Origin of the sequence: Leisingera sp. M658 (assembly GCF_025144145.1) — a bacterium.
Taxonomy (GTDB): domain Bacteria; phylum Pseudomonadota; class Alphaproteobacteria; order Rhodobacterales; family Rhodobacteraceae; genus Leisingera.
The window spans coordinates 3687672-3744299 of sequence record NZ_CP083546.1; the positions used below are offsets into that span (position 1 = coordinate 3687672).

General features: G+C 58.5%; 49 protein-coding genes and 13 pseudogenes (2 of these 62 running past the window's edge). 40 read left to right on the plus strand and 22 right to left on the minus strand.

The window, feature by feature from the left end; all coding sequences use genetic code 11:
• The 3 genes from K3724_RS18075 to K3724_RS18085 form a co-directional block, all read left to right on the plus strand.
• On the plus strand, window positions 1–37 hold the 3' portion of the coding sequence (locus K3724_RS18075; protein WP_259987903.1) for a DsbA family protein. It extends 428 nt beyond the left edge of the window; only the last 37 of its 465 coding nucleotides appear in the window; its start codon lies beyond the left edge, outside the window; its stop codon occupies window positions 35–37.
• 817 nt (window positions 38–854) lie between these two features.
• Window positions 855–1151: an IS66 family transposase gene (locus K3724_RS18080; protein ID WP_259987905.1), complete on the plus strand. Its 297-nt coding sequence runs from the start codon at window positions 855–857 to the stop codon at window positions 1149–1151.
• Window positions 1152–1366: 215 nt separating this feature from the next.
• A complete protein-coding gene (locus K3724_RS18085) occupies window positions 1367–1564 on the plus strand; it encodes a transposase (RefSeq protein WP_259987907.1) in 198 nt (65 codons plus the stop codon).
• 589 nt (window positions 1565–2153) lie between these two features.
• Here K3724_RS18085 and K3724_RS24035 read toward each other — a convergent pair.
• The 3 genes and pseudogenes from K3724_RS24035 to K3724_RS18095 all read right to left on the minus strand — a co-directional run bounded on the left by K3724_RS24035 (window position 2154) and on the right by K3724_RS18095 (window position 3594).
• Window positions 2154–2276, minus strand: coding sequence for a CGNR zinc finger domain-containing protein (locus K3724_RS24035; protein WP_409201387.1), 123 nt, complete (start codon window positions 2274–2276; stop codon window positions 2154–2156).
• 259 nt (window positions 2277–2535) lie between these two features.
• Window positions 2536–2718, minus strand: a pseudogene (locus tag K3724_RS18090) (ATP-binding protein); the annotation flags it as partial.
• A 60-nt stretch (window positions 2719–2778) separates the two neighbouring features.
• The gene (locus tag K3724_RS18095) at window positions 2779–3594 is read right to left on the minus strand and encodes a response regulator (RefSeq protein ID WP_259987909.1); all 816 of its coding nucleotides are present in this window, start codon (window positions 3592–3594) and stop codon (window positions 2779–2781) included.
• 92 nt (window positions 3595–3686) lie between these two features.
• On the opposite strand from K3724_RS18095, the gene K3724_RS18100 reads away from it, so the two are divergent.
• The 4 genes from K3724_RS18100 to K3724_RS18115 are packed head-to-tail and all read left to right on the plus strand — an operon-like array spanning window position 3687 to window position 7668.
• Window positions 3687–3887, plus strand: a complete 201-nt coding sequence (locus tag K3724_RS18100) for a NepR family anti-sigma factor (RefSeq protein ID WP_129369383.1) — start codon at window positions 3687–3689, stop codon at window positions 3885–3887.
• A complete protein-coding gene (locus K3724_RS18105) occupies window positions 3880–4437 on the plus strand; it encodes an RNA polymerase sigma factor (RefSeq protein ID WP_259987911.1) in 558 nt (185 codons plus the stop codon). The genes K3724_RS18100 and K3724_RS18105 overlap by 8 nt, the downstream gene beginning before the upstream one ends.
• Entirely contained in the window at window positions 4434–6206 is a 1773-nt protein-coding gene (locus K3724_RS18110) for a sensor histidine kinase (RefSeq protein WP_259987913.1), read from the plus strand. The genes K3724_RS18105 and K3724_RS18110 overlap by 4 nt, the downstream gene beginning before the upstream one ends.
• On the plus strand, window positions 6184–7668 hold the full coding sequence (locus tag K3724_RS18115; RefSeq protein ID WP_259987915.1) for a phospholipase D-like domain-containing protein: 1485 nt from the start codon (window positions 6184–6186) through the stop codon (window positions 7666–7668). Before K3724_RS18110 ends, K3724_RS18115 begins: the two co-directional genes overlap by 23 nt.
• Window positions 7669–7773: 105 nt before the next feature.
• Here the strand turns inward: K3724_RS18115 and K3724_RS18120 are convergent, their stop codons facing one another.
• Both K3724_RS18120 and K3724_RS18125 read right to left on the minus strand, forming a co-directional pair.
• Entirely contained in the window at window positions 7774–7899 is a 126-nt protein-coding gene (locus tag K3724_RS18120) for an entericidin (protein ID WP_259987917.1), read from the minus strand.
• A gap of 10 nt (window positions 7900–7909) precedes the next feature.
• On the minus strand, window positions 7910–8398 hold the full coding sequence (locus tag K3724_RS18125) for a hypothetical protein (protein WP_259987919.1): 489 nt from the start codon (window positions 8396–8398) through the stop codon (window positions 7910–7912).
• A 322-nt stretch (window positions 8399–8720) separates the two neighbouring features.
• Between K3724_RS18125 and K3724_RS18130 the strand changes: the two genes are divergently transcribed.
• The 3 genes from K3724_RS18130 to K3724_RS18140 all read left to right on the plus strand — a co-directional run bounded on the left by K3724_RS18130 (window position 8721) and on the right by K3724_RS18140 (window position 10102).
• Complete coding sequence (locus K3724_RS18130) at window positions 8721–9215, plus strand: MgtC/SapB family protein (protein WP_259987921.1); 495 nt, start codon at window positions 8721–8723, stop codon at window positions 9213–9215.
• Between the two features lie 174 nt (window positions 9216–9389).
• The gene (locus tag K3724_RS18135; RefSeq protein WP_259987923.1) at window positions 9390–9557 is read left to right on the plus strand and encodes a NepR family anti-sigma factor; all 168 of its coding nucleotides are present in this window, start codon (window positions 9390–9392) and stop codon (window positions 9555–9557) included.
• A complete protein-coding gene (locus K3724_RS18140) occupies window positions 9554–10102 on the plus strand; it encodes an RNA polymerase sigma factor (protein ID WP_259987925.1) in 549 nt (182 codons plus the stop codon). Before K3724_RS18135 ends, K3724_RS18140 begins: the two co-directional genes overlap by 4 nt.
• A gap of 257 nt (window positions 10103–10359) precedes the next feature.
• Here the strand turns inward: K3724_RS18140 and K3724_RS18145 are convergent.
• Window positions 10360–11379: pseudogene (locus K3724_RS18145) on the minus strand (IS110 family transposase).
• A 250-nt stretch (window positions 11380–11629) separates the two neighbouring features.
• Between K3724_RS18145 and K3724_RS18150 the strand changes: the two are divergent.
• From K3724_RS18150 to K3724_RS18190, 9 genes are all read left to right on the plus strand, one after another.
• Window positions 11630–12355 carry a Crp/Fnr family transcriptional regulator gene (locus K3724_RS18150; RefSeq protein ID WP_259987927.1) on the plus strand — a complete coding sequence of 242 codons (726 nt, stop codon included), beginning with the start codon at window positions 11630–11632 and terminating at the stop codon, window positions 12353–12355.
• A gap of 331 nt (window positions 12356–12686) precedes the next feature.
• The gene (locus K3724_RS18155) at window positions 12687–12935 is read left to right on the plus strand and encodes a hypothetical protein (RefSeq protein ID WP_259987929.1); all 249 of its coding nucleotides are present in this window, start codon (window positions 12687–12689) and stop codon (window positions 12933–12935) included.
• Window positions 12936–13106: 171 nt separating this feature from the next.
• The gene (locus K3724_RS18160) at window positions 13107–13268 is read left to right on the plus strand and encodes a DUF1328 domain-containing protein (protein WP_259987931.1); all 162 of its coding nucleotides are present in this window, start codon (window positions 13107–13109) and stop codon (window positions 13266–13268) included.
• A gap of 62 nt (window positions 13269–13330) precedes the next feature.
• Window positions 13331–13612: a hypothetical protein gene (locus K3724_RS18165; RefSeq protein ID WP_259987933.1), complete on the plus strand. Its 282-nt coding sequence runs from the start codon at window positions 13331–13333 to the stop codon at window positions 13610–13612.
• 189 nt (window positions 13613–13801) lie between these two features.
• Window positions 13802–13987, plus strand: coding sequence for a PLD nuclease N-terminal domain-containing protein (locus K3724_RS18170; protein WP_019296341.1), 186 nt, complete (start codon window positions 13802–13804; stop codon window positions 13985–13987).
• A 125-nt stretch (window positions 13988–14112) separates the two neighbouring features.
• A complete protein-coding gene (locus tag K3724_RS18175; protein WP_259987937.1) occupies window positions 14113–14550 on the plus strand; it encodes a hypothetical protein in 438 nt (145 codons plus the stop codon).
• Window positions 14537–14938, plus strand: coding sequence for a phage holin family protein (locus K3724_RS18180; protein WP_259987939.1), 402 nt, complete (start codon window positions 14537–14539; stop codon window positions 14936–14938). Before K3724_RS18175 ends, K3724_RS18180 begins: the two co-directional genes overlap by 14 nt.
• The gene (locus K3724_RS18185; RefSeq protein WP_259987941.1) at window positions 14925–15692 is read left to right on the plus strand and encodes a hypothetical protein; all 768 of its coding nucleotides are present in this window, start codon (window positions 14925–14927) and stop codon (window positions 15690–15692) included. Before K3724_RS18180 ends, K3724_RS18185 begins: the two co-directional genes overlap by 14 nt.
• 53 nt (window positions 15693–15745) lie before the next feature.
• A complete protein-coding gene (locus K3724_RS18190; protein WP_259987943.1) occupies window positions 15746–16729 on the plus strand; it encodes an AI-2E family transporter in 984 nt (327 codons plus the stop codon).
• Between the two features lie 43 nt (window positions 16730–16772).
• Here the strand turns inward: K3724_RS18190 and K3724_RS18195 are convergent, their stop codons facing one another.
• Complete coding sequence (locus tag K3724_RS18195) at window positions 16773–18119, minus strand: mechanosensitive ion channel domain-containing protein (protein WP_259987945.1); 1347 nt, start codon at window positions 18117–18119, stop codon at window positions 16773–16775.
• A 637-nt stretch (window positions 18120–18756) separates the two neighbouring features.
• Here K3724_RS18195 and K3724_RS18200 point away from each other — a divergent pair.
• From K3724_RS18200 to K3724_RS18210, 3 genes are all read left to right on the plus strand, one after another.
• On the plus strand, window positions 18757–19176 hold the full coding sequence (locus K3724_RS18200; protein ID WP_259987947.1) for a hypothetical protein: 420 nt from the start codon (window positions 18757–18759) through the stop codon (window positions 19174–19176).
• A 256-nt stretch (window positions 19177–19432) separates the two neighbouring features.
• The gene (locus tag K3724_RS18205; protein WP_129369364.1) at window positions 19433–19630 is read left to right on the plus strand and encodes a CsbD family protein; all 198 of its coding nucleotides are present in this window, start codon (window positions 19433–19435) and stop codon (window positions 19628–19630) included.
• A 183-nt stretch (window positions 19631–19813) separates the two neighbouring features.
• Window positions 19814–21055 (plus strand): cation:proton antiporter, encoded by a 1242-nt coding sequence (locus K3724_RS18210; RefSeq protein WP_409201424.1) that lies wholly within the window; start codon window positions 19814–19816, stop codon window positions 21053–21055.
• 170 nt (window positions 21056–21225) lie between these two features.
• Here K3724_RS18210 and K3724_RS18215 read toward each other — a convergent pair whose 3' ends face one another.
• Window positions 21226–21651 (minus strand): hypothetical protein, encoded by a 426-nt coding sequence (locus tag K3724_RS18215; protein WP_259987952.1) that lies wholly within the window; start codon window positions 21649–21651, stop codon window positions 21226–21228.
• Between the two features lie 147 nt (window positions 21652–21798).
• On the opposite strand from K3724_RS18215, the gene K3724_RS18220 reads away from it, so the two are divergent.
• Window positions 21799–22473, plus strand: a complete 675-nt coding sequence (locus K3724_RS18220; protein ID WP_259987954.1) for a Crp/Fnr family transcriptional regulator — start codon at window positions 21799–21801, stop codon at window positions 22471–22473.
• A 196-nt stretch (window positions 22474–22669) separates the two neighbouring features.
• Here the strand turns inward: K3724_RS18220 and istB are convergent.
• Window positions 22670–23418 (minus strand): annotated as a pseudogene (gene istB / locus K3724_RS18225) (IS21-like element helper ATPase IstB).
• Window positions 23348–25017 (minus strand): annotated as a pseudogene (gene istA / locus K3724_RS18230) (IS21 family transposase). The pseudogenes istB and istA (K3724_RS18230) overlap by 71 nt, the downstream one beginning before the upstream one ends.
• A 300-nt stretch (window positions 25018–25317) precedes the next feature.
• On the opposite strand from istA (K3724_RS18230), the gene K3724_RS18235 reads away from it, so the two are divergent.
• A complete protein-coding gene (locus K3724_RS18235) occupies window positions 25318–25488 on the plus strand; it encodes a DUF1328 domain-containing protein (RefSeq protein ID WP_259987956.1) in 171 nt (56 codons plus the stop codon).
• A 659-nt stretch (window positions 25489–26147) separates the two neighbouring features.
• Here the strand turns inward: K3724_RS18235 and K3724_RS18240 are convergent.
• A pseudogene (locus K3724_RS18240) lies at window positions 26148–26607 on the minus strand (integrase core domain-containing protein); the annotation flags it as partial.
• Here K3724_RS18240 and K3724_RS18245 point away from each other — a divergent pair.
• Window positions 26568–27083, plus strand: a complete 516-nt coding sequence (locus tag K3724_RS18245) for a hypothetical protein (protein ID WP_259987959.1) — start codon at window positions 26568–26570, stop codon at window positions 27081–27083. The pseudogene K3724_RS18240 and the gene K3724_RS18245 sit on opposite strands and share 40 nt — an antisense overlap.
• Before the next feature lie 2 nt (window positions 27084–27085).
• On the opposite strand, the pseudogene K3724_RS18250 reads toward K3724_RS18245, so the two are convergent.
• Both K3724_RS18250 and K3724_RS18255 read right to left on the minus strand, forming a co-directional pair.
• Window positions 27086–28215 (minus strand): annotated as a pseudogene (locus tag K3724_RS18250) (IS5 family transposase).
• Window positions 28216–28253: 38 nt separating this feature from the next.
• Complete coding sequence (locus K3724_RS18255; protein WP_259987961.1) at window positions 28254–29318, minus strand: site-specific integrase; 1065 nt, start codon at window positions 29316–29318, stop codon at window positions 28254–28256.
• 371 nt (window positions 29319–29689) lie between these two features.
• Between K3724_RS18255 and K3724_RS18260 the strand changes: the two genes are divergently transcribed.
• The 4 genes and pseudogenes from K3724_RS18260 to K3724_RS18275 all read left to right on the plus strand — a co-directional run.
• Window positions 29690–31030: an integrase family protein gene (locus K3724_RS18260; protein WP_259987963.1), complete on the plus strand. Its 1341-nt coding sequence runs from the start codon at window positions 29690–29692 to the stop codon at window positions 31028–31030.
• Window positions 31031–31614: 584 nt separating this feature from the next.
• A complete protein-coding gene (locus K3724_RS18265) occupies window positions 31615–32304 on the plus strand; it encodes a PD-(D/E)XK nuclease family protein (RefSeq protein WP_259987965.1) in 690 nt (229 codons plus the stop codon).
• 12 nt (window positions 32305–32316) lie between these two features.
• Window positions 32317–32958 (plus strand): hypothetical protein, encoded by a 642-nt coding sequence (locus K3724_RS18270; RefSeq protein WP_259987966.1) that lies wholly within the window; start codon window positions 32317–32319, stop codon window positions 32956–32958.
• A gap of 135 nt (window positions 32959–33093) precedes the next feature.
• Window positions 33094–33213, plus strand: a pseudogene (locus K3724_RS18275) (transposase); the annotation flags it as partial.
• A gap of 8 nt (window positions 33214–33221) precedes the next feature.
• On the opposite strand, the pseudogene K3724_RS18280 reads toward K3724_RS18275, so the two are convergent.
• Window positions 33222–33658: pseudogene (locus K3724_RS18280) on the minus strand (transposase); the annotation flags it as partial.
• Between the two features lie 254 nt (window positions 33659–33912).
• Between K3724_RS18280 and K3724_RS18285 the strand changes: the two are divergent.
• The 3 genes from K3724_RS18285 (at window position 33913) to K3724_RS18295 (ending at window position 37992) form a co-directional block, all read left to right on the plus strand.
• Window positions 33913–34572, plus strand: coding sequence for a hypothetical protein (locus K3724_RS18285; protein ID WP_259987968.1), 660 nt, complete (start codon window positions 33913–33915; stop codon window positions 34570–34572).
• Window positions 34569–35234: a hypothetical protein gene (locus K3724_RS18290; protein WP_259987970.1), complete on the plus strand. Its 666-nt coding sequence runs from the start codon at window positions 34569–34571 to the stop codon at window positions 35232–35234. Before K3724_RS18285 ends, K3724_RS18290 begins: the two co-directional genes overlap by 4 nt.
• A gap of 769 nt (window positions 35235–36003) precedes the next feature.
• On the plus strand, window positions 36004–37992 hold the full coding sequence (locus K3724_RS18295; protein ID WP_259987972.1) for a peptidoglycan-binding protein: 1989 nt from the start codon (window positions 36004–36006) through the stop codon (window positions 37990–37992).
• Window positions 37993–38115: 123 nt separating this feature from the next.
• On the opposite strand, the gene K3724_RS18300 is transcribed toward K3724_RS18295, so the two are convergent.
• The 4 genes and pseudogenes from K3724_RS18300 to K3724_RS18315 all read right to left on the minus strand — a co-directional run.
• Complete coding sequence (locus K3724_RS18300) at window positions 38116–39090, minus strand: hypothetical protein (RefSeq protein ID WP_259987974.1); 975 nt, start codon at window positions 39088–39090, stop codon at window positions 38116–38118.
• Between the two features lie 35 nt (window positions 39091–39125).
• A complete protein-coding gene (locus K3724_RS18305; protein WP_259987976.1) occupies window positions 39126–41135 on the minus strand; it encodes a hypothetical protein in 2010 nt (669 codons plus the stop codon).
• A gap of 60 nt (window positions 41136–41195) precedes the next feature.
• Complete coding sequence (locus K3724_RS18310) at window positions 41196–42566, minus strand: hypothetical protein (protein ID WP_259987978.1); 1371 nt, start codon at window positions 42564–42566, stop codon at window positions 41196–41198.
• A 309-nt stretch (window positions 42567–42875) separates the two neighbouring features.
• A pseudogene (locus K3724_RS18315) lies at window positions 42876–43055 on the minus strand (transposase); the annotation flags it as partial.
• Between the two features lie 360 nt (window positions 43056–43415).
• Here K3724_RS18315 and K3724_RS18320 point away from each other — a divergent pair.
• The 5 genes and pseudogenes from K3724_RS18320 to tnpC all read left to right on the plus strand — a co-directional run bounded on the left by K3724_RS18320 (window position 43416) and on the right by tnpC (window position 48060).
• Window positions 43416–44924, plus strand: coding sequence for a DUF2235 domain-containing protein (locus K3724_RS18320; RefSeq protein WP_259987979.1), 1509 nt, complete (start codon window positions 43416–43418; stop codon window positions 44922–44924).
• 209 nt (window positions 44925–45133) lie between these two features.
• A pseudogene (locus K3724_RS18325) lies at window positions 45134–45412 on the plus strand (IS3 family transposase); the annotation flags it as partial.
• A 196-nt stretch (window positions 45413–45608) separates the two neighbouring features.
• Complete coding sequence (gene tnpA / locus K3724_RS18335) at window positions 45609–46016, plus strand: IS66-like element accessory protein TnpA (RefSeq protein ID WP_259987981.1); 408 nt, start codon at window positions 45609–45611, stop codon at window positions 46014–46016.
• Complete coding sequence (tnpB, locus tag K3724_RS18340) at window positions 46013–46363, plus strand: IS66 family insertion sequence element accessory protein TnpB (RefSeq protein ID WP_039133247.1); 351 nt, start codon at window positions 46013–46015, stop codon at window positions 46361–46363. The genes tnpA and tnpB overlap by 4 nt, the downstream gene beginning before the upstream one ends.
• A gap of 59 nt (window positions 46364–46422) precedes the next feature.
• The gene (tnpC, locus tag K3724_RS18345; protein ID WP_259987987.1) at window positions 46423–48060 is read left to right on the plus strand and encodes an IS66 family transposase; all 1638 of its coding nucleotides are present in this window, start codon (window positions 46423–46425) and stop codon (window positions 48058–48060) included.
• Here tnpC and K3724_RS18350 read toward each other — a convergent pair.
• From K3724_RS18350 to K3724_RS18365, 4 genes and pseudogenes are all read right to left on the minus strand, one after another.
• Window positions 48041–48274, minus strand: a complete 234-nt coding sequence (locus K3724_RS18350) for a DUF6429 family protein (RefSeq protein WP_259987989.1) — start codon at window positions 48272–48274, stop codon at window positions 48041–48043. The two genes, tnpC and K3724_RS18350, sit on opposite strands and share 20 nt — an antisense overlap.
• Before the next feature lie 289 nt (window positions 48275–48563).
• Window positions 48564–48746: pseudogene (locus K3724_RS18355) on the minus strand (transposase); the annotation flags it as partial.
• Window positions 48738–48989 (minus strand): annotated as a pseudogene (locus K3724_RS18360) (transposase); the annotation flags it as partial. The pseudogenes K3724_RS18360 and K3724_RS18355, both read right to left, overlap by 9 nt.
• Before the next feature lie 97 nt (window positions 48990–49086).
• Window positions 49087–49428 (minus strand): hypothetical protein, encoded by a 342-nt coding sequence (locus K3724_RS18365; protein ID WP_259987991.1) that lies wholly within the window; start codon window positions 49426–49428, stop codon window positions 49087–49089.
• Window positions 49429–50287: 859 nt separating this feature from the next.
• On the opposite strand from K3724_RS18365, the gene K3724_RS18370 reads away from it, so the two are divergent.
• From K3724_RS18370 to istA (K3724_RS18380), 3 genes and pseudogenes are all read left to right on the plus strand, one after another.
• Window positions 50288–54109, plus strand: a complete 3822-nt coding sequence (locus K3724_RS18370) for a hypothetical protein (protein ID WP_259987993.1) — start codon at window positions 50288–50290, stop codon at window positions 54107–54109.
• A gap of 687 nt (window positions 54110–54796) precedes the next feature.
• On the plus strand, window positions 54797–55174 hold the full coding sequence (locus K3724_RS18375) for a transposase (protein ID WP_259987995.1): 378 nt from the start codon (window positions 54797–54799) through the stop codon (window positions 55172–55174).
• 90 nt (window positions 55175–55264) lie between these two features.
• Window positions 55265–56628: pseudogene (gene istA / locus K3724_RS18380) on the plus strand (IS21 family transposase) (it continues 137 nt past the right edge of the window).

Below are 56628 nucleotides of genomic sequence, written 5' to 3' on the forward strand. Positions count from 1 at the left end.
ATTGGTTTCCCAGGACCGGCAGCTGGCTGCTTTCTAGCGGATCAGCGCGGTGCCGACGCTGGCGGTTGCCGGCGGAAAATGGCAGTTGCGCCATGGCCCGCTCGCCCAGATGCGCGCAGAGCTGGCTTTGGCTGTGACCGATGTGGCGGCTCAAGCCGCAGCCGGCAAAGATCTGCGGTGAGCAGTGCCCCCGGCATTTCGCAGAGCACACTGCCTGCTGCCAGTATGGTTCAGTCACTTATCGTATTTGTGATACGCGTGCCGCCTATGGAGCAGCATTGGAACCCGCTGCGCCATTAACACTGACGGCACACACCTGCCATGGATCAGAGTTTCCGTTGCTAAGGCGCAGCTTTCGTGTTCCTGCCGTTCATGCGCCTTGCAGCATTGCAGACATACAGCGACTTTGCTTGGACAGCCGGGGCAGCAGCCGGCAATGATTAGCGGTTGGAAAAAACGGCGATCTCGAACATGGCTTCCGCGTTTGGCGGAAGGCCGACTGCCATTTCTAACTACGAACTAGAGATAAATTCGCGTACAAGGCGCGTGATCTGTTCAGAGACACCCTCCAGACCGTAATACCCTACCCACTCAGGTAGATGTACCTCCGCATCTGGAAACAGGGTAACCGTCCGGCTTCCTGCTCTACATTGGGTCACTATGACCAGATACTGTCCATTTATAATTTAAGTGACCCTCCGGTAAAGGTGCCCTGGCGCGGTTCCCGCGATCCCTGTTACGCTTCGGGAGCAGCGTAGCGCCATGGTATGAGCTCATTCAGACGTGTGATCTTGTGGTCTGCAATCCGGGCCAGCTGCGCGGCCAGCCAGGCCTCCAGATCGTCGAGCAGAGTATTGAGCGGGATTGGCGCAACTGTCTGTGATGAATGCCCCTGTGGCGGCGGCGGCCCGCCTGCTGCCTGGTACCGGTTTACGGCAAACCGCAAAGGCGGGCGTCCTACGGCCCATCTGGCCAGCAACCAGGGTTGGATGCATGCGGGCGGCTTTTCCGGTTTCAATGAGCGGTACCGTTCCGGGGCTATCAGCGAGGCCGCCTGCATGGCTCATATCCGCCGCAAGTTCGTGGATGTGTTCCCATCTCAGGGCCTGCAAGCAGCCGAGGAGGCGATCCGGCGCATCGCCGGTCTCTAGCCCGTGGAAAAGGACGCCCGGAGTTTGCCGACTGGAGACCGCGTTCACCTGCGGCAAACCTGGTCAAAGCCTTTGTTCGATGAACTGGAGGCCTGGCTTGCCGTCCAGCTGTCCAGCGTTCCCGGCAAATCCGAACTGGCCAGGGCCATCTACTACCGGCATGTGATTGCAGCGCAATCACCGAAAGGCGTTATGCTCCGGCCCGGATCAAGAAATTGCGCCCGTTTCTGGATCACGGCATCCTGGAACCCGACAACGATTCCGCAGAGCGGGCGATGAAGCCAATTGCCATAGGCCGCAAAAATTACCTGTTTGCCGGCTCAGAGTGCGGCGGGAAAGCTGCTGCCATTGCCTATTCCGTGATAGAAACCGCCAAGATGAACGGCGGAGATCCGCAGGTCTGGCTCGCCTGAGTTCCGGCTCAAATCACGGATCATAAAATCACCTGCCTGAATGAGCTCACGCCATCGCGCTACGCTGCTATCGCAGCGTAGCAGGCAGCACTGGAACCGCGCCAGAGCACCTTCACCGGACGGAAATCATGCCGCCGCAGCGCGCCACCCGGAACAGACACTTCACCCCCACCAGGGTCTGGTTGCGCGTACAGATGCTGGTGCCGCTCTCCATGAGATGCCGTTGGACGTCCCGACATCATCCGGTGGCGCGGTCCCGGGGGATCGTCCGAGCCAGGCTGCAAACCGTGTGCAGGCCCGCAAGCGGCTGGTTTAAGGCGCCGGGCCCAGATTGCGTGCCGGCATATCCGCGATCAGGCACGCGAAGGGGTGCCGTCGGGATTGAACGCTGAATGGTCACGGCAAAACCCTCTGTCAACCAAGGTGAAATCACCTCTCCCGGCAGCACACACCCGGACCTCCGAAACCGCGAAAAGCAGCCCGCTTGCGTGCAACGCCTGCCACCCAGAGCCCCTATCGCGGAGCGATCCAATACCCGGGACAAAGTCTGCATTTGCTGCGAGCTGCCTGAAGGGCTGCTTGCAGCAAGTTAATCCAGGCTCTGCGCTCTATGTAAGTACCGTTTGGTGAACACCTTCTCTTTGGCCTTGTTGCCGCAGCGGCTCATGCTGCGCCACCGCCTTCTTGGACGCGAAAGACCCACATAATACACAGAGCAGTCTTCCGCCGCGCTCAGTCTGAGTTTGGAAATTCATTGCAGGTGAAGACGTCGATTGCTCCCCTCGCAATTACACTGTCTACGGGTTTGCCGTTAAGATCAGCATTTGTGCCAATCGGCATGATATCTGGGTTCAGTATGGAATTCAAAAGGGATCCGGTTGACGCGCAGGAAGCTGGCCCGAGGCGCTATAGTCCTCAATTCGCGCTGGCCGTTTAGGCCAGCGGATTTCATTGGACAACACTTGTGCATTGAAGCGCCGGCTTTCGTTGCCAGCTTCGATTAGGTCAAAGTGACGAGTGAACCGTTCAAGCAGCGCCAACGTCATCTTGGGATAGGCTAAGACGCTGGGCCATTCACCGGCGGCGAGGTTGGTTGTGCCTGCAATTGAGGTGCGCTCGTAAATGCGGCCGATCAGGTGAAAGAGCAGCTGGCCCCACATCTTACCCGGTCCGAAACCCGGACCGGGCCATGTGCGTCACATCCCCGGACCTGATCAGGCCTTCAGCGTTTCGGTCGAGGAAAAAAACATCGCCTGGCTCACTGCCGAACGCACCTGATCCTCGGTGTAGGGTTTTGAGATCAGGAAGGCCGGCTCCGGCCCTTCGCCGGTCAGCAGGCGTTCGGGGTAGGCCGTGATAAAAATCACCGGGCGGTCGCCATGCTTGGCCAGGATGCCGTTGACCGCGTCGATGCCGCTGGAGTTATCCGCCAGCTGAATATCCGACAGGATCAAATCGGCCGGGGCCTGAGACGCCAGATCCAGTGCACGGGCTTCGGTTCGGGCAATGCCTGTCACACTGTGGCCCATTCCGGTCACGATGGCCTCGAGGTCCATTGAGATGATCGCTTCGTCCTCGATGATCATGATGCGGCCTGAGGTGGCACGCGACATTTCCTCGTAAGCGATCGCAATCAGTTCTGAAGCTTCGTCATCGCTCACGCCCATGATGATGCCGGTATCGGCTGCACTGAACTCCTCGATCGTGTGCAGCAGCAGCGCTTCACGGGTGTTCGGCGTAAGCCGCCGCATGTGTCTCTGTGCCTTCGCCGCCAGGCTTGTATCGCCTTCTTCTTCCCCGGCGGGCGCGCCGGAAGAGGACCAGATCGCATGAAAGACGCGGAACAGCGCAACCTTGGGTGAAAGTTCGCTGTCGTAATCGCTTTCGCCAGCCAGGATGGCTTCAAGCGAAGCCAGCGCATATTTGTCGCCGCTGCTCTGGCTGCCGGTCAGCGCCCGGGCATAGCGGCGCAGGTAGGGCAGGTTTGCGCCAATCTGGCTGGCGATCAATTCTCCCGATTGAGCAGTCATTTTGCGTCGTCCCTTTTTTTGCAATACATATGGAACTATACGCGCCTCAACGCGTTTGGTTCCAGAAACTGCGCAAAAAACCGATGGATTGCATGACACAGCCACGACGCGCCCGGCCGCGCAATGAACAGGCCGACCGCGAAATAGACGAAAACCTCAAGCGGGCCTTCGATGAGATCGCGAGCGAACCGGTGCCGGACCGGTTTACCGATCTGCTGAAGCAGCTGAAGGAGAAGGAGGCGCACGCGCCCCGCGCCCCGGACCAGCCGGAGGAGAACCGCTCCGATGACTGACTCCGCGCATGACCCGAGAGAAGACCTGGTCAACCACCTGGGCGCCCTGCGCGCTTTTGCCCTCAGCCTTGCCCGCAATGGGGCCACAGCCGATGATCTGGTGCAGGACACGCTGGTCAAAGCCTGGACCAATATCGACAAGTTCAAAACCGGCACCAACATGCGGGCCTGGTTGTTCACCATTCTGCGCAACACCTATTATTCGCTGCGCCGCAAGCGCAAGCGCGAGGTGGAGGATACAGATGGCGCGTTGTCCGGCGCCCTGGCGCAAAAGCCCGATCATGACGGGCGGCTTCACATGCGCGATTTCAACGCCGCCTTTGCGCAATTGAAAGACGAGCAGCGTGAAGCGTTGGTGCTGGTTGGCGCAGGCGGATTTTCCTATGACGAAGCAGCAGAAATGTGCGGCGTGAAGACCGGTACTGTCAAAAGCCGGGTGAACCGTGCCCGTGCCCGCCTGGCAGAGCTGATGGAACTGGATGAAGAAAGCAAAATGGAACTGACTGATACGGTCACGGCTGGGATCGTCGCCCAGCAAAGCGCCGCATGATCAATGTCCCGCGGCTGCAGGCCGGCAGCCTGCTGGTACGCCTGGCCGCGCTGATGACATTTGCGCTGTTGCCGCTGGGCCTGATCGCTCTGTACCAGACCAACGCCGTGGTGGCAGAAGCCAACCGGCTGTCCCATGCGTCCTTGCTGGCACACACACAGCAGGCCGCCGCCAAGGAGCGTGAACTTTTGCAACGGGCCGGCGGCGCCACAGAAGGGCTGGCCGCAGCCATCCTGCCAGTGTTCGGCAGTGGCGACCGCTGTGCAAACCTGATGAAGGCGTTCATCCAGGGCCAGAACCCGTTCACTTTTGCCGCCTTCATCACGCCCGGCGGCTCGATGGAATGCACCTCGGACGGCAGCATCGGGGATGTCTCCGAGACATGGCTGTTTCTCAAGGCCCGGAAGGCTGCTCGCCTCTCGTTTGCGGCGGGCCAGGATATACTGGGCGGAGGCGGCCCCCAGCTGGTGGCGACCAGCCCGGTGCAGCGCGACGGTATCCTGCTGGGCTACGTCTCCATCGCGGTTCCGCACCAGCTGACCAAATCACTGTCCGGTACCAAATGGGCCGAGCAGGGTATCCGTTTTGTCACCCTGGACGCGCAAGGGGAGATCCTGTCCGCAAGCGTTCCAGAGCAGCAAGCCGCACAGTCACTGCCGGTTTCGGTACCGCGCCGGGAACTGCTGCAGCGCAGCGGCGACACATTTTTTGAAGACGCGCGCTCCGGCCAGGAACGTTTTTTCGCGGTGAGTGAAATTCTTCCCGGGCAAGTTTCCGTAGTCGGCAGCTGGCCGGTGGAAAATGCCATGACCGTAAGCGCCAGCCCAACCTCCTGGATGACGCTCGCTTTCCCGGTCCTGATGTGGCTTGCCGGGATTTCCGTTGCTGTTCTCGGCCTGCAGCAAATGGTGATCCGCCATCTCAGCGCGTTGCGCAGGGCAATGCGCCGTTATGCGCTGGGAGAGCGGGATGACCCAAGCCTGAAACTCAGCAGCCCTCCGCGCGAGTTCGAGGAAGCCCGGCTGTCTTTTAACCGCATGGTGGCAATCCTCAGCGAAGCAGAGCGGCGGCGTGAACTTGACCTTGAGGAAAAGACCATGCTGCTGCGCGAGGTGCATCACCGGGTGAAAAACAACCTGCAACTGGTGGCCTCTATCATGAATATGCAGGGCCGGAACGCGCAGACCCCCGAAGCACGGCGGATGCTGGCACAGCTGCAGCGGCGGGTGCGCGGCCTGGCGACGATCCATCGCAGCCTGAACACCAACCCCGACGTTTCCACCGTGGACAGCCGGGAGCTGATCAATGAGCTGATCGCGGAGATCGGCACGATGAATGCAGGAACCGGACAGGATGTTGCGATCGAAACGAACCTTGCACAGATGCCGCTCAGCCAGGATCAGGGGGTAACCTTGTCGATGCTTGTCTCAGAGGCGATGACCAATGCGGTCAAATACATCGGTGTGCCCGACGGGGGACGGCCGGAAATCAGCGTCAGTTTGCGCGAAACAGCCAAAAATTGGCTGGAGCTGGAATTGACCAACACCAAAGGGCAGCCTCTGCTGGATCCGGCGGAGGAATTCGGCGGAACTGGCATCGGAACACGGCTGATGGCTGCGTTTGCGACTCAGCTTGACGGCGAAGCCGCCACGCATGAAACAGAGCACAGTTTTACTTACCGGCTGGGCTTTCCCGCCGTAGCAGGGGCCGTACCACCGGCAGCGCCGATGCCGGAACAGGAGCAAGATGCAGCAGAACCCGCCGCCTGAACTCCGCCGCGGGGATTTTCAAGTTCTGATCACCGCAGAACAGGCCTGGCCCGCTTTTGAGCGCGCAGTCCTGAATGCCCGGAGCGAAATCACCGCCAGCTTCCGCCTGTTCGATTTCGCCAACCGCCTGCTGAGCCCCGAAGCGCTGGAAACCGGGGAAACCTGGGCCGATCTGATTGCTGACGCTTTACAGCGCGGGGTCCGGGTCCGGCTGGTTGTAAGCGACTTTGATCCTGTCATGGCCGCGCCGCTGCATGCCGCCGCACAAGACACGTTAAAACAGGCGCAAGAGATCGCGGCCGGGCTTGCACCGGATCAGGCTGCGCGGCTATCGGTCTCGGCCGTTCTGCATCCGGCGCGGGCGGGGCTGTTGCCGCGGCTTGCCTTTTCTCCGTTTGTTATGCGCAAACTGCGCAAGCTGCCGCAGCGGTTGCGGCCTGCAGCGGCCAGCCGTCAGGGGGTGCCGCAGCTTTACCCGGTTTCGCAGCACCAGAAAGTCGCGGTGATCGACCGTGAGGTTCTGTATATCGGCGGGCTGGATCTGAACCGGCGCCGTTATGACACGCAGGAGCATGACCAGCCGGCGCATGAAACATGGGCCGATGTGCAGCTGATGCTGCGCGGCCCCGAAGCCGAAGAGGCTGCAAGCCATCTGGAGCGCTTTCAGGACGAAATCGCCCTGCGCAAGCAACCGCCCGATGGCAAGCATATCCGCCGCACGCTGTCTGCACCGCGTCGCGCTGGTTTCTGGGCCTTGTCACCAAGGACGGTCCTGAAGGAGATTGAGGAGGACCACCTGGAGGCCTTCAAACAGGCCCGGCAGCTGATCTATCTGGAAACCCAATACCTGCGTTCCAGCGTTATTGCGCGCGGGCTGGCCGATGCCGCACGCCGCAACCCGGACCTGTCGCTGATCCTGATCCTTCCCGCGCTGCCCGAGGAAGTCGCCTTTGATGAAAGCCGCGGATTGGACGCGCGCTATGGCATGGCGCTGCAGGCCGAAGCACTGCAGGAGATTAGCGCCGCCTTCGGTGCGCGCGCCTGCATTGCCAGCCCGGTGCAGCGGCGCATGGCAGCCCGCGAAGCGCCTTCGGTGCTGGCGGGATCTCCGATGATCTACCTGCACAGCAAGGTTCTGCTCACTGACCAGGATTTCGCCATGGTGGGTTCAGCCAATCTGAACGGGCGCTCAATGCGATGGGATACTGAGGCAGCGCTGCGGATCACGCAGCAAGACAGGATCAGGACGCTGTGGCATGCGCTGACGCGGCACTGGTGGCAAGAAGAATTGCCGGCTGAAGCACTGGATCCGGCCCGTGCAGCCGCTTGGTGGCAGAACGAAATCCGCCGCAACAAACTGCGCCGCCCCGAGGCGCGCCGCGGACTTTTGGTTCCGCATGACCCCGATAGGATGTCGGAACTGCGGCAACCCTTGCCGGGGGCGACTGAAGACATCGTCTGAACCGCCGCCAGTCCCGTTGCCTGGCGCTTCAACACAACCGGCGCAAAAAGGCCCGGCGCCGATAAGCCGCCGGGCCAATAGACATCCAGGAAGTTCAGCAGCTCTCTACTGTGCTTCTTGGGATTCTTCGGTGATTTCGTTGCCCAGGTTCGACACGTCCCTGCCAAAGCCTTCGGTGGTTTCACAGGCGGCCAAGCCGGCCAGTGCGAATAGTGCGAGAACGATGCGCATAGTGTTTTCCTTACTTCAGTTTCGACGCAACGTTGCCTGCAAAGGCATCAATGATGGCGGTGTAAAACACCTCGCTGTCTACAGCGACGGCGGCCGGGTCAGTGCCTTCGGGGTAATATGTGCTCAGCTGGTCAGCTGAAACGGTCAGATCGTAACGCATATCCTTGGATGCGTCGGGCATATCGATGTCCACATCGCCTTTCAGCATCCATTCTCCAACGCCCAGCGCCTGTTCGAAATTGCTGGCCAGCATGACGGAGTCGATCTCGACATGGATTTCCGCCGCCTCTTCAGCATCTTTATCCGCGATTTGGCCGACAAGGCGCTCAGCCAGGGCGGTTTCCAAGTCTGTTTCCAGGCTGGTCCAGACTGCCGCTGCCGGGTAATTCTCGATCGCGCTCAGGTCTGCCGTCACGTCAATTTCGGAGACTTTTGAGCCGGCTGCAGCTGCCGTCGCCATAGCCGTAACAAGGGCGGTGGTGCGGATCAGATGAGTCATGTTTTAAGCTCCTTGCGTTTCTGCCCCTTCTTGGGGATGCACCGAAGCAACGCGCGGGCTTCTTGAAAGGTTCCTAAATTGGATGGAGAAATTTTTGAAAGGATCGGATTCCCGCAAGTATTCCCCTAAGGATCAGCCCTTAAGCGCAGGAAACTGAGGACGGATGCAAGCGCTTGCTCGCGCAGAGAGGCATTCGAACTGGCGCCGGGCAGCGCGCCCGCAAAGGAGCCAGGCCAGGGAACCCAGTGCCGTTTCAGGCGTTTGCCAGTCATGCCTGTGCAGCTGCGCGGGGAACAGGAGTGATGTCGGGAGGATCGGCTGAATGGACATATTCGCAGGCGTAGGAAGCCTTTCAACACAGCTGGACTGGGCCTTACGGCTGGACTGGGCATTGCGACTGGCCGTTGCCTTGGCAGGCGGTGCGCTGCTGGGGCTGGACCGGGAGTTGCGCCACCGCCGGGTTGGCATCCGCACCTACATGATGGTTTCGCTTGGTGCGGCCGCTTTTGTTATCTTGGGTCTGGAATTCGGCCGTCAGATGCAGGCCGAGGGCCTGTCTTCCGATCCGACCCGCGTGGCCCAGGGGCTGATGGGCGCTATAGGCTTTATTGGCGCGGGGGCGATCATCAAAGGTGACAAGCGGGTCGGCGGCATCACCACGGCAGCCAGCATTTGGGTTGCCGGAGCGGTTGGAATGGCGGCGGGCCTCGGCTTCACTGTGATGGCTTTTCTCACGGCGGGGCTGGCGGCCGTGCTTCTGTCGGTCAGCCGTTTAATGACACACCGTGGCGCAGATGACCGGCCTGACATCAAATGACGTCCCTGGGGAGTTTCTGGCTGCGAGCAGGCAGGCAAGCTAGCGTAAACGCGGCTATTGATATCAGCGGCGGCCAGAGTGCTCGTCCAGCCAACGCCTGTTTTATACGGCACCGGCAGGAACCATTCCCATCTTGACGCGTTGGCTTCCGGTGAGCGTCGAGCAGAGGGAAGAATGGCAAACCTAAAACACCAACAGCAAGTGCCCCGTGCTGCGGACCATATCGACCGCAATTTGAAGAAGGCCTTTGACGAACTGGCAGCGGAACCGCTGCCCGAGCGGTTCACCGATCTGCTTGAGCAGCTGCGCAAAGCTGAGCTTCATAAGAAGGACATCCAATGACAGCTGATCCGCGCGATGAGTTGACCGAGCATCTCGGCGCGCTGCGCGCCTTTGCGCTCAGTCTCACCCGGAATTCCGCAACCGCCGATGATCTGGTGCAGGACACGCTGATTAAGGCTTGGACCAACATCGACAAGTTCAAAACCGGCACCAACATGCGGGCTTGGCTGTTTACCATTCTGCGCAATACTTTCTATTCGCTGCGCCGCAAGCGCAAGCGCGAGGTAGAAGATGCCGACGGATCGCTGGCTTTGGCACTGGCCTCCAAGCCCGATCACGACGGCCGCCTGAACATGCGCGACTTTATGCAGGCCTTCGATCAGCTGCCTGACACCCAGCGCGAAGCGCTGACCCTGGTGGGTGCAGGCGGATTTTCCTATGAGGAAGCCGCCGAAACCTGCGGAGTCGCGGTCGGCACGATCAAAAGCCGCGTCGGGCGCGCCCGTGCATCCCTTGCGGATCTGCTGCACCTGAAAGATGACGAGGCACTGGAGCTGACCGACAGTGTAACAGCCGGGATTCTATCGAAGACCCCCGCTGCCTGAATGACCTGTGTGGATAGCGTCTGCATAGCAAGACATTTTTGAAAGTGATTTCGGCACTGGTCAGAAGCAGACGTGTGTCCGGCCTGTTTGCGCGGCGCACGCGGCCGCTGGCCTTGATGGTTTCCGCAACCCGAGTCCCAAACCGCTCTGCGGACATAAGGTGTCCCTGACATTCGACGGGGTGTCTCGGCCGACGGGCTGACTGTGTTCCATCATTTCAATGGTCTTGCTGTCTCGTGTGTTCTGTTTTCCTCAGGCTATGCGGTGTGCGGTCTATAATATTCGTTCTTGGTCAAGACCGCCCATGTGATCCTGGCTGTCCTGTTCGCCATTGCCACAGTGGCAAGGCGGACTGGTTTGCATTCAAGCAGAGCTTGCGCCCACGGGTCAACGCGTTCCGGATGTGTCTTCATCTGCCTCAGTCGCGAGGTCATTCCTGTGACCAGCAAACGCCTGATATACCGGTCCCCCATCTTTGAGATGCGTCCAAGCCTTTCCTTACCGCCACTTGATCGGTTGAGCGGTGTCAGGCCCAGCCAAGCCGCAAATTCGCGACCGTTCTTGAACTGGCTGGCGTCTCCGGCTGTTGCGACGATCGCCGACGCCGTCACTGGCCCGACACCGGGGATTGTGCGTAGCAACATCACACGGGCGTCCTGCCTCGCTTGGAGGCGCATTCGCATTTCGTACCAACGGACACGAAGGTGCAGGGCAACAAGCTGATTGCTGAGGTTGCCGAGCACGTCAATAGCAACATCTGGAATGCCGGGGCTGTCTCCATCAAGCATACCCTTTGCGAACTTGACCGCGCTGCCGATCCCCTGCGCAATCACGACGCCGAACTCAGCCAACAGGCCGCGCAGCATATTGCTCAGCTGGGTTCTTTGCCGGACAAACAGATCGCGGGCGCGGTGGAGGAACAGGACAGCTTGTTGCTCTTCATACTTGATCGCGACAAAACGCATTGTTGGACGCGTCACAGCCTCGCAGATGGCAGCAGCATCAACGGCATCGGATTTGCCTCGCTTTACATAGGGCTTCACATACATTGCCGGGATCAGACGAACGTCGTGACCAAGCATCACAAGCTACCGCGCCCAGTAATGGCTGGAGCCACAGGCCTCCATGCCAACAAGACACGGTGGAAGTTTCTCAGAGAATGCGAGCAACTGCGCGCGTCGCAGAGCTTGGTTGAAAGCAACGTCACCATTCTCTCTGATGCCGTGGACCTGAAAGATGTTCTTGGCCAAATCGAGGCCGGCTGTAGTAACCTGCATTGGGTAGCTCCTCTCATAAGCAGTCGATAACAACTGCACTATGGCGCATTGCGACACCGGGTGGAGCAGGAGCTATCCACACCATCCGGTCTGTGTGTCACTCCTGCGCTGCTCCTGGCGGAGAGCGCGGGCTTGTCCCGCGTCTTTTTTCTTCCCAGAGGCCGGACCAACTGACAATAGTAGCGTAGGCGCATCCGCTGGGCATCTGCGCAGGCAGAACGGAGCCGCGCCTCTGCCGGTGAGGCTGGTCATGACAACCAAATGCGAAAACTGCCCGCTGCGCAGGCAGTCCCTGTTCCTGGAATTCTCGCCGGAAGAGGCCGACTTCATGCAGCGCTTCAAGACTGGCGAAATGCAGGCAGGCCCCGGAACCCACCTGCTGACCCAGGGGGAAAAATCACCGCAATTGTTCACCGCCCTGTCTGGCATGGGGCTGAAGTACAAGATGCTCAGCGATGGCAGCCGCCAGGTGGTCGGCTTTGTGATGCCCGGGGATTTCCTGGGCCTGCAGGCCGGGGTGATGGGGGAAATGGGCCACTCGGTCGAGGCGGTGACGGATATGACGCTCTGCGTGTTCAACCGGGCCGGCATCTGGGATCTGTTTACCTCCCACCCCGAACGCGCCTTTGCTATTGCCCATCTGGCTGCGGTCGAGGAGCATTTCCTGGGTGATGCGCTGGCCGCAGTCGGGCAGCGCCCGGCCTATGAGAAGATCGCCTGGGCAATGGCCCGTTTCTTTCACCGCGCGGAAGGTACTGGTCAGGTTCGTAAGAATTCGGCGCCCCTTCCCTATACCCAGCAGGATTTTGCGGACGCTTTGGGCCTTTCTCTTGTCCACACCAACAAACAACTTGCCGAATTGCGCAAGAATGGCGTCCTGAGCTGGCAGCAAGGTACGCTGACGATCCATGATATGGAAAAGCTGGAAAAGCTGGCGGGTGAGGAAAGCCATGTCCGTGAACGCCCGCTGGTCTGATCCCTCGCATTGCCAGACTGGCGCCCCGCAGCGCCTTTGCGCAGGCGAAGGAGCCACAGAAATTTGCGTTCCGCGACTTTCTTGCGGAACCTTTCCGCGTGCGGTGCGTCTTTCAACTGTTAGCAGCCAGTAAACACTGCAGGACCCGTCCCCGATCTGGTCCATTCACTGGACCCCTGCCTTTAATCCGGCTGGGGTCATTTTCTTTTTTTACTCAGCGCGTTGAGCCTTGAATCGACTTGCATTTTTCTGCTGTGCCGGGCGGCTTTTTACGGAACCTTTCTGCCTGCGGGCGCGTTAGCCGGATGAAGCAACCCGAAAGGACAGTATCGTGAAACCTCCTATTATTCTTGCCGCCGCCGCTGGCATCCTTGTACTGGTTTTTGGCATCTATATGATCGACATCGATCAGACCCAGGATACCCGTCTTCCTGATGTGGAGGTCTCCGTCGAAGGCGGTCAGCTGCCGGAATTCGACGCCGAGGTTGGCGACATTGAAACCGGCACCAAAGAAGTGACCGTGACCGTCCCCACCGTCGACATTCAAAGCCCTGAAGAAGACGCCAGCGACGGTGGCTGATCAAGCGTCCCGGTTTCACAAAGCGCAGCGCCGGCCGCTGCGCTTTTTCTTTTGCGCAGCATCCGCAGCATTGCAGTCATGGCAACGGAAGTCCGGAACCATTCGTCCGCTCAGCCGTTAACTTGCCAGATGGCGCTCATCGCAGCGCGCTAACAATGAAGGGAAAGAGCCATGCTTGGTTGGGCAATCACGTTTCTCATCGTGGCACTCGTCGCCGCAGTTCTTGGATTCAGCGGCATCGCGGGCGCATCCGCCGGGATCGCACAGATCCTCTTTGTGATTTTCCTGGTGCTCTTTGTCCTCTCGATCATTGTCCGCCTCTTAAAAGGCTGACCTGACACATCGCCCGTCGCCCACACACAGCAGAATGGCAGCAAGTAAAAGGAACCCGACACATGACCAACACAGCCGAAGCACAGCAGAAAACCAAAGGCAGCGCCGCATCCGCTTCAGACAGCGAGTCCGGCAACCTCGCTGAACGCGTAAAGGAGCAGGCCGCTCAAACGGTTCAGCAGGCGCAAGAGCAGATTGACGCCGGGCTTCAGTACAGTTCCGGTGAAATGCAGCGTCTGACCAAAGAGGGGCAGGCATTTGTCAGGAAAAACCCGGGCCTTGCCATTGCCGGCGCCTTGGGTGTTGGGGTGCTGCTGGGCCTTGCCATGCGCAGCCGTTTTTGACCCTGCGGCCCGCAGGGGCCGTCCGGTTACTCGCCATTTGCCAAAGCCGCGCAGCCAGCGCGGCTTTTTTGCGGCTGGCCGGCCGCCATCACGAAGAAAAGGAGCGCCTTCCAAATTTGCCCTGACAGGGAACCTTTCTCCGGTTTCGCGCGTTTCCCCTTCAGAACAACAAACCGAAGGGAGCAAATCATGGAATATGGACTTATTGGCCTGCTGGTGCTGGCCGCCGACATTTATGCGATCATTCAGATCCTGTCTTCTGGCGCCTCCACCGCGGCCAAGATCCTTTGGACGCTGGTAATCCTCATCCTGCCCGTTGTGGGATTTATCATCTGGCTGATTGCAGGTCCAAAGTCCTCTGCCGCGAAAATCTGACTCGACTGCTGCAGGCATTGTGCGGCCCGGACTTCGGACGCCGGGCCGTCTTCTTTTGACCAAGGGAACAAAAAGCGTCAGTGCGCGTTTTCCCTTTGAACACCGAGACCAAAGAGGCCGATGACATGACCGATACTTCTGATCTTGAATCGCAAGCTCGCGCCCAAGCTGCCGATCTGGGCCGCAAGGCCAAGGGTGCGGTTAAAGACACGGTTCGCGATGCCGCAGACGCCGCGCAGTCGCAGGCCGCCCGCGAGGTGCAGGCTACGGCGGATGCCGCTGGCGCCGCAGCGGATGCTTTTGCACCGGGCACCATGCAGTCGCAGGCCGCACAGATGGTTGCGGGTCACCTTGAGGACGCCGCCCACCGGGTGCGCAGCTTGGACATTGAACAGACTGCGCGTGATGTCAGTGCCTTTGCGCGCCGCAATCCGCTGCTGTTCCTCGGCGGTGCGGCACTGGCCGGGTTCGCCGCCACCCGCTTCCTCAAGGCAAGCGAACCGGACAGCCGCAGCAACGGTCCGGCAGATATGACTCAGGAGGCCGGTCATGGCACGTCATGATCTGCGCCAAGCACCGGATATGTTCCTGGAAGCTCTCCGGCATTTCACAGCACTGCTGCGCAGTGAGGCGGAGCTTGCCAAAAGCGAGCTGAAGGAGAATGCCGCCCGCGCCGGAACCGGGCTGGCTTGTTTCGCCATTGCCGCTCTGGTGGCGCTGGCGGGACTGCATGTGCTTGCGGCAGCGCTGGTCGCCTGGATCGCATCCGCAGGCCTGTCCGCCGGATGGGCTGCGCTGATCGTCGGCGGAGGGCTGATCGCCATTGCCCTTGGTCTGTTGCTGTTCGGCAAGTCGCGGCTCAGCAGCGAGGCGCTGCTGCCATCACGCACCATCAGCAATGTTAAAAAAGATGCCGCCAGCATCAAGGAGGCCGCAAATGCCCGCTACTGAAGAGATCGAACAGCGCGTGGACGCAAACCGCCGCCGGCTGGCAGAAACCCTGTCCAGCCTGTCCGGCACCGTTGCGCCGCAATCGGTGACCGAACAGCTTTCGGCAGCGGCAAACGGCTATGGCGGCGAACTGGGGCGCCAGGCAATTACCGCAGCCAAGCGCAATCCCGCAGCCTTGGTTCTGGCCGGGGCTGGGTTGGCTCTTCTATTCACCGGAACCGGCAGCAGCCGCCGCCCGCGCACCGCCGCCAAGCCGGCCGCCGCCGTTCCCCCCGAAGCCGCTTTTGCCGGTTTCGACGCGCGTGTCGCCGCGGCAGATGCCGCCATGAAACAGGAGATGACCGGTATGAGTGAAGAACCCCTCCGCGCTGGCAAGATGCGCGAGACACTGAACGCAGGGCTGGACGCCCTGCCCGCAGCTGCCCGCAAGCGGGTGATGAAGGCGCGTACCGCTGCCCTGCAGGCGCAGGAGAAAGTTGAATCGCATACAGCCAAAGCCGCGGCCCGCTCACGAAGTTTTTTCAATCAGAACCCGCTGGCCGCCGGGGCCATTGCCCTGGGTCTGGGCGCACTGATCGGGGCCTTGTTGCCTTCTACCCGCCAGGAGGACGAGTTGCTTGGCGCCCGCCGTGATGCGCTGGCAGCCAAAGCCGAGGCCGCCCTGCGCGAGGAAATGGACAAGCTGCACCGCAAGGCCAGCGCAAGTCTCGATCCAGCAGAAACCGACCCGGCACCGCACGCAGCTTCCGTCTGACAGCAATGCCAGGTTATTTAAAGACCACACTCAGCGGCCGGGGGGTCCGGGTGATGCTGATGATCCTTACGATCATCAGCATCACAGCGGCATTGCAGCATGCACAGCAGATCCTGGCACCGATGAGCTTTGCTCTGGTGCTGGGCATCGTTGTGTCGCCGCTTGCAGACAAATTGGCACGCCTTGGCGTCCCGCGGCTGGTAATTGCCTTGTCCCTGTTGCTAGCCTGCACATTGTTTGTAGCCACCGCCATACTGCTGATCGAGCCGGTCGTGAATGCCCTGATCGAGGAACTGCCGCGCATCAAGGCGGTCATGTCCTCATTGATCGACAAGGCCTCCTCCTTGCTGCGCGGGATAGAGACCATCAGCGAGGAAATCGAAAACACTGTCGGCGCTGAAGCAATGGAGCCTCAGACCGCCATCCCCTCCGTGGGGGACGCGCTGTGGCTGGCGCCCAGCTTTCTCTCTCAAGTGTTCATCTTCGTGGGCACGCTGTTCTTCTTCACGCTGACCCGGGACGATCTCTACCGCCTCACCGGTCCGTTGTACGGCCGGCTCAAGCATGCCGACAAGGCCGTGGCCCGCTATTTTGCCGCGATCACCGTGGTGAATGCTGGTCTTGGCGTGGTGACTGCAGGCATTTTCTTAGCTTTGGGGCTGGAATACGCCGTGCTCTGGGGACTTGCGGCAGCCTTGCTGAACTACGTTCTTTACCTTGGCCCGCTGCTGATGATTCTGGGGCTGGGTATTGCCGGCGCCCTGCAATTCAGCGGTGCCCTTGCCGTGGCGCCGCCGGTGCTGTTCCTTATCATTAACCTGACCGAGGCGAATATCGTCACTCCATTGCTGGTCGGCAACCGTCTGGCAGTGAACCCGTTGCTGGTGTTTCTGGCCATTGTTTTCGGCCTGTGGCTGTGGGGTCCCATCGGTGCATTTGTGGCGCTGCCGCTTCTGTTGTGGCTGGGGGTTATGCTGGATCCGCGCCACAGCCTGCCTGCAAAGACGGCTGAGGATCCGTTGCACAAGATTATGTAAGAGAAACATGCCCGCACCGCCAGGTGCGGGCGGCAGCCGGCCCTCACTCGGCGCGCTGCTGCGCATCCAGCAAGTTCTCCACACCATCCAGCCCCTCACGCTCCCGCTCAGCGGCCCCGGTCACCGCCGGTTCCGCCCGCGCCGGATCGGAGGCCTCGGGCAAATCAGCGCTGCTGGCCGATGGCGGGGCTTTCCGGGTGTCAGCGCGCTTCGCCGGGGCAGCAGCAGCGGCGTCTTGCGCCCCGTCCAGACGGACCCGGTAGATTGGCTCAGGCAGGCCGAATCCCGCACCTTCCAGCGCCATTTTGGCTGCCCGGATCGCCTCACCGCGCGCCTTGGCGAAATCCACCTGGGTCTGATCTACCCAGCCGGTGAAGGTCAGGATCACGTTGGAATCCCCGACTTCGCTGATCCAGGCGCCAACCTCCGGATCTTCCAGCACAAATGCCTGCGCCTCAAGTGCGGCAACCGCGGTGGACAACGCCGCTGCCAGATCGGCATCGGCATCCACGCCCAGATCAAAGCCGAAACGGCGATGGGGATCGCGGGTGAAATTCACGATGCGCCCCTTAAAGACCGTGGCATTGGGAATTCGGATATGGTTGCCCTCAGGAGAGATCAGGATGGTTGCCCGCGACGTCAGCCGCGCCACCGTTCCCTGATCGCCCTGAATGTCCACGTAATCATTGGGCCTGAACGGCTGGCGCAGGCTAAGCAGGATGGAGGCAATGAAGTTCTCCACGGTGTCACGCACCGCAAAGCCAAGCGCCAGGCCAACCACCCCTGCCGCCCCCAGCACGGCACCAATCAGCGCCGTTGCGTTCATGATATCAAGCGCCAGAACCAGCCCCGTCAGAATGAACATGATACGCGCAACCGCCCGGTAGACATCCGCAATAAAGGGGTTGGGCGCCAGCCGGGTCCAGATGCCGATCCGCGTTGTCAGCAGCCAGCCTCCCGCCGCCACCAGAAAGAAGGCCGTCACCGCGACCAGAAAAATCGGCCCGTTCGCCAGCAGGTTCCGCGTACGGGCGGCAATCCGGTCCACCGCGGGCGCCAGCCGTTCTTCTAGCGTGCCGCTGATTTCGGTTTCGTTCTCAAATGCCACGACACCCGCCACGCGGTTGACGATCTGCGTCAGCCTGTCTTGCGCCGCATTGTCGATCACCTGGCCGGTGATACGGACAACACCTTCGGAAACCGACACTGTCACGGCCCCATAGCCTTCAATTTCAGCGAGCAGCTTTTCGATCCTGCTCAGAATCGCGCTATCGCGCACTGCCGCGTCGCCGACTTCGATCAGGCCGTCGGTCTGAACCGGATCAGTGGCGGTCTGTGCCTGGCCGCTGGCCGTTCCAAGGCAGAGTGCAGCCGCAGCAACAAGGCACACTAAAAACGCCTTCAGTCTAGGCCCAAGCGTCGGGATGCGTCTCTGATGCCGCCCGATAAAAATCTTTCTACGGTTCAAATCCGCATCCTCCCGATCAAATCCAAGGCAGTTGCACCACACGGCTGCCATCGCTGCGGCAGGTCCGCACTGTTATGCTGGTGACGGTCCGCCTGCCGGAGCAGTGCGCTCTCCGCATCCGGCTGCTGCAAACGGTCCGCAGGCAAAAAGCTGGATGACTGGCGAACTGGATTGTCCTCATACAAAAATTCATAAAGCAGTCCCCCTGGCTTTAACACGCCTTGAGGCAACCGCGCCGTTCGGCATGGGTCACGTTGCAAATCCGCCATATGACGCCCCAAAATCCCGCACTGGCCAAGGGGCATAACCCCTAACGTGCCGCCCGCTGGAGAAAAGTGTCCTGTGACAATTGGCTTTACCCGCCGCTGCGGCCGAAGCTTTCACGGAAGACTTTCCTCTTCCGAGCGCACCATCCTAGGGCAATGCACGACAACCAATATTTATCAATACGTTAGTTGACACCCTCCCTTGCCCGCCTTCGGGTTCGCCACCCCGCGGCAGAGTCCGGACAGAAAAACACTCTGATGGCATTTTTTGAGGCACGGTATGTCATAGTTTAATGCCAGCTGCCCGGCGCAATGCCATGGCTCCTCTACAAGTGAATGGAGACCTTATGGGTACTGAAACTCGCGGCGCGGAAGCGCCGGTATTGATCCTGACAAAGAACGCTTTTGAAGCGCTTGACATAAGCGACTATCTGATGCGGCGCGGTCTGGATCCCGTTTTGAGCGAAACCAAAATTGAGCAGTGTTCCGCATTTTTCGATGACAGCCTGCCGCCGCCCCGGCTGGTGTTCTTTGCCTTCCCGCTTAATGATCCGGCGGCGCGTGACTGGCTTTACACCGCTCTGTCAAAAAAATGGCCCGTCATTCTGGTAAATGGGGACACCACCGAGCCGGAACTGCAATCCCTGCCCATGCTTTCCCGCCCGTTCAAGACATCCCACCTGGATGCTGTGATGGAGATGGTCAGCGAATAATGCATTCCGGCACAATGAATGAAGGTCACGCCCGGCTTCGAAGGGAGACACCCTGTCACGACGGCAGAGACCGCCCGGCAGCCAGCCGGTCCTGAAACTCCAATGTGGCCACTGCCGCACGCCGTCTGTGGTTTGCTGCCGATGCAAGTTTCACGGCCTACACGGAACCTTACGGCCTCGGCAGCGTTTTCTCATTGAGAGCGCGGCACCGCGGCACACCCCCGGTTTCCGCCCGATCTTGAAAGGAGAACACGACATGGACGACGACCGTTTCACCGGCAAATGGACCGAACTCAAGGGCCGCCTGCGCGAGACCTATGGCGATCTGACCGACGACGAACTGGAACAGGCCAAGGGCGAGCGCGAACAATTGGAAGGGCTGCTTCAGCAGAAACTGGGCAAGACCAAAGACGAAGTCCGCCAAGCTGTCGACCGCATGCTGGAGAGCATCTGAAATGGGCGCAGACCGCATAGCGTTTCTCACGCTATGCGGTTAGTACCGCCTATCAGGTACCAAACCCGTGCGGCCATCTGATGTCAGTAATCTTAGGCCGCACGCTCTCCTGCAATTCAAAGACCGGTCCGCTAGACTGCCTAAGACTGGTCTGGCGGCGCAAAATGCTGCTCAATGGCGCTCATGGACCACACTGAATTCTTTGGCTTCGCCTCCTATCACCTGATGCTTGCAGCCATGGGCGTAGTGATCATTCTTGCGCATTGGTCACCGCGTTTCTTTTCAACGCGAGAGCCTGCCGCCGCACCGCTTCTCATTCTGCTCGGAATGGCGGCTTACTGGCTGGTTCCGGGCCTGCCTGAGCTTCCAGACCCGCGCGCTCACCCGAAACCTTGGGAAGTTGTCAGCGAGCTGACCGTGATAATTGCGCTGTTTGCAGCCGGTCTCCGCCTCGACAGCCTGAGGCCATGGAAAAAATGGGGCCCGACGGTCAGGCTTCTTCTCATCGGGATGCCGCTCACAATCCTGGCGGTTGCCGTGCTGGGGTGGGGCTTGGGCGGCATGACTGCTGCCGGCGCAATACTTCTGGGTGCCGTGCTGGCCCCGACAGACCCGGTGCTTGCGGGTGACGTGCAAGTCGGTCCGCCGATGGAAGGCAACGAACACCCGGTGCGTTTTACTCTGACAACTGAAGCGGCGCTCAATGACGGGCTCGCCTTCCCCTTTGTCTACCTCGGCCTCATTGTTGCCGTGCAGGGGTTGAGCCCTCAGGCTTGGCTGGCTGACTGGCTTATCATCGATGTCGCGTACCGTATCTCAACAGGTGTTGTGATGGGCGCCTGCGGTGGGTGGGCGCTGGGGCAAGTGCTGTTTCGGTTTCCCCGTTCTGCGGTTCTGGCTGACACTGCTTCGGGCGTTGTGGCGGTTGCCGGGGTATTGCTTTGCTACGGTTCGACCGAACTGGTCGAAGGCTACGGGTTCATCGCCGTCGCTGTCATGGGGCTGACACTGCGCCGGATCGAAAATGAACACCGTTTTCACCGCAGGCTGCACGATTTCTGCGAAACAATCGAACACGCGTTGACCGCACTGCTATTGGTTGCCCTTGGCAATGTCCTGCCGGTTCTTCTTGAAGATCTAACTTGGGCACATCTCCTATTGGCACTTCTGCTCATCGGCGTGATCCGGCCTTTGGCCGGCTGGCTCTCGCTGGCTGGTTCGCAGCTCCGCAAACGCGACCGTTTTGTGGTGTCCGTGTTTGGCGTCCGGGGGATCGGGTCAATCTACTATCTCTGCTACGCCGGCGCACATTTGGAGTTTGTGAACGAACCGGAATTATGGGCCCTGATCGGGCTAACCATTCTGCTTTCGACCATGTTGCACGGCTTCACTGTCGGCCGCGCTATGGATGCGATTGCAAAATAGGCAGGCCGGTCAATCTGAAACACGCAGTCTATAACCTCAAGCGTTCAGGAAACGGGAGAAATTCCGGGAAAGGGCGACCAGACGCCCCAGGCATTCATGTGCACTATAACACGCGCATCCAGTGCAACAGCCATCAACATTCACGGACTTCGGCAATTCTGCTGCAATCCCTATCTCAGCCCTGCAACACCGCGATTGTTCCGCGTCCTGCACTGCTGCTGAGCCAGATGTGCCAGATGCGCCTGAATCATCCGGGTGGAAACTGGCCGGGCAAGCACCGGCCATCTTAAGCGCGGTGAATGCCCGTCCAGTTCGTCTTCGGCAGCATCACCCAATAGGACCAGCCTCCCGCCGCGTCCCTGAACCGCCTGATCAATCTTGAGTCTGGTAACCTGTTCGGATCCCGCTTCGACAAAGGCCACCGCAATCCGCCGGTATGGCGTGATCGACATCAGCGCGCTTTCATGCCCCTTTTGCACACTGATTTCGGCCACCGGGTCAAAGTCCGAGATGGTATCGCAGATATCGCAGGTGATCAGATAGTTTCTGGACACGATCAGATAGACATGTGCCCTGTCTTGATTGGGCTCTTCCATTGCTTCCGCTCCCCCCTACAGTCAAGCATTTTGGAACTTTTCAGGTTCAGGCGCATTAAACTGTGACATAGCTGCGAAAGGGGAATGCCCGTGTCACCAACCGCCTGCCAGAATTGCCCGCTGCGCAAGCGGCCCGTTTTTACACCGATGTCGCGTGAGGAAGTCATCTTTACCCAGGAGTTTAAAACTGGAGAGCTAACGGTGGATGCAGGCACGACGATCCTGCTGGAAGGATCTAACAGCCCGCAGCTCTATACAGTGCTGAACGGCATGGGCACGCGCTACACGACATTGGAAAATGGCCGCCGGCAAGTGATCAATTTTCTTTTCCCCGGCGATATTGCCGGTCTGCAGGCCAGCCTGATGGGAGAGATGAAGCATTCAGTGGAAGCGGCCACCCCGATGACGCTGTGCGTGTTCCGCCGCGCTGCGCTGTATGAGCTGTTCCAGCGGCATCCAGAGCGCGCATACGACTTGACGTGGATTGCCGCGGTCGAGGAGCATTTCCTGGGGGAAACCATTGCGTCTCTGGGGCAGCGGGATGCTTCGCAGCGCATTTCCTGGGCACTGGTGCGGATTTACGAGCGGCTCAAATCTGTTGGCATGGAGGTGAAGGACACAGTGCCGCTGCCATACCGCCAGCAGGACCTTGCAGATGCGCTTGGCCTGTCTCTGGTACACACCAACAAGATGCTGAAAACGCTGCGGGACAGTAAACTTGCACAATGGCAGAATGGAAATCTGCAGATCAGGAACCTGCCTGCGCTTGCCGAGGTAGCGATGATCGAATTAACCGCGCCCGAACGGCGGCCGTTGATCTGAGGCAGCTTTGCCAAGAGCTTCTGCCAAATCTTCCGCCTGCCTCCAGCTTGGGCTTCCCAGGTTTCAGCGGTCTCTCTGCGTCGAGTTTCTTCCGCGGGGCATCGCCACTTCAAAGATCAACAATGTCAATCGGCATGGAACTTTGACCCCCTATAGGCATCCAAAATTGACCCCCTGTTTGGCCAGCGTCGGTCGACTATTCTCGGGTTTTGAAGCGCCAGCTCTCGTTGCCTGTTTCGACGATGTCGCAATGGTGGGTAAGGCGGTCGAGCAGTGCAGTGGTCATTTTGGCGTCGCCGAAGTCGAGGTTGGTCGTCACGATGATCGATGTGCGCTCGTAGAGGCGGTTGATGAGATGGAACAATAGCTGACCACCGGTTTGTGCGAAGGGGAGATAGCCAAGCTCGTCGAGGATCAGGAAGCCGAGGCGGCACAGCAGATCTGCCGTGCGTCCCTGTCGGTCGGCGCGGGCTTCCGTATCGAGTTTGTTCACCAGGTCCACAACGTTGAAGAAGCGCCCCCGTCTGCCGCGGCGGATGCACGCCCGGGCGATGCTGACGGCCAGGCGGGACTTACCGGTCCCTGTGCCGCCGATCAGCACGACATTGCGTTGCTGCGCCAGAAACTCTCCGGTCGCCAGATCACGGACCAGCGCCTCGTTGACCGGCGTGCCTTCGAAGCTGAACTCATCGGCTTCTTTCGCCAGGGGCAGTTTGGCAATCGTCATCTGGTATTTGATCGAGCGCGCCTGCTTCTCACTGATCTCGGCGTTCAGCAGATCGCCCCCTCTCGGCAGCATGCTGCGCATGCGCCTGCCGGGCAATGGATGATCTGTTGCGGTTCGTGCTGACGCTTCACTGCCGTGGCGATGGTCTCATCGTAGGCGGCCTTCATGCCGTAGAGCTTCAGCTGGCTCATCGCGTCCAGCACCTGTGATCTTTCCATGGATGGGTCTCCTTAGGCTGTCATAGCGTTTGCAGCCGGCCACGGGCTCGCAGGTCAGTCGCAGCGCGTCGGGCGTATCGATGGTCAGCGGCGGCGGCGGCTCACGATGCCGGCCAGAATGTTGATGACGACCGAGGCCGCGGGGGCCCCTTCGTTCAGCGCTTCGGCACAGGCAGCATCCACTGCATCCAGCCCATCGGTCGGGATCATGCTCAGGATCTGGACCATCTGCCGGTCGCCATTGGGCACCTTGCCCAGTTTGCGCTGAATGCGCCTGATCGCTGATGGCAGCTCCCAGTCCTTGAAGGGAGCCCCATTCCTGAGGGCGTCCCGCTGCCCGGCAGCGCATGCGCAAGAGGGGGCTTGCGGGCCAGCACCGGGATGTAGTGCAGCGGATCGTAGATGGCCTTGTCGCGCCCGAAGGCTCGATCATGCCGCCCTACGATCTTGCCGTCCTGCCAGAACTCGACCCGCTCGGCATAGGCGCGGATCTCGACTGGCCGGCCGACGGCGCGGCCATCCACCGAATAGCGGTTCTTGTCGAACCGGACGAGACAGGTCTTCGAGACTGATGCCGGAACAGCGTGGAATCCATCAAAGGGGCCGGCATATGGCACCAGACTCGCCCGCTCGCCCTCGAAGACCTCCCAGATCGTGCGGTCTCGAAGCTCCTGATGCGGATGAGATTTGGCCCAAGCAACGCAGCGGTCCTCGAGCCAGGCGTTTAGTTCGGCGTAGCTCTTAAACTTGGGCCTGGGCACGAAGAAGCGACGCCGGACAACGCCGACCTGGTTCTCGACCTGCCCTTTCTCCCAGCCAGACGCCGGTGTGCAGGCAGCGGGATCGACAAGATAGTGCCCGCACATCTGCTGGAAGCGCCGATTGCAGGCCCGGTCGCGGCCCACGAAAATCGTGTCTGCCGCCGTCTTCGCTCGGCCTGGCCTCGGACCCATGGCGGCCAAACCTCGCTATCGTAGATCCCGCGCGTGCAGGCCCCGCCGAAGAAGGCGAAGGCCTGGTCATGGGCATCGAACACCATCTCTTGCGTCTCGCGCGGATAGGCCCGGACAAACAGCATGCGGCTGTGGCAAAGCCGGACATGCGCCACCTTCACAGTGGTGGTCGCGCCGTCGATCACCACAATCTCGTGGCTCCAGTCGAATTGGTAGGCCTCGCCCGGATCGAAGATCAGCGGGACATAGGCGGCCGCGGAGGCCTCTTGTTCTTCCTTGGACCACGCGGCCGCGTAACGCCGGACAGCATCATAGCCGCCGTCATATCCAAGGGCTCTCAGTTCTTCGAATATCCGGATGCGGGTCAACCGCTCGCGCTTTGGCTTCCTCGCATTCGCCGCCAACATCTCTTCGAGCTTGTCTTTCCATGGCCCGATCTTTGGCAGAGGCTGAACGCTGCGTTCGTAGGTTGCTTCCGTCACACCAGACCGGATCACCTTCCGCACCGTATTCCGCGATACCCGCAGTTCCCGGCAGATCTGCTTGATCGGTTTGTTCGGCATTGGCCTCGGACCAATGGCGGCTCAATGCCTCAATCCTGAAAATACGCCCGCCGGATCTTTGCTATCGTCTCCACGACCAACATCCCACTCTGTGCTCCCCGATAAGCTCGGGGGCATCATTCACATCAGTGTAAGGGGGTCTTTTTGGACGCCGATTTCCCCGCTACGGGGTCAAAATTGCATGCTTGTTCACAGACAACAAATGCGCGCCGCGTATAGGTCCCCGGCCCGGCCTTGCGCCCGGATCGGCCGCCAGAACTATGTTTTGTCCTGACGTGTCGCGGTAAGCACTTTGCCGCTAACGAGGTTCCGGACCGCAATACGGAACTTTTGGCTGCCTGACGGGTTTTACTAACAGCAACTCGCAACCGAAAGGACAAGGTATGCTCAATTGGGCTCTCGTTTTCCTGGCCGTTGCCATCATTGCCGGCATCTTCGGATTTGGCGGCATCGCTTCGGCCTCCGCTGGGATCGCACAGATCCTGTTCTTTATTTTTCTCGTGCTGTTTGCACTGGCGCTGATCCTGCGCGTGATTCGCGGCGCCTCCCGCTGACGGCCAGTGCGGGCGGCCAGTGTGGGCCGCCGTCCGAAATCGCCGGATTGTTAACCCGGCACTGCACTTCAATCAAACTGGACCACGCAGGTGGGGCTGATCAAGGCTTTGGCGAAGGGCAAAGTGATCTCAAGACCTTCTTCAGCTACGGCAATGTTGAACACAGCACAGACTTTTTCGAAGTCCGGGTGATGCTGCTCCCTGTCAATCAGCGCTTGATCAGAGCATCACAAAAGGCGTTGGCGTCTGACTGGACTTGCCGCTCAAAAGTTCCGGTCTCTCAGCTCATGTCAGGCAGCCCGTCTCTCGAAAGCCAATGGACTTTTCCCGCCAAGGGACGGCCCCCGCCTGCGCGGATTGCAGACTCCATTGATGTATTGAAATGGGCTTTCGCGTCGAAGGCGTGCGGGCCAAGCGCAGACCGCGTAACGGGCATGGAACTGATACCCACAGCGAAATAGCACTATGGCAAACGACGCGTGGGGTGCTCCAAGTTGTTGTTTTTATCTAGATTAATTGTCGCCCCCCCCGGGGGTGGGGGGGGCAGAATCGAACCACCGACACGAGGATTTTCAAACGGTCTTGCTGTCCGTCGTCATAAAAAATGGGACTTCAGAGCGGCTTGAGCATTGGAGGCTCTGGTTCGGTTGCGTGATTGATTATGCTGCCTGTTTCTGGTGTTGCAAGCGGCGCTGTCGGATCGTCAACTTCTTGATCTTCTCCCTTTCTCTCAGAATGGCTTTGTCCCTTCCGAAGTAGACGCCGGCGGGTGTGACGTTGCTCAGGCTCTCGTGGTAGCGCTGGTTGTTGCAGTAGTCGACAAAGGTCCCGATTTGGCGTTCGAGAGCACCGGGGAGATAGTAGTTTTCCAGCAGGACCCGGTTTTTCAAGGTCTGATGCCAGCGTTCAATCTTGCCCTCCCTTTTGCGGGTGGAATGGTGCTCCGCGCACATGGGTCATCTTTTGTTTTCCCAACCATTCAGCCAAATCGCCAGAGATGTAGCACGAGCCGCCGCCCATTGGGCTCGAACCAATGGCGCTTTCAATGGGCAGCTCGCTGAGCAGGCGCGGCTTTCGTAATGCTGGCCTTGGGCGATGACCTGACGCTTGAGCACCAAGCAATTTGGGGGGCCGAGGCGTCGGACCCGATGAAATCAATTTGGCGCCAAAGGCTGTTGGGTTCAGAAAATGACGCGGTACTCGCTCGCGAAGTCCTTGCAGCCGAACGCTTCGGTGCTGCCGGCTTTATCAAATCGATGGTCCTAGATCTGGCGGCAAGCGAAGATAGCTTAGATCAAGCATACGCAATTTCGATTGCGGGCTACTCAATTCGATCTGCTGAGTTTGCTGACATCGTGGGTAAGCACATCGATCACAGAGGCGTATCAGGCCAAGCCGCCAAGCATGCGTTTTCGGAACATGAGAATGCCATATGGGCGCGGCATTGGGTTGAGAGCATGTGGAACGCGCCGACGCCAGAGCAGTTCTGGCGATGCTTGATAATTACAAAGACTTCTATGGATGCGCGTGTGAGTCCCGAAGGGGCGTTGTTGCAAAACTCCCTCTTGAGGCCTGACTACCCCTTTCCCCTCTGAACTTAGGCGACGCGGACGATCTCGGCGGTGCCGAGTGCATTGAAGCGATTGATGAGGGCGATGCGGATGTGGATTTCAGCGGTTTGGCTACCAGGGTCTCTTGCGGCGATGCGTTCGCCGAATGCCTTCAAGCAGCGCATCTTTGCCTCGACCCGGCTCCGGGCGTGGTATCCTGTCCAGCGTTTCCAGAAGGCCCGGCCGTAGTGCCGGGTGGCGCGCAAGGTTTCGTTTCTGACCTGTGCCGCCGGGCAGTCTTCTTTCCACGGCCGACCATTCTTGCGGATAGGGATAATCGGGACGGCGTCACGCTTGATGATGGCGGAGTGGCAACGGCGCGTGTCATAGGCCCCGTCTGCAGTCACGCTGCCGATCTCTTCGTCCTTCGGACTCTGGTCGCGCAGTTCCGGCAGGACCGGGCTGTCCACTGCCCGGCAGTGGTTTGCGCAGCATAACCACGAGAGGGGCCGTCGCGGCTGGGGGTGAATTCCCTCTCGTCAGATTTGCTTTGCAAATCGCCTGCCGGACAAGGGACAGCACGGATGTCAGACGTGGCAGCATCCATCGCAAGATGCACCTTGCGCCCCTCTCATTGATTGCTCTGCAATCAACTGCCGGGCAGCGATTGGCGTCGCCCCTGAACGCCGTGCTTGCGGGCCTGCCACTCACCATCGCCAAGGAACTTGATCCCGGTGCTGTCCGTTGCCCGGCAGGGCATTGCATAGCAATGTCCCGAGAGGGGACGCAGGTTCAGCGGACCATCGGCGCGGCGATACGGGATCTGGACGGCCAGCGTTCTATGGGCTTACGCGGCCCCACTGGGGCCACGGTCCCATCTCACTCTGCCGGCGGCACAGTGTAGAGAAATCGGGAACGGGCCAGTCCACAGGTGCAAAAGGCTGGCGACCATCCCGGCGGTCTGCCGGAGTGGCAACTTGAACAGAACCTTGATCGACAGGCAGAACTGGATCGCCGAGTTCGAGAAGACTGGTGGACGCCCCGGTCGCCCTTCATGCGGCGCGAGCCAGGTCATCTCTTTGTCCAACCAGATCAGAAGCGACCCGCGCTTCCTGAGCGCATCGTTGTAGCTGGACCAATTCGTCGTGCGGTAGCGGGCAGGTGCGGGCTTGCTCATCTAACCCGTCTAACCGCATGGATTCGTGATGTGAATCCTTAGCGGTCAGAGTTCTGCAACAATGCCGCTTGGATGGCATAATGCCGGAGGGAGTACGGGGACAGCTTTCTGTCCTCGTCCAGCAGTTCAGCCTTCTCCAGGATATGGTTAAACAGACGCCGAGCCGTGTTGATGGCTGTCCTACGGTTGGAATATTCCGGCATCCACACATAACCGTTCCTGTCCGGCCCGTTCTCGTCAAAAGGGTTCAGTGTCCCCTGATAGAGGGGAACAGCCAGCGGCATGGTCACACTGGTGCGGCCACCGGTCTTACCGCCACGGACGTTCATCTCCAAGTGCGGCGGGTCGCCTTTGATTTGAATGTCCTTGTGCTTCAGCCCGAACAGCTCACCCTCTGTAGGCCGAAGGAACGTGTGAACGACAAAGCGGAACATCTTGGCGTGGTGGCCGGTGATCTGGACGCCACGGACAACGTCACCGCGCTTGGCGCATTCACCGGCAGCTCTCATGAACCGTTTGTACTCGTCGTCCGTGAAGGTGTGACGAGGCGTGTCCACGGTCTTCTGCTTTGGCATTACCGGCAGCACGTTCAGAATGCCGTCTTCCACCGCCAGGGTCAGGACCTTGCGGATGATGATGGTGTGTTTGGCCTTAGTCGATTCTGCCAGCCGCTTTGGCCGGTTCTCGTCCAGATGAATCAGGTAGTCCCGCACCTTGCCGGTGGTGATCTTCGTGACGTCATACTTACCGAAATAGCAGATCAGACCGTCCTTGGACCGGTTCAGCAGCTTGTTGTCCCCGTCCGACCACTTGGACTTGCCCTTCTGAATGCCCATCAGCTTCTTGGCATAGTGTTCGAAGCTGGTGGCTTTCTTCTGAGCATGGTCGCTGTTGGCCTTGCTGCGGTATGAGTCGGCAAACTCATAGGCCACTTCAATCGCATCCAGCCGCGAAGTCTCCTTGGACGACCGGTGGACGTATTTCCCCGCTAGGGGGGCTCTGAAGCGGATGTAGTAGTAAGGGGTGCGACCTGTCTTGTAGATCGCCAGCCCCTTCCGGAGGTGTTTGATCGTTGTAATTCGATCTTCGGAATCTTTGGCCAAACCGAGCCCATATGAGAAGTGTATAACCGTATATACTTTTAGAGTCGGCTCCGATGATCATCAACGGGCGAAATTATTCAGCTATATCAGGCTGTTATGGTGCCCGGGGGCGGAATCGAACCACCGACACGAGGATTTTCAATCCTGCTCCCGCATTTTCCCGCGAGAAAGAGATTTCCGGAGAACTCTCGATAGGGAGAGAGTGTTTTGGATTTTTATCTTTTTAAAACAGTCCTTTATTTCGACTTCAAGAGGAGGGTTCCACACCCTGCATCTCGTCCTGTCGGGTTTTTGTGGAAAGCTATCCAGCTCCAATTGCGTCCCCAGCACGTCCCCGGGATAATACCTTCCCAAAGGATAAGGAGTTCCCCATGGCGGTTACGGCGCTAACAGATGCATTCATCCGGAAGATCCAGATCGACCGCCGCAAGGACTTCGTCGATGCTCGGCAGCCTGGGCTTACACTTAGGGTTACACCAACCGGAAAGAAGACGTTTTCTGTCAGGGTACGTTCCCTGGACGGTACCGAGCAGCGCATCACTATCGGGTCCTACCCCGACATATCGCTGAAGAGCGCCCGCGAGATGGCCGCCGAAAAGCGCGTTGAGGTCCAGAAAACCACGGGAAACTTCAACCACATCCGAAGGAAAAACCAGGAAGCACTAAAGGCATCTCCGACACTGCGTGAACTGGTCGATGAGTTCAGAGCTGAGCGTACGGGAGTTCGAGCGACATGGACACCCCGAACTGAAGGTGGGAAATCTGAGGCGGAGCGCCGCATTCTTTCTGTCTTCAATCCACTTCTCGACTTACGGGCAATTGAAATTTCGGCTGACGACCTTGCGGCTGCGATGAGAAACTATAACCCGCCTTCAGGAAAACCAACTGCGAACGGACAGTGCAGCCGGGCGCGCGCCTACCTCATGCCCGTACTCGATTGGGCTGCGGGTCGCGAAAAATTCCGTTTTTCCGGACTCAAACGCCTGCCGGTGCTGAACGTGCCGGACATGCGTGACACCGCTGATCCGGCAAGCAACGACCCCAGCATCACGGGAAAAAGAAAACGGGCATTGAGGCGAGAGGAAATGGAGAAAGTGCTTCCGCTTCTCGCCCATCCGGCGCCCGCCTGCCTGGCAATGCGAATGAATCCGATTATCGACGTGCGCCCGATCGCCTTGCGATTTATCCTGCTCACTGCTGCACGTCTCGATGAGGTAGTGACCATGCGCTGGCGAGACGTTGATTTCCAGCGCCGGGAATGGCTGAAGCCATCAGTAAAGATGACCAAGGGCCCGCCAAGCCCGCAGCTATTGCCAATCCCCGACGTAGTGATCGGTATTCTTCAAAGGCTCCCTGGTTATGAGAGGCGCCGCCAAGAGCCCGACGCACTTGTGTTCCCATCTTCCTGCAATACGGAGTTGCAAAACTGGGATCGGATCACGAAGGCAATCCAGCGCGAAAGCAAGACTAGCGATTGGCATCGCCATGACTTACGTCGCACATCCGCAAGTTTGATGAGGTTGATCGGTGTAGACCTAGGTACGATTGATCGCATCTTGGGACACAACATCGATCATGATCGTGAAGGAACAAGTCGCGCGCTCGACAACTATCTTGCTGATCTGGACATGGGGGATGTCGAAGACCCTCAGCGTACAGCCCTGAGTAAGTTGGCAGCTGTTTATGCGAAGCTCACGGCCAGCCCGAGTTAAGTACCGCTCAGCTCTGCGCACTCATAGACGCGGCGCAGAGCCAGCTCCGCTGCGGGGGCGAAGGAATGACGAGCGGCAACACTTGTTGCGTGTTAGCCGTATGCAGTTGCCCGGTGGGCAACTTGCAAGGGGGCGTAAGAGGTATGCCGCTTTTTCCGGCGTACAGCTCAACCAGGCAGTCCAATCCGCCTGATCGTCAATGACAGGCATCCGGTCCGGGTGAATCTCCTTTACCCGGAACTCCGGCTGCCCGTCCAGGCGCCGGAAGAAGTCCGCAACGGCCACCGGCACCTCATTCAGAGCGTCTTCAAGCGAAACGCGCGCGGTCAGGTCATTTGCCATGCGGGAGCATCCTTTCAATTCGACGCACTATAGTGAGCCACGGGAGGGAAGAATGCTAGGCGCGCAGCGTCCTGCCTGGTCAAGTTCGAATTCAACGGTTCTCTGAAGAGCCTTAGAGCGGGTGGTGCGCGGCTTGGGCGCCTCGGGGAATACAGGGGCGCACAACTTATCCTTGATACGAAAGGATGTGTCCCGCTAGATGGGCGGAGATTTGATCATCGTATTTGCAGGGAAGGTTCGGCTTGACGACATTCACCGCTGAAGATCTGACCGCGTTATTTCGCGAGCTGGCGCCGCTGCGGGCACGGGCTTCCAAGGAGAAGCCCAAGGCCCCATCCGCACCCCATCTCGAACGTGCCTTTGCAGAGCTGCGCGGCCCGGTGGAAAACGCCAAGGCCAGAGGCGGGCTGCTCAATCCCTGGGAGCTGGCCGGGCTGAACCGGAATGAGGTCCGGGTCACCTCCGCGCTCGCAGGCCTCTGGCAGGAGGACTTTGGCGGCAGCGTTTCCCGGAGCTTCCTGGCGCTCTACCTCTACAGCGCGATCCCCGGAATAGTTTGGCTCGAGGAGCTGCAGTCCGGGTACCGGCTGCGCAACGAGGTGAATCCGCTTGGTGAGCTGGCCGACCGCATTGACCTGATGATCGAGACCCGCAATCACCTCATCGGCATCGAGGTCAAGATCGATGCCGGGCTGGGGCCGATGCAGCTGGAGCGCTACGCGGAAGCGCTCGAGGCCAGGGGCAGGCACATGGGCCGCCGCGCCAGCCTGGTTCTCCTGGCGCCATACCCGCTGATCCGGGACGGTGTCAGCTCCACCACATGGAAAGATCTGGCCGCGGCCGCCCGCGAGGCTGCGGGCAAGCCGGAGCGCAGCAGAAGCTTCATCGAACAGTATATCGCCCGATTCGGCGATTTTGTTGCAGACCTATAGGAGGCGATCGACATGACCCAGCAAGACAATGACATCGGCGCGGCGATCGTGCGCAATATCGATCTGCTCGAAAGCGCAATGAGCTATGCCTCAGAAACGATGGACCGCCTCATTGGCCAGGAGATCGGGGATATTCTGAAGCGGAAGAGGGATAAGTTCGGCTGGAACGGAGATGCTGTTGAAACCGTCGAGGATAACTTCTGGCTGTCCTCGCCGGAATGGATTTCGGAAGGCGATCCTGATGGCAACTACGACCTTTTCGTCGAGATGGACATGACGGGGGAGGCCGTAACCTGGCTGGCATATTTCGCGGGGGCTGCCGGCTTGGGCGTGCATCTGGAGCCATCATCCAACACCCTCTCACGAGGCCCCCTGAAGCGCGTTCTCAAAAGCAACCCGGAGCTCATGGCCGAGTTCGCCTCCAAGGGTTTTCATTGGGATCCGGAGGGCAAGCTTACGCTGCCGCTCGAGTTCTCCCGCGAAGCTCTGGCGATGGCCTTTGAGGAGGAGGACTTCTCGGAGGCGCTGGCACCCCTGGAAGAGGCCTTGGATCTGGTTTTTGAGGCGCGCGCGCTCTTCGACCGGCTGGCGGCGAAGATCCGCAAGGATGATAAGCGCAAGTCGCCCCGCGCGGCTGGCGGCAGGAAGGGCTGATCAGGCCGGGCCGGGACCGGCGCGATTTGCTGCACGAGGTCGCGGCAGATCGATCATTAGCTCTAGGCGGGTATGCCGCCCCGGCCTTCGCGGGCGATCCCAGTGATCCACTCCATGACCGGTTTGGAAATTTCTGCCGGCACGATCGGGCTGAACATCCCAAAGCTACGGAAGGGCAGCTATTTCCCCACGTTCCTGGAGCCCCGCCGGACGACCGAGAAGGCGCTGATGGCCGTGATCCAGGAAGCATATATCCGACCGCCCCGCCTTTCGGCCAACTCCTTCAGGCGCATCCGCAATTCAACCGCCGGATCGCGCCTGGATTGATATCTGTGGGAAGCCCGTCCGAAGCCCATGGCATTACAAGCACGGCGCTCCGACACCTCAAACACACCTTGATAGTGCCGGACGACCTCGCGGCGGCGGACAGGCTTCACCACTTTTTTCTCAGCGCGTCCTGCAACATCGCTTTGTCCAGCGTCAGATCAGCGACCAGGCGCTTCAGCTTGCTGTTCTCGTCTTCGAGCTGTTTCAGCCGCCGGATCTCCGACACACCCATCCCCGCATAGACCTTCTTCCAGCGATAGAACGTCGCTTCCGCGATCCCCATCTTGCGGCAAATCTCGCCAACCGTCGTCCCGGCTTCCGCTTACCTCAAAGCAAAGGCAATCTGTTCGTCGCTGAATCGTTTCTTCGGCATCGGTACACTCCCTCTCTTGCCAGAAATGTACTCAAAAATTCGCATTCACTCCGGACCAGCTTCAGGGGTCAGGACCACCAGAACGCAGTCAACAATTGCAACATAGTTGGTGTCTGCCGCTTCTCGGCTTTGGCACGGCTTCATCTCTCATCTGCGCCTTCACACACAAAGGCTGTATGATATTCTGTCGACGCAACCCAGATGGGGTTTGAGTGGGAAATTTTGACCAGTAATCTGACGGACGGAGGCAGAATATGCCAGAATTATCAGCCGAGTTGAGATGGGAGCTAAGAGAGCTTCTCGATCAAGAGCTCAAACGGAGTCACAAAATAACAGAATTAACAGCTGAGGGTAGAGAGGAAATAAGAACGTTTCTCAATCAGGAGCGGCGTAACCTTTTTATAGTTGGGAGCGCTTCGACGATTGCGGTCGTGACACTCATCGGCGGTTTCCTCGCCTATGTGTTGGACGACATAAGAGATAGAAGCGCAATCGCCGCCGAACAAGCCGTAGCATCAATCAGGACCACGGCCTTTGACCCTGAAATCAGGAAATTAGATGATGCCGTCAGCGAAGCTCGCGACCAGCTAAGCAAGGAGCAGCGCAACCTGCAAACACTTACTGCGCTGGTCGCTGACGCTCAAAGTGATATCGAACGTTTAGCTGCTCAAGCAAGAACGGCCTTGGAAGAGTTAGATAAGGCCGAAGGGAGCCTTGTGTTCGCTGAGAAGATGCTAGAGTTCAATTCAAAGATTTCTCATTTGGAGCGAAAACTCTCCGATTTCTCTGGTGGTACGGCACTTAGTGCGGAACTCCCGGTTTCGCCCTCAACTGTTCCGGCGTGGCCAACAGACGCCCCTTTATCTGAATTGTTTGGCGCTACCCCAATCTCTGAAGGAGAACCGGACGAATGAAGTTCTTTAAATGTATCATCCTATCTTTGAAACTTGCGCTCGTCGCTCCAATTTCTCATGCGCAACCGCTCGACAGTTGCGTAGACGTTTCTCAAGACAGTTTGGCCTCTGAGCTTATTCGCTGCGTTACAGAAGTAACACAGCTCGTAGACAGATTAGCCCGCGAGAACAGGTATCTTTGGAGTGAGGTTTATGGTCTGAAAGACGATTTGAAACGTACCAAACTAGAGGCATTGCCCAGGGGAGCGGTAGTCGCATTTGATACGCCTTCAGGGTGTCCAATAGGTTGGAATCAGTTCAAACTAGCATCAGGGCGAGTAATAATTGGAACTGGGTTCGGTGGAGGTAACACTGCTGCTGATGGGCCTCTTACTGAGCGTCGTTTTCGAGAAGTCGGCGGCCACGAAAACCATACACTAACGGTTGAGGAAATGCCCGCACACCGCCACGGAATTCCAATGGTTGCCGCGCCTCATGACTATCTAGATGATGGAAAAGGAACAGACGCCCCGTACTTTGATTTCTCCGAACGGAAGGACGTTTCAATTCAAATTGGAGATTCCGACCCTGACCAAGGAGTCTACACCAGAGGTGAAGGAAAACCTCATAACAATATGCCGCCTTACATAGCTCTCTACCTCTGCAAGAAAGGCGAACTTTAGGTAATTCAGGCCGTCGAAATTCCTTACTGGCATATCCGCAGGTTTGGGGGGCAATATCTGTGATGTACCTCTACAAGGTGGTCAGCGATAACGGAACGGAACTGACGACGAAGGCCATCCTGAAACGGCAGGAGGACTGCAAGATCGCGTGGCACTACATTAGGGTCTGGACTTCGGTAACGAGGCCGTCCCAGTCAAGCGGTTTTAGGCAGGCAAATTGATCCGCCAAAGCGGTTCCGCCGGTTCTATTCTAGCCCTTCCTGCTTTTTGCTGCGGCTTTCGGTTGAGGTCTTTCGGGTACATGCTTCGGTCCGTGGTCAGCGCGCTGGCTGCCAACATGATGCTGGCTCGATGCAATTCAGATGTGCCCATCTCATTGGCGTGCTTGACACCGAAAAGAAGGCAGTAATTTCGCCCCTCTAACGGAAACCTCGGCGGGGGTGATATCCCTTGCGATACTCCCCACTGAGTACTGGATCCCATTTGAAAAAAGTTCTTACTGTGAGAGTAATGACATGAGTGCTTCTGGCTCGAAAGAGGGAGGTTTCACAACCATTAGATATGCCTTCTGTCAAAGACCCGCAATCGATTGTATCAGAGGCTGGAAAGTTGAATGCGAGCACAAGATTTGCAATGTGAAACTTCGATACTACAAGGGGCGATGTCGACAGCATATAAGCAGGATTTCAGAAAATTCGAAAAACGATGTATTCTCATACTATTCAGGATTGATTCTCCTGCCTGAGTTTAGCCAGAGATTGAGGGTGTCATGTTTGAGCTGACGGAAGATCACATTCGTGGAATGTTTCACCTTGCCAACTTCGAAGTTCCAACTGATGAGATGGTTTTTTTTGGTCTGCGCGGCTGCTCGCCTGTTGCACAACAGGGGGTGATGTCAAACAGGCACACCATGGTCGAAAAGGGTACGGATTTTCGCCACCAACGCTGCACGATTGGGCAGTGGATTCCCGGGGAAGGCTTTGCCGTATTTGCTGGCAGCACCGTGCCCAATATCTCGGGCATCGCTAAATATATGTCCAACAATGGCAATGGCGTGAACATGCTCGCGCCGTGCTATCTTACCGATCTGCCGGACTCATCCGACCATCGCTACCAAAAGGGGGATCACGGCCTTAAATCAGCGCTTGGACCTCACCGTGCCTTCCGGAACGCAAACAAACTGCCGGTTTGGCGCACTGGCGACGACACTGATTACGAAGGCAACGACCGTTTGGTTTATGAAACGGCTTATGACAATTTGCACTGTTCGCGCTACATGGATCACACCGCGCCGGGGTATTCCAGTCTTGGCTGTCAGGTTGTCGCTGGTATCGCTGGTCGACGGTCCAGCAATCCCGGTGGCGAAAAAGGCCCCTGGAAAGCATTCGTTGATGCCGCCTATGCCCTTCCTCAGCAGCAGTTCAGATACGCTCTGTTCAACGAAGGCGAAGCCAGCCGGACCGTGGCTCTCGGAACCAACGGCCGGTCGCCCTCGATCCGCTTTGGATCAACCGGAGAGCTGGCCAAGCAGGTTCAGCAAGGTTTGATCGAAGCTGGCCACTTCATTGGCAGTGTGGGCGCCGACGGCGTTATTGGCTTCCAGACACTTAATGCAATCCGCGACGTGCAGCTAGAAGCCTTCGGACCCACCGGCGTGGACCTTGTCGTCGGCCCAGCAACCGCAGCCGAGATCGGCTTATCCTGGCCCGGCGCCGGCGGCGTTACAACTGTTCCTACCGACAGTAGGGGAGGGCTGGGAGCTTTGAGTTTCGACCCCGACGACGAAGAAGATGACGGCGGGGCGGCGCAGACTGCGGAATTCGATCCTCCGATCCGGAAAGAAACGCGGCCCAACGGCAAACTGCGCTGGGTCTTCAACGATCCCGAAGACGGCACGCGGCGATACATCGGCACGGAGGCCAGAATCTCAGGGTCCAAATTCAAAGGTCTCGCCCGCGTGAGAGGCTTCACGTCGGAAAAGGCACCGATCTATGGTTACAAAGTCTGGGCCAATGAATTTGACCACTGGGCTGCCTTCATTGAACCCACGGCCATGGGCGAAAGCCAGGGATCGTTTTCTTGTGTGAACAGCTACGACCGTGCAGCCTTTACCTTCGGGTTCTTTCAATTTGCGGCGCATACACCGGATGCCAACCTGATCGTGCTGTTCAGAAAGCTGCTCGACCTTCCTGACGCCGAGCACTACTTTCCCGATCTGAGCTTGGTGGGCGGGCGCGTTCATCAGATCACGGCGTTCGGTACAACCTCGCTCGAGGGCGCACAGGACCGTCTGGATGGCAATAGTAGGCCGGGCGAGCAGGGCGGCTTCATGACCTACCTGAATACTAACATGACCTCGGTGGATGACGCAGAATTGAAAGCCGCTTCACGGCTTATTCAGTGGGCCTGCCGCAGTCAGGATCACCGACTGGCCCAGGTAGAGCTTGCGATTGAGGCCGCCAAATCAAAGGTCGCGATTGCTGCACAGAAGGTCAGCCAGAAAGGAGCCACCTTGGATGGGGCACCTATGCCGGTGTGCGCCATGGTAATGGATATCCTGCATCAGGGACGCGGCACGTATACGCGGATCGCAACCGCACTGAATGCCGCAGACCAGATGCACGCACTCCGCCAAGTTGGACGGACCGCAGGCTATGCAGCCCGGATCGACCTGGTGGCGACCAAAGCGTCGTCACTTTTGGGAAGCGGCACGCTTGGAAAGCTGCGTTATGACGTTGGTGCAAAGGACTTTGCCTAGCACTCTACGACAAAATCGCGCGGATCGGAAAGGCGAGTACCGACTGCTGATAGTTCATCACAACTGGCTGTGAAGAAAACTGGCATCGGCCTCGCGGTGGCGGCTACAGGTGGCGAAATGCACTCAACCGGCCTCGGAATCTATCTTTATGGTGCAGTTAAATTTGTCGAGCGTCTCTATCTCTTCCGGGCAAGACAACCAAGACGGCACATCCAACATCTTGCGGAGGTTTGTCTGCGCAGGCGTGTCATTGTCTGCGGGCTGGCCGTCAAATGAGAAATCCGTCATGCGATTAGAGTATCTGAAAACGACGGTCTCAACGCTGCATATCACTGCACCGGCAAACCGTAAAAGTGACAGGTCAGGCAGATCGGCGGCATCAAGGTCGCTGAAATCCACATCCGCCGGTTCGGTTGCACAAGCGGAGCTTGAATTGTTACGCAACGCCGCCACAGTCTTTTTCTGCGGCGCTTCTCCCCAGAATGTCCCGTAGTCAGTAAGAAAGTGGTCAAGATTGCTCCGAATTTCCTGTACCGCGTGTGTACTTTCCTTTGATTTCATTGCGGCAACTATTACCCGCGCAGCCGAAGCCTGCACACTCAGCACCCAAGCTTTGAGCTGCGGATCCATCTGGGCCTTACCCTTCGGAAAGTCCCGCGCGCTTTTCATATGCATGAGCGCCACAGCGGCATCGTCCTCGGTTGGCTGGGTTGGCAGGTTGCGCTGCCAGATGATCGGGCCGCGCAGCTCGACAATCAGGGCGTCGCGGTCACCGAGCTGGTTAACATCACCTGTTTTGCTGGCCTTCTCAAGAGCTGCCAGCGCGAGGTTCGTATTCCCCTGAGCAGCATAGATGGCGCTGAGGCGAACAAGCAGGCGCTGATTGACCGCCGTCAGCTCTGGGTTTCTTTCAATGAACTGAAGGATCTTTTCGTCGGAACTTGTTCCTTCGCCAAACTCAACCGCCAGAACCTGAGCGTTGGCTTCGGCTACGATGTTTTCAACATCCTGCTTGGTGGCGCAGGCCCCCAAAGTCAGTGCTCCAACCAGAAAAACGCCTCCGGCAACGCGCGAGACTGACTGCAAAATCTTCTTCATGTTAAGTCCCTTTTGAATGCGTTTGAACCGTTGCATTATGCTGAGTTAACCTGATGCGCCACGGCGCGGAAATGTGCGACAAAATCCGTATTGCCTGCGCTGATTTCAACCAGCTTGCCATTGAGCCAAAGTGCAATCAGACCAGCGATTGTGTCGGGCACCGAGGCCATGTCGACCGAGACGCCGATCTCACGATCCGCCAGAATGAGAGCTTCGCGCACCACCGGCTTAAGCAACTCCGTCAGCTCATCGGCCGAACTTGCCTCACCGAGCAAGCTCTTGCCATGCAGCGCCAGTCCGGCCAGCGCAGCCTCTGCAATTTTGACTAGCCCATGTTCGGACACCAGCATTGCCGGGGCGTCAGCAATCGTTTCCGCGACGACGGCGATGACCGCCGCGGCCAAATCACTCTTGGTCTGGACAAAGAGGCGTGGGTTTCTGGCGACCATTCCAACCGCGAGCGATGCCAACGAAGCCCCGGTCACCTGTGATATTCCTTTTGCCCTCACCATCTCCGCGACTTGTCGTGTAATAGAGCCAACGGCGTTGGCAAAGTCACCATTCGAGGCGCCACCGGTTCCTATAAATATCGACGGATAGGCCGAGGCAGTTTCTAGTCCAGCAATCAACACCGCCTCGGCGATTTCTTTTGCGCTGGGTTGCGCAAGGTCAGCGAGGCTCAGCAGAGTTAGGCGAACCATCTCTGTTGTCGCCTCCGAGTGAAAAGTGATCAACTGCGGAGAACTGGCCGCGCTGCGGGCCAACTCCCGGGCAAATCGATCCAGGAATGTGTCGTCAAAAACGCTGCGCAGCCCGGTGTCGGCTACAATTGAAGCGACGCTGCCAAAGAGCAGTTTCGGCCAATCCTCGTCGATCAACTCCGGATTTGCGGCAATAGCGGCTATTGCGGATTCGACTGTCGCCTCCAGGGCCTCTTGCGTCAGGAAATCGCGGCCCGGGGTTTCGCTCAGGACGTTGAACGCCGAAATCAGCACCTTGCCCAAAAATGGGTTCTGTCCCTGGACTAGGCTAGGGCCATAATCGCGCGCCGCGCGAAAACCGGCCCGCGCTAAGTCGGGCCAGTGTTGAACGAAGAAGGTTTCCAGCGACATGGAAGAAGCACTTCTCACGACTTCCGACGCCGAGGTGAGAAACCCTGAGATGGCTATCGTGAGCCCCTTTTGGTCGGAGCTAGATAGTTGGGTTGATCCTTCCTCGAGGATCTCTGCAACTAGTTGCCGGTATCCCTGCCCCCTGGTCAGACCGACAAGAAAATCGTCCCGCTTTTCCTCCGGCTGAGCATGCCGAGCGTCCGCCAGCGCATCCAGAAGGCCATCCAGCCAAGGGGTGTCGAATTTGACCACTTCGGCGGCATCGACCACCCCATTCAGGGTGGCTCCAACTAGTTCCGCCAAAAGGCTCCGGCCGTTGGCAACTTCAAGCAATTCAGGCGTCGCAAGCCGTTCGAGAACCTTGGCGACGATCTGTCTTTGTCGCGGGTTCTTGATCAGTTGTTCCTGAGTGGAGAGTGTAAACTGCGCGGTGGCGGACAAGAGAACCGTGCCCACCTGCCATGCTGTGGACTGTTGCCGGTTGTCTTTTCCGCCAACCAAAAAATAGACAGCCTGGCGGGCAGTGGCAGTATCTTCCACCAGCCCAGCCTCTTCAAGCGCCGCCAAATAAATGGAGGTGGCATCGACCCTGGTATCAACAAAGGGAATTTTTGATGGGGCCACATCCTGCAGCGATGCCACAACATCGGGGAAGTTCTCGTTATCTCTAGCCAGGCGGGCCGTCTCTAGTTGGGCATCCGACCATAGTGGTTTGCCTGCCGTGCGGCGGTTTTCCTCCTCTTGCACGGCATCGCGCAGAGCTTCCACGAAGTCCTGGAGGGACTGCACTTGAACAGTGGGGGTCTCGGGCCAGGCGAGCGGTTCGTTCACGACTGCCTTCTCCGCGAAAATCCGATCCAGGCGGCGCCCGGCGTGCAGTGCCACGCCCGCCAGAGACAGCCCTAGGTTAATTGTTTGCAGCGCTATTGGCATTCAAAATTTCTCCCTAGTTCCTGGGTTGGAAGTCACAACCGGGTCAAGGCTCGCAGTCATCTAGCTATCGCTGTTACGGGCGGCAGATACCGCGTTTGCGGCGGCGTGGCCCGGATCAGGCGCTGTAGCAGGAGGCTCCTCGTCGGGTGCGGCTTCCTGGTCTGCCTGAGCGCTGTCCGTCTGCGCCTCAAACGATAGCCCGGCAAGCTGGTCGATCATGCGGCGCAGACGGAGCAATAGTGGCTCCGAGGCGAACCCGGCGCCGAACCCTATTACAACCGCGGAAACCGTGGACTCCGGCTCAATGGAGGCGAAGATCACCATGGCTAGAAACGGCGCCGTCATCACCTGTAGTATCTGAAACAGCAGAAAATCCCGGGCTTCCAGAGCGCTAATGGGCCGCTTCAATCCGTGATCTTCGAACTCCCCGATCCTCGCCTTATAGGTCTTTCGGTAGGCCGGCGCCGCGCGTAGCTGAATTTCCGGCAGTTTGCGCGTCATGCTAATAGACCCGCCCAGAAGCGACAGGACAACCACAAAGAGAGGCACTACAAGACCACCGGTAAGGCGGACATGATGTTGGTGTTGTTGGAGCGCTTCCTGAAGGGTTTCCAGCGCGGCTTCCGCCCTAACCGCCGCTGCCTGTAGCTCTTTCGACTTTCCGACAAGCTCTCCTTCAGGCAGGTTGGTGTAGATGACCGTTACTTCGATCTCTTCCACCGCTCTTGCCACCAGATTTTGAACGATCTCAAGCTTATTTGCGCGAGCCTTGAAGGATTCAAATTCGGGAAGGAAATCGTCCAGCGAAGATTTAAGTGCCGATCCTGCTTCAAGCCGCTTGTCATCGCGTTCCTCCAGACCGATGCTCGCAACAGCGACATCGGCGCTGACACTGACATCCACCAAATTGGCCCGCAGGGATGACACGGCGCTTGAGCTGAGAACCGGCTGATTGCTCGCGCCGAGCCCGACCAGCCATTGCGGTGCGGAACCGGTGTTTTCGCAGCTTAGGGGTAATTGCGCAGACTCAACCTCTATACAACCGACAGCGATCAGAAACGGGCTGTTTTCGTATTTCTGAACCTTCCCGTCATGGAAAAAGGCACTGGGGACAATGAAAGGGACGATACAGATGCCGATCGTGAAGATCATAAAAAGATAGCCTGCCCGTAGCGTCAGCAGAAGCCGTTCAAATCCCGTTTCGATTTCGCGTTCATCTGCGCTCGTGGTCTCGATGTCGAGAGGGGGCACAATCCTCCGGGTAAAGGCAAAAATAAAAAGGTAAGCCAAGCCGAAAATTAGAAGCCAGACCAGAAACCCGTATACCCCCGACCAGAAATCGTTTCTGTCGTGGTGATACAGGTAAATCGCCACCGTCATGATGAGTGCAAAATAGACGTATTCGTTATGACGTAGTTTCCTTGGTTGCAATGTAGAGCCCCTCCTTACGGAGCGCTAAAGAACACACCCATTCTCTACGAGGGGACGCGAAATTTCAATAAAAATTCTCTCAAGAGGGGGTTCCGGCCATGCGAAGCTCTCTAAGGTTGAGTTTTTGTTGGTCTGGAAGTTTGCGATCAGGCACCGGATGCCTTCGAGCCAAAATGGCTTCTTGGGCCTTGACCTAGGGCATTCGCCGAAAGCTCTGAAGCTTGATTGTTTGCGCGAGATCGTCACCGGGGTGTGCGTCGACTGGTGCGTGCTGATCCGGAGAGTCTGTGGGCAGGGCGCCGCTTACATGCCAGCGAAGCCCTGCAGGTCCTGTTCCGCGTTCTGCCCGACGCGTCCCCGGGCATAGTTGAAAACTACGCCAGACGGGTCATCGCCGCTCCTTCCTCGGTCGTCCCGGTCCAGTGTCCAGTGATACCCGGTCTTTGTCCGGCCCCGGCCCGGGTCTGGAACCGGCGCCGTGGCCTCGTCGATGACCACCTTGCCCGATTATTTCAGGTGCTCAGACAGCTAGCCGATTACACCCGCAAGGCGTCGCGGTGGCAGTCCGAACCCGAATGCGTTCCGAAGATGTCCTGGAGGTGCTCTACGGCCTGTTTCTTCGACACGGGAAGCCTGAGTTCGTCCGCAGCGACAACGTCCTATGTCGGGAATTTCCGGCTGCTAAGGTCAGCAGGTCATGGAGCATCCGGAGCCCCGGACGCCCTGACAGGTTTACCCAGACGGCCTCTGCGGCAGCGTTGCTCACCAACAGTTGGCACCCTCCATTTTGTCGTGCATTATTCTAATTGCACACGCTCAGAGATTGCATAAGTCGAATTGGAGGCTACCATGGCAAACTTAATCGTCTGTTGCGACGGCACTTGGAACACACCTGACCAGGAAGATAATGGCCTTCCCTCGCCGACTAATGTTGTGAAAATCCATTCCGCCGTGGCCAAACTCGACGCAAATGGCATCGAACAAAAGAAATTCTATCGCCCAGGGGTTGGCACTTCAGGAGGCTGGCTGACGCGCCTGCGTGGCGGCGGGCTGGGCGTAGGCCTGAGTCATGATATCAAGAGCGCTTACAAATGGCTTAGTGATACTTATGAGCAAGGCGATGACATCTACATGTTTGGTTTTTCCCGAGGGGCTTATGCAGTGCGCAGCCTTGCTGGGCTGCTCGGTAGGTGCAGTCTTTTGCGCTTTGACAAAAAACCTCTTGAGGAGGCCGAAAAATGGTGCCGTGTCGATGCTGCTTACAGCGCCTATCGAGCGCTCAAACCCGGCCAGCCCTGGGTTTCGCATTTTCCGAAACACACCGAAGTTAAGGTCAAATTCCTCGGCGTCTGGGATACGGTTGGTGCTCTCGGCATTCCGGATGAACTTTTTATCAACATTATAGATCGGCCCCGAAAGTTCCAATTTCACGACACCGAATTGGGGTCAATAGTCGCCACAGCCCGTCACGCGCTGGCCATCGATGAGCGAAGGCAAACTTTCACACCTACGCTTTGGACCAAGTTCCATCCAAACTGTGATGTCGAACAAAAATGGTTCGCGGGAGTACACGGCGACGTCGGCGGTAGTTATTTCGCTGATGGGTTGGGCGACATAACTCTTGAATGGATGATGAGGCAAGCCGAGGCCAAAGACCTTGTTTTCCGCAATGGCGCTTTTACTCAACTGAAGCCGAACCACATGAGTGTGATGCATAACTCGGTTAAGGGCATCTTCGCCAGACTTCGGTCCCTTCCAAGAAGCGTGCCCAACCTCAAGGTAGGCAACAACAATGTGGATAGCTCTGCCCGCAAGCGACAAAATGATCCACCTTTGAGTCAATCAGGCTATTGGAAGACTAAAACGCTCGCGCAAGGTCAGTGCCATATGCTCGATGTCTATGCTCGGGAACGCTGGAATGCCACCGGTTTGTTTCTGGAAAAAAGTGTCAAATACAATTTCAAGGCCACTGGAGAATGGCTCGATGCCTCAATTCATTGCTCTCCTGACGGCCCAGTTCCCGGATTTCAAGCGGGCAAGATAGCATATGCAGTCACCGCATTTTCCGACTGGCTGCAACATCACCGCCGACGCAAGCCCGGCAACGCTAGCGCTGTTGCGCGCGGTGCGAGGCGTGAAGAAACAATGCCTTGGTTTTGCCTCGTCGGAGTGATTGCCAACAGCTCCGGGGTCGATCCGGATACGCACAAGCTAAGTCCGCATGAAACATTCAAGATAGGTTCGAGTTGCACGTACACGCCCAAAGAGAGCGGCTATCTTTACTGTTTCGCCAATGATCTCTGGAGTTTCTATGGTAATAACAAAGGCAGTGTTCGGCTCACCGTTAAGCGACTTTAGCCTGCCCGTCGTCAGAGGTTTCGGGACAGATGGAGGCCAAATCTAAGAAAGATGGGGTGGCTTACCCGAATGATTTGACTATTGGGCGTCCCTCCGGTCTGACCGGTTCAGTTTTTTTGCGGCAGATCGACCATAATGTCCCTTAGGCTCCAGATTGAACCGCGCCGGGTTTGCCGGAGGCTTCAACTACTGAGTAGGATGAAGCCACAATGAGCAAGACAACAAACAAGTATTCTCCTGAGGTCTGCGAGTGTGCGGTGCGTCTGGTGCTGGACAATCAGGGCCAGCACAGTTCCCGCTGGCAGGCAATCATGTCGATCTCCGCGAAGATCGGCTGTTCGGCGCACACGCTGAATGAGTGGGTGAAGAAGGCGGAAGTCGACAGCGGCAAGCGGGCGGGTGTTCCAACTGATGTCGCCGACAGGATGAAGGCGCCTGGGCGGACGCACCTCACGCAGCAAGCGCCGGGCCGAGAGATCAGGGAAAGCCCGAACCCTCCCTTCCAGATAATCACGGTACGGGTCCAGCACGCTACCTTGCAGCGGACGCGGGCTGTAGCTAGGCGCTTCCAAACCCTGTTCCAGATACTTGCGCACGGTCTTGCGGTCAGAACCAACCTAGCGCGGTAAGGCTCCGGCGGCGGCCGTCTGATCTCGGGATTGATCCGATGGTAAGTCCGGCCTTATGTCCGACTTCAATAACCGCCCTCAAATCGAAGTTCTTTCCGCTGCCGATGGTGATCGCCGCCGGTATTGGTCAGATGATGATAAACTGCGCATCGTTGAGGAGAGCTTTATCGGTCACCGACAAGCGGCAGCCACAGCGCGGCGGCATGGCATTAGCCGGTCGCTGCTGACCACCTGGCGGCGGCAGTATCGAAACGGTGAGCTTGGGTCTTCTCGCCCGGTGCCGTTCGCGCCGGTGACCGTGGCAAAGGGAACTTCCGCGTCGCAGGCAAATCCGGTTGAACCCTGTCCGCCTCCGGACTGTCAGGTTGAGATAGCCCTGCCGAACGGGCGCCGGCTCATCGTGCCGATGGGCGTGGAGCCCGAAGCACTTACCCGGATTCTGGCAGTGGTGGATCGGCAGTGATCGCGTTTCCGGCAGGTGTGAAGGTGTGGATTGCAGGCGGCGTCACCGACATGAGGCGGGGCATGAACACCCTGGCGCTGCAGGTGCAAGAAGGGCTCGGCCGCGATCCCCATGCGGGCGAGCTCTTTTGCTTCCGGGGCCGCAAGGGCGATCTGGTCAAGATCCTGTGGCATGATGGCGTGGGTATGTCGCTGTATCTGAAGCGCCTGGAGGCGGGCAAGTTCATCTGGCCGGTGAGCCGGTCCGGCGAGGCGGTGCAGATCTCTGCGGCACAACTGGGCTATCTTCTGGAGGGGATCGACTGGCGCAATCCGCGCTGGACGCAACGTCCTGCAAAGGCTGGTTAAATGTTCCGTCGGGCCTGTTTTTATTGGCGCCCCTCGAGCCCGGATGATAGACATCCGCCATGTCGAATACCGCTTCCGAGCTTGCGAGATTACGCGCTGCCCTGGCCGCTGCGGAGGCCCGCGCAGAGGTTGCGGAAAGCGAACTGGCACAGACCCGCGCCGTCGTGTCCTGCTCGGAAGCGATGATCCAGGAACTCAAGCTTGAGATTGCCAAGCTGCGCCGCGACAAATTCGGCATCTCGTCGGAACGGCGCGCGCGGTTGATTGATCAACTGGAACTGCAGCTTGAAGAACTGGAAACGGCGGCAACCGAGGATGCCCTGGCCGCAGAACAGGCGGCTGAAAAGGCCAGCAAGGTGCGCGCCTTCACGCGCCGCCACCCTGTGCGCAAGCCGTTCCCCGATCACCTGCCGCGTGAGCGGGTGGTTGTCGAGGCACCTGCCGCCTGCACCTGCTGTGGCTCGGATCGGATCGTGAAGATGGGCGAAGATGTCACCGAGACGCTGGAGGTGATCCCGCGGCAGTGGAAGGTGATCCAGACCGTGCGCGAGAAGTTCACCTGCCGGGCCTGCGAGAAGATCAGCCAGCCACCGGCCCCGTTCCATGCGATCCCGCGCGGATGGGCCGGGCCCAGCCTGATCGCCATGCTGGTCTTCGAGAAATATGGACAGCACCAGCCGCTGAACCGGCAGGCCGAACGCTTCGCCCGTGAAGGCGTCGAGTTGAGCTTGTCGACCCTGGCCGATCTGGTCGGGCATGCCACTGCCGCGTTGCAGCCCATCCATGCCCTGATCGAGACCCACGTGCTTGCCGCCCACCGCTTGCATGGCGACGACACGACCGTGCCGCTCCTGGCGCGGGGCGGTGCAAAAAAGGCCCGTCTCTGGACCTATGTGCGCGATGACCAGCCCTGGAATGGTGGCGCACCACCGGCTGCGTTTTTCCGCTTCTCGCGGGATCGCGCGGCAACCAATCCCAATCAGCACCTCGCCGGATGGCAAGGCGTGCTGCAGGCCGACGCCTATGGCGGATACAACGATCTTTACCGCGCTGACCGAGATGCGGGCCCCGTGACCAGCGCGCTGTGCTGGTCGCATGCGCGCCGGAAGTTCTTCGAACTTGCGGATATTGCGGGCAACGTCCGAAAGGGCAAACCGGCCCATCAGATCTCGCCGGCCGCCCTGGAAGCGGTGAAACGGATCGACGCCATCTTCGACATCGAGCGCGAGATCAATGGGCTGGATGCCGATGCCCGGCTTGCCGTCCGTCAGGAACTCTCCCGTCCCCTGGTCGATAATCTCCATGACTGGCTGCAGAAAGAGCGCGCGAAGCTGTCCAGGCACAACAAGGTGGCCAAGGCGATCAACTACATGTTCGAGAAAGAGGGCCGTTGGCAGGCCTTTACCGCATTCCTCGATGACGGGCGCATCTGCCTGACGAACAATGCGGCCGAACGCGCCCTGCGCGGCGTGGCCCTGGGCCGGAAGTCATGGCTCTTTGCCGGCTCCGAGCGCGGCGGTGAGCGGGCCGCCGCCATGTACACCCTTATCGTCACGGCCAAAATGAACGGCATTGATCCGCAGGCTTGGCTGGCCGATGTCCTCGCCCGGCTGCCCGACATGCCCGTCTCGCGCGTGCCGGAACTTCTGCCCTGGAACTGGAAAGCCCGTGAGGGCGTTACTGCGGCGGCCGCGTGAACAACCGTTGAAACAGGGCTTTTGAGCGCTGTAGCCCTTCATCGGTCAGCACTACAGATTTGGCCCGGTTAACCGGGTCATGGATCAAACCCTTCCGATGCAATCGATCCAGTGCCGACCAGTCCATTCCCTTCCAGGCGCGACACTCATCATGCAGCGTCAACCAGAGCAGTCCCAGAACCGCGTCGTCAATCTTGTCCTCGTCGATCTCCATGAACAACGGGTATCACATCACAGAGCCAATGGGACCGCGGTCTTCGCCGGAGCCTTACCTAGCGCGCGATGGCCGAGATACTCAGCCCCTGTCATCGTAAATCGTGGATCAAAACGATCTCCCTCAATCCCTTCACCTGACTGCCCCTGTCTCTCGATAATCAGAGCATCAGGCCTGTTTCCCGCGACAGCGCCAATTCCAAATACTTGGAGTTTGGAATTGGCACTGCCGCTGCCGGGTGGGGAACTTTCAATTGCCACTTTTGGGGAGATTACGGCTGCCACTAACAGCCGCGCTGCCAGGGGCTTTGAGGATCACAGAAGAACACCGGGATGCCCGTATCTGTCTTCAGCTTCGCATGTTGTGCCATCTCAGCACCCTGGTCCCATGTGAGTGATTTGCACAAGTGGCGTGGAAGACTCTGAATTGATTGGGTAATGGCATCTCGAACAGCCTCAGCACGATGACCAGCAGCCAGACCGGCCATCATCTGGGCAAAGATGCCTTTGTCGCTCCACCGCTTCCAGCGGTTGTACAAGGTGTTGTGCGGGCTGTAATCTTTGGGCGCATTACGCCAGCGCAAACCATTGCGATTGATGATGATAATTCCGCTCAGAACACGCCGGTCGTCAACACGCGGCTTACCGTGGGACTTCGGAAAATAAGGCTCAAGACGGGCCGCCTGCGCGTCCGTCAGCCAGAAAAGATCAGACATATCACCGCTCATTTTTCGAACCGTGAATCACGCCACCCACCGGAGATTAATGGGTCCTTCTCTATTCGGCGTTCATTAGTCAAGCGCCATCGAGCAGTCATTTGCGGCGGGACTTCAGGTCTTTCGCGGGCCCTCGCTTCTCTTCGGGATCAGCACGCTGGCCCTTGTTCACCTGCGCCTTGAGGAAGGCCTTCGCGTGGCGTGTCTCGATACAAATCACCGGAAGCCCCGTGCGCGCCAGCCCTTCGAACAACCATTGCGACAGCGGACCGGCTTCCAACCCAACCCGTTCGAAATGGACCCCGATGCCGGTCAAGGCCAGAGAGAGCTCCTCGGGGTGGCTCGCAATCTTCATTTCTGAGCAGACTTGGCCGTCGTCATCGACCACACAAATGGCCGTTTCTTTTACCGATACATCCAATCCGGCATAATGCTTCATGCTGTGTCTCCTTCCCTGATGCTTGTGGCTGCTTCACACAGACCACGTATTATCATCAGCTCGAGACGCAGCACCTACCGGAGACCGAGGCTGGAAGTGGGGCGCAAGCCGAATACCCCATCTGCCCCTAATTCAATAGCCTGCTAGGTGAGACTCTCGCACCCCAAATCATCTGACGGCGGAAAGGCAGGGCGCTGAAAACATTGGAGAAGTTCTCCTTCTGCGCCGCGGCATGACTTTTTTGTCACGATGAGGTAAAATTAGTTTAAATTGTATTGTAACGATGGCGCTCTCCGTTTTCGCCCGTTGAGAATAAGCGCGCAACACAACTGTTGAGCTATATTTGCTCACCACTTGATTGTTAAGCGCGGCTTTACTTCCGGTGTTCGTGCAACGAAGTGATGCGACCTCCACACAGGAGTTACTAGAGATGAGCAACTCTAAGGCGCATGGCAACGATGTTTCAGGACTACAACCCGCGCTTCGTTGCAAGACACTAAAGGTGTGGGACAGACCTCACTATGAGGTTATCTCCTTCGAAGCACGTGAAACGTTTCGCACGTCGGAGCACCAGGCCGACCTAATCGCAAAACGCCAGACGAAACCAGGACTCAGAGTCTCGTGGGTTGGCCAATGGCTGTCTATCCAACAGGAAGGCGTCGCAGTCGACTTGGTGCCGTTAGAAGATTCGGGTTTGTCCGCCCTCTTTCGTCGTCCATCTCCGCTTTTGGACGCAATGAATTCTGTGAAATGTTTCGATCTCCAGACCGATGCAGAGCTGAATTACAGGGCAGTGGGTAGCCCAACAATTCAAATTCAGCTGACAAGACAATCGGAGCTTTGATGAGTAGGTTTCACCATGTTAGATTTCATTGCGCAGGTCATCAGTTCCGTCGTTTCCGCAACTGAAGACATAAGGCAGCTCGTTCGTCGGTGGCGGATCGAACAACACTGTGGGGCAGCTAAAACCGCGATTACCACAGCTAAAAACCTCCATGTTTCCTTAGCCGAAGACATCCTGTCGCGGGAGAGCTATGCCGACGATTTGTCAGTGACTTGGCAGGATGTCCTGAATCTCGGTGATCCGTTCAAAGGGCTGCACGAACGCCGGCTCGAAGATCTGGAAACCCGGATCGTCGATAACACCGAAGAAAAGGGAGAATGGTTCGCGGTGCCCGATCCCGCCACAGTGAATGCGCTGCAGGCGCCGCGGGTAGCAGCGGTGCGTGCCCAAGCAGAGAGCGACCTGACCGCAGTCCTTGAGGGGGCGCTGGAGGCGGCGCTTAAGCAGTTCGACAAAGACTGTAGAGCGATCTCGAACTCTGCGGAGGGGTTTGATCAGACCCAACTCCGAGCAATGACGGCGGAGAAAAGGAGCGAATTACTACAGATCGCGGATGCGACGAATGCGCGGCAGGACGCACGTAAGAAGCTTGACGCAGCGAAGCCGAATTGGGCTGGCCGCGTCAGAGCGTCCTATCGTAACATGCTTCTAGAAAAACTGGTGGAATTCAACTCAGAAGAGCGTCCAAAGTTGATCGTTGAGGTCGAGCGCAACCGCACGGCGGCGTACTGGATCAAGAAGCTGTTGCTTGAAGGCGAGAGTGTACCGAGCGCAAAGCTGAGCGGGATTTACCAGATAAGTGATCAGCATCTGCAGGACCAGCTAATCAATACCGTGACACTAACGGTGATGGAGAACGGCGAGTTGGCCTATCGCGCAAGGGAGCGCAACGAGGGCGGACGGTTTCCTTTTGAGAAGAACTACATGGACCCGAGTGAGGGTTTCAAAAAACAGGTCGAAAACACGCCGCCCGACCCGCAGGCGCGTAGCTCGGAAGACCGTGTTCTGCCATTCGCCCTACGGTTCCTCGATCAGGTGCGGGTGCCTGCGACGAGTTCGGCGCGTCTGACACAGGCCGGGTCCTTCGATCTGCGACAGCATGATCGGGTAGACCGGGTTCTGCTGCAGTTCGCGGGCGATGTGCAGGGCGTACCGCTCGACGCAGATGAAAGCCAGTTCCGCGATCTGCCCTATGTCACCAACTATCCGGGCACAAAGCGGATCACGGACTGGCTAAAGGGAGGGGCTGCGCGGCAGATTTCTGTCGCACTCCGCCCCGATGGGCTTCTGGCCGTGGTCGTGAAACTGAACGACCGCAAGACGACTTATAACAGCAACTTTCCCGGCGCTGTGATCCGGCTACGCACGGATTACAACCAAGCGCGTCTAATGAGCCTTTTGATCGTAGCGCTGGTGACGCGGGTACTGTACGGCGCGAGCTTCGAACGCTTTTTGCCCGAGAGATGCGGCGAGAGCGAGCGGCTGCACATCCCGAGTTTCTGCATCTGGCCGCTCCAAGTCGATCCGCAAGGCGCCGTGACTAAGGCTGAAACCGTCCTTGAGCAGTTCGCTGCTGGCAAGCTCACTCGAGAGGCGGTTCCACGCTGGGCAGTTGGTTGGACCCCCGCACTGCACAGTGATGCTCCGATGGTTGATGCGCTGGAGGCGCGGTTCACCTCTACTGCCGAGCGGCATCTGCGGGTGCTGAATTCGACCGACGCGGGTCCCATCAAAGTGCGTAAGGGCGTCAACGAGCATGACGCGCTATACAAGCTGACCCTGTGGTTCAAATACACGTGTCTCGCGGGGGGGGCGCTCTGGGCGGCAGCAGTGCTGTCGACCCTTGTTGTGGCCAATGCCTATACTATCAACGAGCTTTGGGCGATCACATTTTTGTTTTCGCTGATCGGCATTTGGCGATGCCTGATTTGCTGGGGTTTGTCGTCGCGGGCGGGTGAGGCCGGCTCACCGGCACTGCGGTCCAGGTGGTCGTCGCGGCTGGTGTCGACGTTTTCCGAATTTGTGGACGCCATGATCGACTTGGCTTTTACACGCCGTCAGTTTTTACTTATAGGGCCGGTGATTTTGGCCGTCGCAATAGGTGCAGCCTACCTTATTTCAGAGTGGCCGGATTTGTCTCCAACTCTGAAGCCAAACGACCCAAAAGCAGCGGGCTCTGTTGCCCTCAACTTGTGGGGTAATAACAGCGAAACGGCTACCGGATTTCAGAAGGCACTTTACAAGGGGGTCTGGGCGCTGCCGCTTCTCGCCATCGGTTTGATGCGGCACGGGTACATGCTTCTTTACGATTTGGTGCTGCAGCGCGGGCAGTTGCAGCGTAAGCTGAGTTCGGTGGTGGGCGTCGCGGAGACTTGGTCTGCTGGGCGCGCCATGCCGTCCCTGATGTCCGCACAAGAAGGCAATGCGCCTACACTATCAAAGGAGAAAGCTGCAGCGATCAGTGCGGCGATCGCCCAGATGAAATCACAAGTGACAGAAGACCTTGCCGCTGCGCGGTCGCGATTTGACAAGGGGTCGGCTGCAAATGCGGCTCTGGTAGCAGTTATCGGGCTGCTGGCGCCGTTCAGCCAAATGAGTGCAGCGACGCTCTCGAAAGTACCCGATCCTGACGCTTACGCGGGCCTTTCCGCCGAGTTGGAAAAAGCTCATCCCGCCTTGGTCGAAGCGCTGCGTCCGCTGGTGCCGAAATGGGACGGCCCCACAGAGACGCAGGTGAAGGTAACACCGCAAGTGCTGGCCGATCTTGGTAAACTCAACACCGAGCTTACTTCCGTACTGGAGACCTTGCGGCAAATTCAGGCGCATCGAGATGTCAATATCACCGCTCGGACGGAAGAGGCGCACAGGCGTCTTGGAGGCCTTTTGGCAAGTTTTGAGCGGCTACAGCCCGCTCCCTTGAAAATTGAGGCCGACACGACATTGGCTGATAAGTCGCTGAGGGCCCTCGAGGAGAGAACCAAGCAAATGCAGTTACCCGATGTCATGATAAAGGTGGACACCCAGAATGCACAGCGTGCGCTGTATGCCTTTTCACGAACCTTGGGTCAGATGCAGCCGCCTGCGGTGACACTGGAGACGGAGAAAGCGCACAGCGCGCTCGAAGAGTTGTCGCGGACCATGAGGCGGATGGCGCACGGAGTGAGGGTTCCACTTGATGCTGAAATCGGTGCCGCCCTTCGGGATTTGGGTCTCTTGAAAGCTGTACTCGAACAGATGCAGGAAGGCATCAGCATTCCCGTAGCTCCCGAAGGCAGAGTTCAATCGGAGACCGTACCTTGGATCAAAGTGGATCTTGCTTTCAACAACGCGGCGACACAGCCGGGAAGTCTGCCCCTAGTTTGGCGGGACGCGCTGATGCAGTGTGACAAACTGGGCGGAATGCGCTTTCCCAAGGGCAAATCGGATTTGAAAGATGGTGTCTGGTTTAATGTGCTGGGCAAGGACGGCACCCGGATCGACGAGGGCGAGGCGGCGCTGGACGCACTGATCGCGCGCGCGCAGGATTGGAAGGCGGCCACACCTGCAGCGACGGAAGGGGCTAGGCGCCTCTATATCCTCGGGTTGACCGACGCGCGCGGGAATGCGACCTCAAATCTCGATCTATCCAAGCGCCGGGCCGATACAGTAAAGAGGGTCCTGTCACAAAAACTGACCGGTTTCTCGATAGTCGTCCTGCCGCTGGGAGAGTCGGGTTGGCTCACTGGCGAAGGCCTGCCGGAACAGGAAGACGACGCAAATCATCGCAGCGCGACAGTTTTTCTGTGCCCGGAGGCCGTGCGGTTTGCCGGTGACCAAGGGAAAAGAGAAACGCAATGACTGCGGTCAAGATCAATCGCATAGCCAAGGTGCAGAGGTGGCCTGAGAGATATGGACGGGTGATTTAGGCGGATTTGTTTCCCTAATCCGGCACCGTTGCGGGTACGAAGGAGCAAAAATGGCAAGACGACCAAGACGAAACCACAGCCCAGCCTTCAGGCCTGTACGCGTCCAACATCGCCGCTTTGTGGAAGCTCGAAATCCTATGAACCGCCTTTGCCATTTGGGGATATCGTGCGGAGCCGCATTCCGGTGAAACCGGTGGCATCAGTACCGATGGACTCCCAGGTAGGGCGACATAGAACCGCGTAGGCCTGCCAAACTGATGGTGTCCGGGAAATCCAGCTGGTACTCCAAAGTATCCTTCCTCTGTATACTCGCGCATCCCATGGGGGAAATGGGCGAATAACTTTTCCTTTTTGGTGTGACGAACGTTTATCCAGTATAGCGCCGACGCCCAATGCGGCTGGATCTGGTTCATCACTTGAGGTTGGATTCCGGCCTTTGATTTCAAAGAACTGACAAACGCCGAACCTGCAGCCTTGTTAGTGTGGAGCTGCTTCTTTGGAACCCTGCTTTTAGCGATACAGAATGGTTGTAGTGTAACCGGCGTCTGCGCCCCACGTTGTAGCGCCCATCCCGTGCTGCGAGATCTTGCACATCTCACAGTGGGGAGTGCGTTTCGCAATGTGCGCTACAAATTCGTTTCTCAAATCGTTGGGCGTCGAGATCTACGCGTCGGGTCACCGTCGGTGGCCGGATGACGCCAAGGCCCAGGCGGTGGCGGATACGCTCGAGCCGGGTGCGACGGTGAATGGCGTGGCCGCGCGGTATGGGGTCTTAGCGAACCAGCTGTCGGCCTGGCGCCGGCTGGCGAAGCAGGGGAAGCTGGTGTTGCCAGCGGCGGAGCTGGACGAACCGGTCTTCGCCCCGCTGGTGGTCTGCGATGTTCCGGAGGTGCAGCCGGAGCCGGACATGGCCGCATCAGAAGAGATGATCCGGATCGTCTGGGGCGAAGTCAGGATCGAGCTGGCGCCGGGCCTGTTGATTTCCGCTGAGAAGTGACCCGGTAGCCTCATAATTTTCCACTGAGAATTGACCCATGTGAACACGCTGCCCCGACGGATTTGATCGGGGAGATATGGAGTGATCGACATGGGATTTTTAAGTGTTATCCGACGCTGGGCATTGCGTGACAAAATGCCAATCCGCGAGATTTCCCGGCGCACGGGCCTGTCTCGTAACACCATCAGAAAGTACCTGCGCGAAGGCGTGGTAGAGCCGAAGTTCAAGACGCCACCTCGGCCGAGCAAGCTGGACCCGTATGCGGATCGTCTGTCAGCCTGGTTGCTGGTGCAGACGCGGAAGTCGCGTAAGGAACGCCGCAGCGTGAAGCAAATGCACGCTGATCTGGTGCAGCTTGGTTATGAAGGGTCCTACGGGCGTGTGGCGGCCTTTGCCCGCACCTGGCGTGCGGATCGGCACCGGGCGGAGCAGACGACGGGTCGCGGCACATTCGTGCCCTTAGTGTTCCAGCCAGGCGAAGCGTTCCAGTTCGATTGGAGCGAAGATTGGGCCAATATCGGCGGCGAACGGACCAAACTGCAGGTCGCTCATGTCAAGTTGTCTCACAGCCGGGCGTTCCTGGTGCGGGCCTATCCGCTGCAAACCCACGAGATGCTGTTTGACGCCCATTGGCATGCGTTCCGTGTCTTCGGCGGCGTTCCTGGTCGCGGGATTTACGATAACATGAAGACGGCGGTGGATCGTGTTGGTCGAGGCAAACAGCGTGACGTCAATGCCCGCTTCAAGGCCATGGCCAGCCACTACGTCTTTGAGCCTGAGTTCTGTAACCCGGCAGCCGGATGGGAGAAAGGGCAGGTCGAGAAGAACGTACAGGATGCGCGCAACCGCCTGTGGCAGGTCATGCCTGTCTTCAAGGATCTGGATGAACTGAACCAGTGGTTGGAGGATCGCTGTGTGGCCCTTTGGGCCGAGACAAAACACCGGGACCTGCCCGGCACGATTGCTGATGGTGCTGCCCCCGGCTTTCGATGGGTTTGTCGAGCACAGTAAACGGGTATCGCCGACGTGCTTGATCACCTTCGAGCGCAATCGCTACAGCGTGCCCGCCAGCTTTGCGAACTGCCGTGTCAGCCTGCATGTCTATCCGGACCGGCTGGTGGTGGTGGCCGAAGGCCAAACCGTTTGCATCCATGACCGCATCATCGAGCGGTCACACCATAAACCTGGAAAGGTCATCTATGATTGGCGCCATTATCTGGCGGTGATCCAGCGAAAACCCGGGGCCCTGCGCAACGGCGCGCCGTTCACGGAGATGCCTGATGCCTTCCGCCGTCTGCAGGATCACATGCTGCGAAAGGAGGGTGGTGACCGGGAGATGGTCGATATCCTATCCCTGGTTCTGCATCACGACGAAGACACCGTTCTGTGCGCCGTCGAACTGGCGCTGGAAGCCGGCGTGCCCACCAAGACGCACATCCTGAACCTGCTCCACA

Excerpts from the sequence above, each read along its gene's own strand:
- K3724_RS18095 (WP_259987909.1), bottom strand. The coding sequence starts at position 3,594 with ATGACTGCTCAATCGGGAGAATTGATCGCCAGCCAGATTGGCGCAAAC.
- K3724_RS18100 (WP_129369383.1), top strand. The coding sequence starts at position 3,687 with ATGACACAGCCACGACGCGCCCGGCCGCGCAATGAACAGGCCGACCGC.
- K3724_RS18105 (WP_259987911.1), top strand. The coding sequence starts at position 3,880 with ATGACTGACTCCGCGCATGACCCGAGAGAAGACCTGGTCAACCACCTG.
- K3724_RS18110 (WP_259987913.1), top strand. The coding sequence starts at position 4,434 with ATGATCAATGTCCCGCGGCTGCAGGCCGGCAGCCTGCTGGTACGCCTG.
- K3724_RS18115 (WP_259987915.1), top strand. The coding sequence starts at position 6,184 with ATGCAGCAGAACCCGCCGCCTGAACTCCGCCGCGGGGATTTTCAAGTT.
- K3724_RS18120 (WP_259987917.1), bottom strand. The coding sequence starts at position 7,899 with ATGCGCATCGTTCTCGCACTATTCGCACTGGCCGGCTTGGCCGCCTGT.
- K3724_RS18125 (WP_259987919.1), bottom strand. The coding sequence starts at position 8,398 with ATGACTCATCTGATCCGCACCACCGCCCTTGTTACGGCTATGGCGACG.
- K3724_RS18130 (WP_259987921.1), top strand. The coding sequence starts at position 8,721 with ATGGACATATTCGCAGGCGTAGGAAGCCTTTCAACACAGCTGGACTGG.
- K3724_RS18135 (WP_259987923.1), top strand. The coding sequence starts at position 9,390 with ATGGCAAACCTAAAACACCAACAGCAAGTGCCCCGTGCTGCGGACCAT.
- K3724_RS18140 (WP_259987925.1), top strand. The coding sequence starts at position 9,554 with ATGACAGCTGATCCGCGCGATGAGTTGACCGAGCATCTCGGCGCGCTG.
- K3724_RS18150 (WP_259987927.1), top strand. The coding sequence starts at position 11,630 with ATGACAACCAAATGCGAAAACTGCCCGCTGCGCAGGCAGTCCCTGTTC.
- K3724_RS18160 (WP_259987931.1), top strand. The coding sequence starts at position 13,107 with ATGCTTGGTTGGGCAATCACGTTTCTCATCGTGGCACTCGTCGCCGCA.
- K3724_RS18165 (WP_259987933.1), top strand. The coding sequence starts at position 13,331 with ATGACCAACACAGCCGAAGCACAGCAGAAAACCAAAGGCAGCGCCGCA.
- K3724_RS18170 (WP_019296341.1), top strand. The coding sequence starts at position 13,802 with ATGGAATATGGACTTATTGGCCTGCTGGTGCTGGCCGCCGACATTTAT.
- K3724_RS18175 (WP_259987937.1), top strand. The coding sequence starts at position 14,113 with ATGACCGATACTTCTGATCTTGAATCGCAAGCTCGCGCCCAAGCTGCC.
- K3724_RS18180 (WP_259987939.1), top strand. The coding sequence starts at position 14,537 with ATGGCACGTCATGATCTGCGCCAAGCACCGGATATGTTCCTGGAAGCT.
- K3724_RS18185 (WP_259987941.1), top strand. The coding sequence starts at position 14,925 with ATGCCCGCTACTGAAGAGATCGAACAGCGCGTGGACGCAAACCGCCGC.
- K3724_RS18190 (WP_259987943.1), top strand. The coding sequence starts at position 15,746 with ATGCTGATGATCCTTACGATCATCAGCATCACAGCGGCATTGCAGCAT.
- K3724_RS18200 (WP_259987947.1), top strand. The coding sequence starts at position 18,757 with ATGCCAGCTGCCCGGCGCAATGCCATGGCTCCTCTACAAGTGAATGGA.
- K3724_RS18205 (WP_129369364.1), top strand. The coding sequence starts at position 19,433 with ATGGACGACGACCGTTTCACCGGCAAATGGACCGAACTCAAGGGCCGC.
- K3724_RS18210 (WP_409201424.1), top strand. The coding sequence starts at position 19,814 with ATGGACCACACTGAATTCTTTGGCTTCGCCTCCTATCACCTGATGCTT.
- K3724_RS18215 (WP_259987952.1), bottom strand. The coding sequence starts at position 21,651 with ATGGAAGAGCCCAATCAAGACAGGGCACATGTCTATCTGATCGTGTCC.
- K3724_RS18220 (WP_259987954.1), top strand. The coding sequence starts at position 21,799 with ATGTCGCGTGAGGAAGTCATCTTTACCCAGGAGTTTAAAACTGGAGAG.
- K3724_RS18235 (WP_259987956.1), top strand. The coding sequence starts at position 25,318 with ATGCTCAATTGGGCTCTCGTTTTCCTGGCCGTTGCCATCATTGCCGGC.
- K3724_RS18245 (WP_259987959.1), top strand. The coding sequence starts at position 26,568 with ATGCTGGCCTTGGGCGATGACCTGACGCTTGAGCACCAAGCAATTTGG.
- K3724_RS18260 (WP_259987963.1), top strand. The coding sequence starts at position 29,690 with ATGGCGGTTACGGCGCTAACAGATGCATTCATCCGGAAGATCCAGATC.
- K3724_RS18270 (WP_259987966.1), top strand. The coding sequence starts at position 32,317 with ATGACCCAGCAAGACAATGACATCGGCGCGGCGATCGTGCGCAATATC.
- K3724_RS18285 (WP_259987968.1), top strand. The coding sequence starts at position 33,913 with ATGCCAGAATTATCAGCCGAGTTGAGATGGGAGCTAAGAGAGCTTCTC.
- K3724_RS18290 (WP_259987970.1), top strand. The coding sequence starts at position 34,569 with ATGAAGTTCTTTAAATGTATCATCCTATCTTTGAAACTTGCGCTCGTC.
- K3724_RS18295 (WP_259987972.1), top strand. The coding sequence starts at position 36,004 with ATGTTTGAGCTGACGGAAGATCACATTCGTGGAATGTTTCACCTTGCC.
- K3724_RS18300 (WP_259987974.1), bottom strand. The coding sequence starts at position 39,090 with ATGAAGAAGATTTTGCAGTCAGTCTCGCGCGTTGCCGGAGGCGTTTTT.
- K3724_RS18305 (WP_259987976.1), bottom strand. The coding sequence starts at position 41,135 with ATGCCAATAGCGCTGCAAACAATTAACCTAGGGCTGTCTCTGGCGGGC.
- K3724_RS18320 (WP_259987979.1), top strand. The coding sequence starts at position 43,416 with ATGGCAAACTTAATCGTCTGTTGCGACGGCACTTGGAACACACCTGAC.
- tnpA (WP_259987981.1), top strand. The coding sequence starts at position 45,609 with ATGTCCGACTTCAATAACCGCCCTCAAATCGAAGTTCTTTCCGCTGCC.
- tnpC (WP_259987987.1), top strand. The coding sequence starts at position 46,423 with ATGTCGAATACCGCTTCCGAGCTTGCGAGATTACGCGCTGCCCTGGCC.
- K3724_RS18350 (WP_259987989.1), bottom strand. The coding sequence starts at position 48,274 with ATGGAGATCGACGAGGACAAGATTGACGACGCGGTTCTGGGACTGCTC.
- K3724_RS18365 (WP_259987991.1), bottom strand. The coding sequence starts at position 49,428 with ATGAAGCATTATGCCGGATTGGATGTATCGGTAAAAGAAACGGCCATT.
- K3724_RS18370 (WP_259987993.1), top strand. The coding sequence starts at position 50,288 with ATGTTAGATTTCATTGCGCAGGTCATCAGTTCCGTCGTTTCCGCAACT.
- K3724_RS18375 (WP_259987995.1), top strand. The coding sequence starts at position 54,797 with ATGTGCGCTACAAATTCGTTTCTCAAATCGTTGGGCGTCGAGATCTAC.